Here is a 57671-nt window from a genome sequence, read left to right as displayed (position 1 = left end):
GCGAGACCCCCCGCACTGCGCCCCAGGGTTCCAACATGGACGACGACGTCACCGGGCCGGGCGCCGCTTCGCAGAACCGGTGCGCGGCCCTCGAGGTCACCCAGGACCGTGACGGCCACGACCAGTGAGTCACCGGCGCTGAGGTCGCCGCCCACGACGCCCGCCCCGCAGGGCTCGCATCCCTGGGCCAGTCCGCGGGCGAAGTGCCGCACCCAGCCGACCGATGTGGCCGCAGGCATGACCAGGCCAACGACGAGCGCAACCGGCCTGGCACCCATGGCGGCGGCGTCGGCGAGGTTCTGGGCCGCGGCCCTCGCTCCGACGTCACGGCCGGTGGACCACTCGGTACGGAAGTGGCGGCCCTCGACCAGGACATCGGTGCTCACCACCGTGTGCGAGTCGGGGAAGGACAGCACCGCACAGTCATCCCCCGTGCCGACGGGTGTCTGAGGACCACGGGGCAGGAGGGGGGTGATGACGGCGAGAAGCTCCTCCTCGCTGAGGTCACCGACCCGCACGTCCTCACCCGCGTCCCCGTTGCCGGGTGGGTCCTTCTCAGCGGTTGACATCAGTGGAGCGGGCCACGGCCAGCTCGATGAGCTCGGAGACCAGCTCGGTGTAGCCCAGACCGGAGACCTGCCACATATAGGGGTACATGGAGAAGGGTGTGAAACCGGGCATCGTGTTGATCTCGTTGACGACCGCCTCGCCGCTGTCGGTGAGGAAGAAGTCCACCCGGGCCAGCCCCTCGCAGCCGACCGCCTCGAAGGCCCGTGCGGCGGTGTCCATGATGAGTGCGCGCGCCTCGGGGCCGATGCGCGCCGGGCAGACCATGGCGACGGCGTCGTGGGCCAGGTACTTGGTCTCGTAGTCGTAGAACTCGCCGGCGCCATGGGAGGCATCCATGGCGATCTCACCGGGCTCGGCCACCCTGGGGGCGTCATCGTCGCGGCCCTGAAGGACGGCGACCTCGACCTCGCGTCCCACGATGCCGCTCTCCACGAGGACCTTGGGATCGACCGCGCGGGCCGCCTCGATGGCCCCCGGGAGATCCTCAGGGCGGTCGACCTTGCTGATGCCCAGGGAGGAGCCGGCACGGGCGGGCTTGACGAACAGAGGGTAGGTCAGGGACCGGCATGCCTCCAGAATCGCCTCGGGGTCGCGTTTCCAGGCGTGTGGGCCGACGACGACGTGCGGCGCCGTGGCAATGCCCGCGGCCCCCAGGAGCACCTTGGTGACCTGCTTGTCCATGCCCGCGGCGCTGGCCAGCACCCCGCAGCCGACGTAGGGAAGGCCCATCATCTCCAGCATGCCCTGGATGGTTCCGTCCTCGCCGTAGGGCCCGTGCAGCAGTGGCAGGACGACGTCGACCCGCCCCAGGACCTCGGGCCCCGCGGAGCCGAGCACTGTGAGCTCGCCGCCCCCCAGGGGTGCGGTGAGCGTCCCCCGCCCCAGACCGTCGGCGGTGATCGTCACCGGAGGCCGGCTGTCGCTGAGCTCGAGGGCGGCAGGATCGTCCTCGACGAGCAACCACTGGCCCTCGGGGGTGATACCCACGGGAAGGACCTCGTAACGGTCGCGGTCGATGGCTGACAGGACGCCGGCGGCGGTGGCGCAGGAAATCGTGTGCTCACCGCTGCGTCCGCCGAAGACGACGGCAACACGCACTTTGGAGTTGTCAGAACTGGGGACGGAGGGGCCGGTTTCCTGGAGGGCTGTCATAGGTCCCACGCTACCGCGCGGCGCCCCACATGCTGATAACGCACAAGAAACCCGGATTAAAGCCGGCTTTCACTGGGCGTGGAGCGCGCTAGGCCTGAGACGGTGCCGCGTGGACGCCCTCGGCCTTGCGAGGACGGGCCAACAGTGCGTCAGTCACCTGGGCGACACTGGCGGCCCCCTCGACGACGGTGACGACTCCGGCGGTGATCGGCATGTCCACGCCGTGAGCCCGGGCCAGGTCGAGGACGGCGCGGGCCGACTTGGCTCCCTCGGCCACGCCCCGGGAGGCCGCAGCGGCCTCGGCCACGCTCATCCCTTCGCCGAGGTGGCGGCCGAAGGTCTGGTTACGGCTCAGGGGCGAGGAGCAGGTGGCCACCAGGTCCCCCATGCCGGCCAACCCGGAGAAGGTCTCCGGGCTGGCCCCGAGCTTCAGTCCCAGGCGGGTGATCTCCACCAAGCCCCGGGTGATGATCGTGGCCTTGGAGTTGTCCCCCAGGCCCCGGCCGGCGGCCGCGCCGACGGCCAGGGCGATGACGTTCTTGACCGCCCCGCACAGTTCGACACCCAGGACGTCGGTGTTGGTGTAGGGACGGAAGGTGCCGGTGGCGCACAGGGAGGCGATCCGGGCGGCGACCCGCTCGTCGTCGGCGGCCACCACGGTGGCGGTGGGTTGGCCCGCGGCGATCTCGTCGGCCAGGTTGGGGCCGGAGACGACCACGACGCGGGAGGCGTCGATGCCCAGGGCCTCGGCCAGGACCTCGCTCATCCGCAGCCCGGTGCCCAGCTCGATGCCCTTCATGAGGGAGACGGCCACGGCGTCGTCGGCCAGGGTGCCCCGGAGGGGTTCCAGGACTCCTCGGGCCTCCTGGGAGGGCACGGCCACGACGACGATGCCCGCCCCCTCGACGGCTCCGGCCAGATCGGTGGTCGCCTTCAGGCCCGGCGGCAGACGATGACCGGGGACATAGCGCTCGTTGGTGCCGGCATTGATCTCCTCAGCCACCTCCCGACGCCGGGCCCAGATCGTCGTCGGAGTACCGGCCTGGGCCAGGAGGCCGGCAAAGGTGGTGCCCCAGGCGCCTGAGCCGATGACGGCCGCGGTCTGCTGCACCGGTGCACTCGTTGCGCGTTCGACGCCGTTCACTGGCCGTCCTCCTGAGTGTCCGCCTCGGGCAGCGGGTCGGGGCGGCGCACGCCGATCCTTCCCTTGCCGGGGTCGCCGTCATAGTGCATGTCGAAGGGGCGGGGGGCCTTCTCGCCGCGGAGCTCCTCCACCAGGGAGGTGATGGCCCGCATGATCTCGGCGGTACAGGCACGCACGGCCTCGCGGTCCTGGGTGTCCTGCCCGAAGCGGGACAGGTCCATGAGCTCACCGATGGTGACGCGCACGTCCTTGCGGGGGAAGGGGTGGAAGGAACGCCCGTAGGTGTCCAGGATCTCATGCGCGCCCCACTGCCCCATGGGCAGGACGGGGGCGCCACTGGTCATGGCCAGCCGGGCCGCCCCGGTCTTGGCCACCATCGGCCACTTGAGGGGGTCCCGAGAGAGCGTGCCCTCGGGGAAGATCATGATGGCGCCGCCGTCAGCCAGGACCTCACTGGCGGCCTTGAGGGCCGTGGCCGCATTCTGGGTGCCCCGCTGGACCGGGATCTGGCCGCCGGCCCGCAGGATGGACCCGAGCACCGGCACCTTGAACAGGGTGGACTTGGCCAGTGAGTAGACGGGAACATCGGCGTCAACCAGGGCTCGCATGGCCGTGAGCGAGTCGAGGTCGGTCAGGTGGTTGGCCACGGCGATGAAGCCGCCCTCGCGGGGGATGTTCTCCAGACCGGTCACCTTCTGCCGGGAGACCATCTTGAGGAACGGGATGATCGCCCCGCGCGCGGCGAAGCGGTAGAACGGAGTCATGCGGCGTGTTTCAGACACAGGTGAACTCTATCCGCTTCAGCGCGCTGAACGAGGTTCTCCGAGCCGAGCCCGAGGCCTGCCCGTGCGCTCCGCTCCGCCGACCTCGCTGAGACGCGGCCGGCGGAGCGGTTCCGCATCAGGCCAGGCGGGTGACGGCGGCGTTGAGGGACTCCAGCTTGGACATGAAGTGCTCGTAGCCGCGATCGATGAGGTTGACGCCTTCGACGCGGCTGGTGCCCTCGGCGGCCAGGGCCGCGATGAGGTGGGAGAAGCCACCGCGCAGGTCAGGGACGACGATGTCGGCACCGGTCAGCGGGGTAGGCCCGGAGATGACCGCCGAGTGGTAGAAGTTGCGCTGGCCGAAACGGCACTCGGTACCGCCCAGGCACTCTCGGTAGACCTGGATGGTGGCCCCCATCTTGCGAAGGGCACCGGTGAACCCGAAGCGGTTCTCGTAGACGGTCTCGTGGACGATGGACAGGCCCTGGGCCTGGGTGAGCGCCACGACAAGAGGCTGCTGCCAGTCGGTCATGAAGCCGGGGTGGACGTTGGTCTCCACCACGATCGACTTCAGGTCCCCACCGAGGTGGTAGAAGCGGATGCCTTCATCAGTGACGTCGAAGGCGCCCCCCACCTTGCGGAAGGTGTTGAGGAAGGTGGTCATGTGGCTCTGGTGGGCTCCGCGCACGAACACGTCCCCACGAGTGGCCAGGGCGGCAGAGGCCCAGGAGGCCGCCTCAATACGGTCGGGCAGGGCCGAGTGGGTGTAACCGCACAGCTCGTTGACGCCCTCGACGTGGATGGTGCGATCGGTGTCCACCGAGATGATGGCGCCCATCTTCTGCAGGACGTCGACCAGGTCCATGATCTCGGGCTCGACGGCGGCGTTGCGCAGCTCGGTCAGCCCGTTGGCGCGCACAGCAGTGAGCAGGGTCTGCTCGGTGGCTCCGACTGAGGGGTAGGGAAGCTCGATGACGGTTCCGTTGAGACCGTGAGGCGCGGTCAGCCGGATGCCCTGCGCCTGCTTGTCGACCACGGCGCCGAACTGACGCAGGATCTCCAGGTGGAAGTCGATGGGGCGATCACCGATACGGCACCCGCCCAGGTCAGGGATGAAGGCCTCCCCCAGGCGGTGCAGGAGCGGACCGCAGAAGAGGATAGGAATGCGCGAGGAGCCGGCGTGCGCGTCAATGTCCGCCATATGAGCCGACTCGACCTTGGATGGGTCCAGCTGGAGGACGCCCTCCTGCTGGTCGTAGTCGATGCTCACGCCGTGCAGGCTCAACAGCCCCGAGACCACGTCAACGTCACGAATGAGCGGGACATTGCGCAGCACCGAGGGAGACGACCCCAGCAGCGCCGCCACCATCGCCTTGGGAACCAGGTTCTTGGCTCCGCGGACGGTGATCTCACCAGTCAGCGGGCGACCGCCCTCGACCTGGAGCAGACCGTCGACCATGCACACCTCCATGACGTCATCTGGGCGTGCCGCGCGCGTGAGCCGCTCACCCATCCCCGCGCAGGCGCGCGAGGCCGTCCCAGCATAAGCGCACCGGAGGGACTCCCAGGACCCTTTTCAGGGCTGTATCAGGTGGCCTTCGACTCACAGAGAATCCCGATTAATTCTATCCAACACCGTACCAATGCGATGAAATTCGGAGGAGGAACTCTTTGAGCGGGCAGGATCCGAACCACCCAGGTCCCGCTCAGGGCCGGGGCATGTCCGCGGCCCGGGCCGAGACGACCTCCTGGGTCGGCAAGTGCTTGGCCGGCAGGGTACGCGGCTTGAAGGCCGGGCGGGCCTCCTCGTAGGCGCGGATGGCGTCCTCCTGAGTGAGGGTCAGGGAGATGTCGTCGAGCCCCTCCATGAGAATCCAGCGCACGTAGTCATCGATGGCGAAGGCGCAGCGGAACGATCCGGCCTCAACCGTACGGTTCTCCAGGTCCACCGTCACCTCGGTGCCCGGCTCGGTCTCGAGGATCTTCCACAGCTGCTCGCAGTCCTCCTGGGAGACCACTCCGGCCACCAGCCCCTGCTTGCCGGCGTTGCCGCGGAAGATGTCGGCGAAGCGAGGCGCCAGGACGACCTTGAACCCGTAGTCCTTGAGCGCCCACACTGCGTGCTCCCGCGAGGAGCCCGTGCCGAAATCAGGGCCGGCGACGAGCACGGAAGCTCGTTTGTAAGCGTCCTGATTGAGGATGAAGTCGGGCTCACCGGCCCGCCAGGAGGCGAACAGGGCGTCGTCGAAGCCCGTGCGGGTGATGCGTTTGAGATACACCGCCGGGATGATCTGGTCGGTATCGACGGCGCTGCGCCGCAACGGGGCACCGATGCCCGTGTGTCGGATGAACTTGTCCACAGTCTTTGAGCTCCTTGCCTCTACTCGGCCTCTACTGGGCCTCTACTCGCCTGTATGCCTTCGTCTCCCGATCGGCAACGTCCTCTACAGGACGGTCGCAGGAGGCGCGGCGGAGACCGGCGCAACCGCCGTGACCGTTGGGATGTCGCCCGCATCCGGAGCGGAGCCGGTGGAGGTGCCCGCATCCAGCGAGGCGGCAGGCCGTGGCGGCAGATCCCCTGGCGCCGACAGCGCCCCCCGCACGGCGGTGGCCGCGGCGACGACGGGCGAGACGAGGTGGGTCCGTCCACCTTTTCCTTGACGTCCCTCGAAGTTGCGGTTGGAGGTGGAGGCCGCGCGCTCCCCGGAGGAGAGCTTGTCGGGGTTCATGGCCAAGCACATGGAGCAGCCGGCGTTGCGCCACTCGGCGCCGAAGCTCGTGAAGACCCGGTCCAGTCCCTCGGCCTCGGCCTGCAGACGCACCCGGGCGGAGGCCGGCACCACGAGCATGCGCAGCCCTTCGGCCTTCTTGCGCCCGCGCACCACCTCGGCGGCGGCCCGCAGGTCCTCGATACGGCCGTTGGTGCACGATCCGATGAAGACGGTGTCGACCTTGATGTCACGCAGGGGCGTTCCCGGAACGAGGTCCATGTACTCCAGGGCACGTTCGGCGGCGAGCCGCTCAGTGGCGTCGGCGATGTCCTCGGGGTCGGGGACGCGCGCCGACAGCGGCAGGCCCTGCCCGGGATTGGTGCCCCAGGTGACGAAGGGCTCGATGTCCTCGGCCTGAAGAACCACCTCGGTGTCGAAGACGGCGTCGGGATCGGTGCGCAGACTGGACCAGTACTCCACTGCGGCGTCCCAGTCCTCGCCGACGGGTGCGTGAGGACGGTCCTTGAGGTAGTCGAAGGTGGTCTGGTCCGGGGCGATCATGCCGGCCCGGGCGCCGCCCTCGATACTCATGTTGCAGATCGTCATCCGGGCCTCCATCGAGAGCTGCTCAATGGCCCGGCCACGATACTCAATGACATGCCCCTGCGCCCCGTTGGTGCCGATCTTGGCGATGATGGCCAGGATGATGTCCTTGGCCCCGCTGCCCGAGGGCAGGTCTCCGTCGATGGTGACGCTCATCGTCTTGAAGGGGGCGATGGGCAGGGTCTGAGTGGCCAGGACGTGCTCGACCTGGGAGGTGCCGATGCCGAAGGCGAGCGCCCCGAAGGCGCCGTGGGTGGAGGTGTGGGAGTCGCCGCAGACCACGGTCATGCCGGGTTGGGTCAGCCCCAGCTGCGGGCCGACGGCGTGGACGATCCCCTGGTCGGCGTCCCCCAGGGAGTGCAGACGCACCCCGAACTCGGCGCAGTTGGCGCGCAGGGTCTCGATCTGGGCGCGGCTGGTGACGTCGGCGATCGGTAGATCAATGTCGACGGTGGGGGTGTTGTGGTCCTCCGTGGCGATGGTCAGGTCGGTGCGTCGGACCTTGCGTCCGGCCAGGCGCAGCCCCTCGAAGGCCTGGGGGCTGGTGACCTCATGGACCAGGTGAAGGTCGATGTACAGCAGGTCGGGGGCACCGTCGGTACCCTTGGACACCACATGATCGCGCCAGACCTTCTCGGCGAGAGTCATTCCCATCGACTTCATCCTCTCAGCAACAGGTGTTCCCGATCCGCCCCGCACTCAGGAGCGCCCGGAGACGCTGCTGGCCCGCACAGACCGCACGAGGCGGCCGCGCCGCATCCGAGACCACCGAGCACCGCTTGACCCCAGGATGCTGACACTGCGCCGCTTCCCGGGACGACCCTAACTTGAAATCTCATACCTTGAAATGACAGTATCAGATTATGGACAGCCCCTCAGAGAACTCCCCGGAGAACGACAGCAGCGGCGTCGGCGTGATCGACAAGGCGGCCCTGGTGATGAGCGCGCTGGAGTCGGGACCGGCGACTCTGGCCCAGCTCGTGTCCACCACGCACCTGGCCCGCCCCACGGCGCACCGCATCGCGGTCGCCCTGGAGTTCCACCGCCTGGTCACCCGCGACTCACAGGGACGCTTCATCCTGGGCCCCAGGCTCACCGAGCTGGCCAGCGCGGCGGGCGAGGACCATCTCCTGTCCGCCGCCGGACCGGTGCTGGCGGCCCTGCGCGACAAGACCCACGAGTCGGCGCAGCTCTACCGCCGCCAAGGTGACGTGCGCATCTGTGTGGCCAATGCCGAGCGCCCGATCGGACTGCGTGACTCCATCCCTGTGGGCGCCACCATGTCCATGCAGGGCGGCTCGGCGGCCCAGGTGCTCCTCGCCTGGGAGGAGCCAGACCGCCTGCACCGCGGCCTGGTGGGAGCCCGCTTCACCGCCACCATGCTCTCGGCGGTCCGACGTCGGGGATGGGCTCAGTCGGTTGGCGAGCGCGAGCCCGGAGTCGCCTCCGTCTCGGCGCCGGTACGCGGCCCCGGAGGCAAGGTGGTGGCCGCGATCTCGATCTCCGGCCCCATTGAGCGCATGGGGCGCCAGCCCGGCCGGGTCCATGGACACGTGGTCATGGCCGCAGCGCGTCGGCTCTCCGAGGTGCTCAGCGACACAGGCACCGTCTGACGGGGCCGATCACCCCCTCGCCCCGGCGCCGGCTCGCGCGCCCAGCTGGGCTCACGCACCTGCCAGGTCGATGGCTCGCCGGTACGCCTCGACGTTCATCTGCACCACGGAGCCCCACTCGGGCAAGGGGACGTTCTCGTAGTTGTGGGCCTTGATGCGCTCGAGCAGCTCGTCATCCCCCAGAAGAGTGGCGAGCTCGCGGGCCAGGCCGGACTCGTCGTCGGCCAGGAGACCATCAACACCATCGGTGACGAAGTCGCTGACTCCGCTGGAGCGCAGAGCGACGACCGCCAGTCCTGCACTGCGGGCCTCAAGGGTGGAGATGCCGAAGGAGTCGGCGGGCGAGGTCTGCAGGTAGATGTCCGCACGCGTGAAGGCCTGGGCGAGCTCAGTGCGCTCAACGCGCCCCACGAGCGTGATGCGGTCGGCCAGGCCGGATTCGGCGACCTCACGGGCGAGCCTGTCGCGCAGCGGGCCGTCCCCGTAGATCCTGAGGAGCGCATCGCTCCCGGGGGTGCTCCTGACCGCCTGGGCGAAGGCGCGCACGACCTGTAGAGGGCGCTTGCGCTCGACCCACCGCAGGGAGGCCACGACCGTGACCGGCCGGTGAGGCCGTCGCCCCTGGGGACCGGGGCGTTCCAGGCGCCAGTCCTCGACGGTGATGCCGTTGGGCAGAACGGTGACGGGATCCTGAGCGCCGGCGCGCTTGACCTCGGAGGCGAGCATGGAGGACACGGCTGTCAGGTCGGCACCGCCGCGCTGCCACAGGCGCACGGGACTGGCGGGCCCCAGCACCCCGGCCACTGACGCCCAGGGCCCCAGGACGCAGTGGAAGGTGACGGACAGGGGGAGCCCCGCCCGCCGGGCCGCGGCGATGCCGGACCAGGCGAAGGGCGAGACGATGCCGACATGGGCGTGAACGACGTCAGGACGCAGACGGGACAGGAGGTCATCGAGCTCGCGCCCGGCTCGGGGATGAACGGGCAGCTCACTGGGCAGGTGCGCGGTGGTTCGGTAGACGGGGAAGCCATCGGCTCTCTCAACGCTGCGGCCACGACCACCACCCACCGGCGTTGCGGTGACGACGGCGGGCTCATGGCCGGCCCGCTTCAGGTTGCGGGCGAGATCCCGCACCTGAGTCTCGATGCCGCCCAGTCGCGGCGCGTAGCAGTCGGAGACGATGAGGACGCGCATAATCTCAGTTTGCCACGTCCTCCTTCGACAGAGGCCCCTGACGGACTCCTCACGCCGCGCAGGCCCTCATCGGCCACTGACGCTAGGAGACCGCCTCGGCGTTGCGCAGCCCGGCAATGGCCTTCTCGAAGTCCTCCAGGGAGTCGAAGGAGGAGTAGACCGAGGCGAAGCGCAGGTAGGCGATCTGGTCCAGCTCACGCAAGGGGCCCAGGATCGCCAGCCCGACGTCGTGGGAGTCGACGAGCGCCTGACCTCCTGCGCGAATGGCCTCCTCAACCTGGTGCGCCAGAAGCGCGAGCTGATCGTCGGAGACGGGACGCCCCTGACAGGCGCGCCTGACCCCGACCACGACCTTGTCCCGACTGAAGGGCTCGACGACACCGGAGCGTTTCCGGACCGACAGGCTGGCGGTCTCCAGAGTGGTGAAGCGGCGCCCACACTGCTGACACTCACGACGACGACGGATCGAGGTGCCGTCCTCCGCGGTCCGGGAGTCGACAACGCGCGAGCCGTCATGACGGCAGAAGGGGCAGTGCACGCCTGCGACCTCCGATCTCACTGGACTACGTGTCAGTCCATCGGAGAGTAAACGCCCGGCGGGCCGCCCCGCAAGCCCGCCTCAAGGTGCGATCCGCGCACCAGTTCTCACGCCGTAGGCACCTCAAGCGTCTGCCCGGCACGGACGGCGGTTCCCTGGAGATCGTTGAGCTCGACGATCCGGGCCACCATCCCCGGGACGTCCGAGGTCCCGCTCGACTCGGCGATGTCCCACAGGGACTGTCCGGGACGAACAACTGTGGTGGTCGTGTCCGCCGATACGTGAGCAACGGCCGTAGCGGGGACCGGTGAGACCAGGCCCGCCAGAGCTCCGATGGTCAGTCCGCAGCAGGCGAGCACGAAGGCCGCGACAATGACTGCGGAGCCGCTGCGAAGAAGTCGCAGCCTCTCCCGGGAACGCGCCTCTCCCCCAGCCGCCTCCCTCGAGCTGGACGGGCTGGATTCATTCCCCCCAGCGTCCTGAGCGGCGTTGTTCTGCCGCCCCTGCTCCTGCTGAGCGCCACGTCGCAGCCCGGCGGCTCGCACTGCCGGGTGCTGAGGGGCCAGCCTCTCCAGCTCCGCGCGACGATCACGCAGAGCCGCGGGTGTGGCGGGGCGACGCATCGCCGGCGCCGCCGGGACGCAGACGGATGCGGACATGGGGCGCAGCGGACCGCCGACGCTGCGCCGCACGGGAACCTCGGGGACGAAGTCGTCGGTGACCAGCCTCAGCCGAGGCCGACGGGAGGACTGCCCGGCACCCCGGCCATGGGCCGATCCCGCGACAGGCTCATCAGTCCGAGCCCGAGAAGCCTGGCGGGACGGCAGTGGGATGGCGATGACGCTCACAGCAACCTCCTGAACACATGTTCGACGAACGCTTGTTCGACACATTAGCGCCTGAAGGGCGACACGTCCAGCACCTCTTCGAACATGTGTTTGAATCGTGGTCGTCTCGCCGGTAGGCTGGTCATGTCCAAGACGATCACGGACCACCGACATCTATTCCGCGCCCTTGACGCCCCCGGGCCTGAGGGCCGTCCGGCAGGGAGGGCAAGGACCATGAGCACCACAGCAGACCGGGGCGCCTCACCGGCTCCAGGGCCGCACGCCGGAACCGGCGGTTCTGAGGCGACCAGCGCAGCGACGGTCACGGAGGCCGTCAGCGGCCTCGACACGCGCGCCCGTGCGGTCTATGAAGCTGTCCGCGAGGCCATCGCCGCCCACGGGTACCCGCCCTCACTGCGTGAGATCGGCGAGCAGGTGGGACTGACCAGCCCCTCCTCCGTCAAGCACCAGCTGGACAAGCTCGAGCGCCTGGGCCTGGTGCGCCGAGACCCCAATCGCCCTCGGGCGATGGAGGTCGTCACCGCCGACAGCAGTCCCAGTGGCCGCGCAGCCGCCTCCGGCGGCACCGCTCACATCTCCTCACTCGACTCCCCCAGCATCCCCGGCGTCGAGGACGGGGACGCGGTCGCCGTTCCGCTGGTGGGACGGATCGCCGCCGGAACCCCGATCCTGGCAGAGCAGGACGTCACCGACGTCATGGCCCTGCCCCGCCGCCTGACCGGTGAGGGCGAGCTCTTCATGCTGGAGGTGCACGGGGACTCGATGATCGATGCGGCCATCTGCGACGGTGACTGGGTGGTGGTGCGCTCCCAGCCAGACGCGGCCAACGGCGAGATCGTGGCGGCCATGATCGAGGATGTCGACGGCGCCTCGGCAACGGTCAAGGTGCTCTCGCGTCGCGACGGCCACCAGTGGCTGCTCCCCCGCAACTCCAGCTACCCCCCGATCGACGGAGACCATGCCACGATCTTGGGCAAGGTGGTCACGGTGCTGCGTGCCCTGTAGTCACGCACGGCAGCCTGCATGAGAGAAGGACCGCCCCGGTCAGCGGGGCGGTCCTTCAGTGGTTCAGACCGACGGCTCAGTAGCCCAGACCGCGTGCGACCTCACGCAGGTGGTCGGCGGAGGCGATCAGGCGCTCCCTCTCATCCGAGGTCAGGGGCAGCTCGAGGCGACGCCCGGCGCCCTCACGTCCCACGATCGTGGGTACGGCCATGCACACGTCGGAGATGCCGTGCCAGTCGTCCAGCAGCGGGGAGATGGTCAGCACCCGCTGCTCGTCGTTGAGGACGGCACCGATGATGCGCTGTACGGCCAGGCCGACGGCGTAGTTGGTGGCGCCCTTGCCCTCGATGATGCGGTAGGCGGAGCGGACCACGTCGTGGGCGATGCGCTCGCGCTTGGACTCGTCGAACACGCCGCCGTCGAGGGTGGTGCCCCACTGGGTGATCGGCACGCCACCGATCTCGGTGGAGGACCACAGGGGCACCTCGGAGTCGCCGTGCTCACCGGCGATGTAGCCGTGGATGTTCTGAACGGCCGTTCCGGTCTCCAGGGAGATGAGGTAACGCATCCGGGCCGTGTCCAGCACTGTGCCGGAGCCGAAGACCTGGTTCTCGGGCAGGCCGGTGATCTTCTTGGCGCAGTAGGTCACCACGTCCACCGGGTTGGCCACGAGCACGAAGATGGCGTTGGGGGCGACCTCGACGAGCTTGGGAAGGATCTTCTCCATGATGCCGACGGTGGCGCCGGCGAGCTCGAGGCGGGACTGGCCGGGCTTCTGCTTGGCACCGGCGGTGATGGCGATGACATCCGCATCGCGGCAGATCTCGGGGTCGTCGGATCCCGAGACGGAGCCGGCGGAGGTGAACTGGATTCCCTGGGCGATGTCGAGGGCCTCGGCCTCGACCTTCTCCTTGACGATGTCCTGCAGCACGACCTCGCGGGCAACACCCTTGGTCACACAGGCGTAGGCGAGGGTGGAACCAACGGCCCCAGCACCAATGACAGCGACTTTGGAGGGGCGGCCGGAACGGTTGGTGGGGTAGGAGCCTTCAGCGATAGTGGTGATGTGGTCTGACACGTTCTTCTCCTCAATGGGATCTGCTGGGCAGGACCGCAGGGGCGCGAGCACCCGCTCACGCCAAGCCTACGTGCAGTTCCTCCCGAGGGGCACATACCGAAAGGCCCAGCCGGCAGGTTCACTCCTCCCCCGGGGCATCGGGCCGCACGGCGAGACGCCTCAGGGCGGCACGGACCACATCGGGCTTCGTCGTCGGCCACAGGGCGGGCATGGAGCGGGTGAGAAAGCCCCCGTAACGCGCCGTGCGCAGACGCGAGTCCAGGACGGCGACGACACCGCGGTCCTGGCTGCGACGAATGAGGCGCCCCGCCCCCTGGGCCAGGAGCAGAGCCGCGTGGGTGGCCGACACGCTCATGAAGCCATTGCCTCCGGCGGCCACGACGGCGTTGGTGCGGGCCTGGGCGACCGGGTCGTCGGGGCGGGGGAAGGGGATGCGGTCGATGACGACGAGACGGCAGGTGCGTCCGGGCACGTCCACGCCCTGCCACAGCGAGAGGGTGCCCACCAGGCAGGCCGCCTCGTCGTCGGCGAAGGCCCGCACCAGGGTGGGCAGCTGGTCGTCGCCCTGGGCGTAGACGGGCAGGTCGGTGGCTCCGCGCAGTACCTCGGCGGCCTCCTGGGCCGCGCGCTTGGAGGAGAACAGGCCCAGCATGCCGCCTCCGGAGGCCTCGACCAGGGCGAGCATCTCATCCAGGGCCGCCTCCGAGATGCCGGCACCGGGGCGGGGCAGGTGGGCGGCCACGTAGAGGATGCCCTGGCGGGGGTAGTCGAAGGGGGAGCCGACGTCGACGCCTTTCCACGGCTGCTCCGCCAGGGTCAGCCCCAGGGAACGGGCCATGGGCTCAAAGCTGTCCCCCAGGGCGAGGGTCGCCGACGTCATGATGCCGGTGCGACCGTCAAGCAGGTGGTTCGCCACCGATCCGGCGACCTCGATGGGGGCCAGGAGGAGCCGCGGGGGCTCGGCCCCCATGCGGGGACGCTCTATCCAGGCGACATCGCGGCCCTGGGCCACCGAGTCGGAGGTCATGCGGTCCAGGGCGTCGACCAGATCTCCGACGGCGGTGCGGGCGACCGCCAGGCCTCCGGCGGCCTCACTGGAGCGGTCACGCCCCAGGGCGCGGGCCTGGTCGCGCACGTCGGAGGCGACCTGGCGGGCGGCGCCGGCCAGGAGTACCAGCGCATCGTGCAGGGCTGTGGGCAGGGGCGCCTCCAGCCTGCCGTCGGGCAGCTCGGCCAGCGCGAGCTGGAGGGTCTGGCCGGCGGACTCCAGCTCGCTGACCAGTACGGAGGCGTGCTTGCGGGCGGTGGCGGCTGTGCGCGCCACGGCGGCCGCCGACAGGGCGATGGTGCCCTGGGAGCGGATGCGGTCGGCCAGCTCGTGGGCCTCATCGACGATGAGGACCCGGTGGTCGGGAAGGACACCGGGGTTGCCGGCCACGACCACGCCGAGCATGGCGTGGTTGGTCACCACGAGATCGGCCCGGGAGGCGGCGGCGCGCGCCAGCTCGGGGAAGCACTCGGACTTCAGGGGGCAGGACTGCCCCAGGCACTCGGCCCGGGAGACGGAGACCTGGGCCCAGGCGCGCTGGGACACGCCGGGGACGAGGTCGTCGCGGTCACCGGTGTCCGTTCTGGCCGCCCACTCGCGCAGGCGGACCACCTGCTCCCCCAGGCTCGCGTCGGTCCCGTGCCCGGCGGCCGGTTGTGCGATGGCGTCACCGACGCCGAAGAGCGCGGAGTCGTCCTCGTCCTGCGGGTAGCCGCCGTCCAGGCGGTGCCGGCACAAGTAGTTCTGCCAGCCCTTGAGCAGGGCCACCTCGGGGCGGGTGCCGGTGACCTGCTCGACGGCGTCGGCCGCCAGAGGCGCGTCCTTGGTGAGGACCTGCCGCTGAAGGGCCAGGGTGGCGGTGGAGACCACGACCCGATGACCGGCCTGCACCGCGTGGACCATGGCGGGGACCAGGTAGCCCAGCGACTTTCCCGTCCCGGTGCCGGCCTGCACCAGGAGGTGGGTGCCGTCCGCCAGGGACTGGGTCACCTCCCGGGCCATGGTGGCCTGCCCCTGGCGGGGGCTGCCGCCCATGGAGCGCACCGCGGTGTTCAGGACGTCCAGGACCCTGCGGTCACTGGCGCTGTCGGTGTCAGGCCGGTCCGTCTGGCACGGCTCGCTCGGGGTCACGGCGCCTCTCAGCCGACGGTGACGCCCGCGGCGGCGCCCTCGATCTCCGCAGCCAGGGCGGCGCCGACGCGTGCGACGACGTGAGTCCCCGTCTCGACATAGTCGACCGTGTCGATCTCTCCCTCGGCGTGGACCCGGGAGACGAGGTCTCCGCGGGAGTAGGGCACCACGACGTCGATGCTCACCTGCGGGTGGGGCAGCATCTGCTCGATGCGAGCGCGCAGCTCCTCGATCCCCTCACCGGTACGGGCTGAGACCGCGACCGCTCCGGGCAGACCGGTGCGCAGCGCGGCCAGGGTGACGGCGTCGGCGAGGTCGGTCTTGTTGAGGACGATGAGCTCGGGCACGTCCAGGGCGCCGGGGATCTCGGACAGGACGGTGCGCACGGCCGCCACCTGGCTGAGGGGGTCGGGGTGGGCGGCGTCGACGACGTGCAGCACGAGGTCGGCCCCGGCCACCTCCTCCAGGGTGGAGCGGAAGGCCTCGATGAGCTCGTGGGGCAGGTTGCGCACGAAACCGACGGTGTCGGTGAGGGTGTAGGTGCGCCCTTCGGAGGTCTCGGCCCGCCGCACGGTGGGGTCGAGGGTGGCGAACAGGGCGTCCTCGACCATGATGCCGGCCTCGGTGAGGCGGTTCATGAGGGAGGACTTGCCGGCGTTGGTGTAGCCGGCGATCGCCACCGAGGGGATGGCTCCGCGTCGGCGCGAGCCGCGCTTGGTCTCACGCGAGGGCGCCATGGCCTGGATCTCGCGGCGCAGGCGGGCCATGCGCTGGCGGATGCGGCGCCGGTCGAGCTCGATCTTGGTCTCTCCGGGGCCGCGCGAGCCGATGCCCTGACCAGCGGCCACACGGCCTCCGGCCTGTCGGGACATGGACTCTCCCCATCCGCGCAGGCGCGGCAGGAGGTACTCGAGCTGGGCGAGCTCGACCTGGGCCTTGCCCTCGCGGGACTTGGCATGCTGGGCGAAGATGTCCAGGATGAGGGCGGTGCGGTCGACGACCTTGACGCCGACGACGTCCTCCAGGGCGCGGCGTTGGGAGGGGGCGAGCTCGCCGTCGACGATCACCGTGTCGGCGCCGGCCGCGGCCACCACCTCAGCCAGCTCGCGCGCCTTGCCGCTGCCCAGGTAGGTGGCGGGATCGGGGTGGTCGCGCCTCTGGATGAGGGCGTCGAGGACCTCGCTGCCGGCGGTCTGGGCCAGGGCGGCCAGCTCACGCAGGGAGGTGTCGGCGTCCTGGGTGTCGCGCACCTGAAGGCCGCTGCCGCCCGGTGCGCCGGTGGCCGAGCCGTGGGGCCGGGGCAGCTCCAGGCCGACCAGGACGACCTTCTCCAGGCGGACCTGACGGTACTCGACCTCGCTGACGTCCTCGAGCTCGGTGGACAGGCCGGCCACACGGCGGCGGGCGGCGCGGGCCTCCCGCTCGAGGGCGCCGTCGTCGTCACCGTCCTCGAAGCCGTCAGCATGCTCGTGCTGGGCGGCGGTGGAGGCCAGGGCGGTCCCGGTTCGGGACAGGACCCGGGCGACGACGTCATGAACGTCACGGGTCTCATGAGCGTCACGGGCGTCGCGGAGGTCTGCTGCCTCGTCGGGGGTGGAGGGGGTGTTGGGGTGGTGATGGGTCACAAAAAGTCCTTCGTCGTATGCCTGCGCCCCTCCGATGGGGCGCGATGGTTCTGGCGGGGAGCGGCGCCGGCCGCCGTTTCAGCGCATACGAAGGATCCACATGAGGGCGATGCTACTGCCCGTGGGCGCGTGGGGCCACCCGCCGACTCGGGCGGCGCGTCGGGCCAGCAGCGGGGTGAGGAGGAGCCCCACGGCGAGCAAGATGAGTGTCGGCCACAGCCGGTCCGTCTCGACACCGGATGCCGTGGGGGCGACGAAGGCCGTGGTGACCGTCCCCAGAACCGCACCGGCGATCGTCACGGCGGTGGCGGCCTGGGCGTGGGTGATGCCATCGGGCTCTGCGGGATCGGTGACGATGCGGTTCATGGTGTCCAGGTGGGTCAGGCCCATGCCGATGCCAGCCACGCCGTAGCCCACGGGCAGCCCCCACCAGCCCGGTCGGCCGAGACCCGTGGTGGTCATAAGCGCGGCGCCGAGGACGAAGAAGGCCGCGGCCAGCGTGGTGCGGCGGCGGTAGGCCTTCGGTTCCCACGCCGGATGGGCCCCGCAGACAAGCGCGACGACCGACCAGCCGATACCGCCTGCGGTGAGCGCCCAGCCGATCTGGGTCGGGGTCATGTCCAGGACATCGTGGGCGCTGGGAGCAACCAGGTAGTCCAGGGTCAGGAAAAAGGCGCACACCCACATCAGGGTGGCGATGCCCACGCGCCGGCCGACCGCCAGGTGCAGGGTCCCTGGTGGTCCCGCTGGCGACTCCGGGCCAGAACCAGGGGCTGGAGGCACGCAGCGCCCCGATGATCGCCACACCTGTGGCCATGGCCCCGGCGGGCAGCCATAGCACTGCCTCGTCACCCTCTGCCCCCTCATCCAGGCTGATAGCGCGGATCCGCCCGGCCATGACGGCACGTGCCGCGATGAGCAGCGGCAGGTGGGCCACGAGGGCCCAGCGCCAGCCCCCAGGAGGCGCTGACGCCGGAGGCGTAGACGGGTCCGACCAGGGCCGCCACGACCCATATGCCCGATCCTCCCGCCAGGCACAGCCGCCTCCAGGCGTCGGGCAGGCCGGTGACCATGACCCCCATGGTCGCTGTCGCGAGCGCCCCGGCGGCCAGGCCCCGCAGGATCTCCCCGAGGACGTAGACCTCGATGTTCGGGGCGAGGGCTCCGACGACGGCGCCGGAGGCGCCTCCCGTTGGCTTCTCCGATGTGCTACCGGACCTTCCGACACGGGGTCGGATGGTAGCGGAGACATCGTCATCACATCAGGCTACCCGCCTCGATACAACCGCTGTGCGGCGTTCCAGCCACCGCCGCACCACCATGAAGACAGTTCCGGCAAGCGCAGCGTGCACAAGGCTGATCCCGGCCACCTCTGGCGTGGCGAACTCGATCCCGACCCCGGAGTCGATCCAGCCAAGACCACCCAGAAGCACGCGGTTGATGGTGAGAAACGTGAAATGGAAGGCGATCGCAGAGGTGAGCGCACCCGGTAGTGGGATCCGTCGGGCCGCAACCAGTGTGAGGCCGAAGACGAACAGCAAAACTATGTAGAAAAAGGGGTCGTTACCGCTCGGCGCCAGAGAGAAGCCCGTCGTTCCACCCCCTAGAACGAGCGTTGACGTCATTCGAATCAGATTGCTGAACGCCGTACTGAGGCAGAAGAGAACCGTGATCGTCATGGTGGCCGCGAGCGGGCCCCAACTTTCCCGTAGAGTCGACCACCCGTAGCCGCGCAGCGCGATCTCCTCCGGCAATGCCTCGTACAGTAGCAGGACGACCGCGTTGACTGCGAGGAAGGTTGCGAGCGCCACCGGTTCGAGGTGATCGAACCGGGCCCAGCCGATCAAGAACACGGGTGTCCACACAACAGCCCCGGTCACGACACCGACGGCCACCCCGGTCGCGGCCGCGGCGGGCCAGTGACGTGATAGGCCCATCCCGGCGAGAGTCCTGCGGTCAAGGAGACGACGACAAGCCACGATCGCGGGAACAACGAACAATGTGACCAGAACTGCCTGAGACACGCGAATGAATGCAGGTCCGGTCTCAGTCCTGGATCCGACAGCCTGTGCGATCGCTATCGAAAGAGTCACTCCCAACGTCAAGATTGCCCAGCCGCTGAGCGCCTTTGCGAGAGCCCTGTATCGGCTCATGACAACATCCCTCTCCTACCGCCCGCACCCCTATGGAGAGACGATCGTATTATCATAAAGCCGCGTCTCGCAAAATCGGCACTCCTCGCCTGGCAAGGGGGCAGCGGACTGATGACCGCCTTGGTTTCCTCCCTCTGTCGACGAGCAGAGCTTGGGTAGCCTGGTGGGCGTGAGCGAGCACTACTTCACCGCCTCCCCCGCCGTCGAGGCCGAGGAGCGCACCCACCGCTTCTCGATCCGCGGTGTCGAACGCACGGTGGTCACGGCCTCGGGCGTCTTCAGCGCCGACCGCCTCGACAAGGGCACCCAGGTCCTCCTCGATCACGTTCCCGATCCGTCCGAGACCGGCACGTTCCTCGACCTGGGCTGCGGCTGGGGGCCGATCACGCTGGCCCTGGCCGGGGCCGCCCCGAGGGCGAGGGTCCTGGCCACCGATGTCAACGAGCGCTCGCTGAGACTGACCGCTCGCAACGCCGCTGCCGCAGGCCTGGACAACGTGCGTGTCTCCCCGGCCGACGCGCTGCTGGCCGAGCTGCGCGAGAGCTCGACGCCGGTGGATCTCATCTGGTCCAACCCTCCGGTGCGCATCGGTAAGGATGCCCTGCACGCTCTGCTGCTGGACTGGCTGTCGCTGCTGTCCGATGACGGTGAGGCCTGGCTGGTGGTGCTCAAGAACCTGGGTGCCGACTCCCTGGCGGCCTGGCTGGGGGACCAGGGCTGGGACGTGAGCCGAATGGCCTCCTCGAAGGGCTTCAGAATCCTGCGGGTACGCCACTGACACGGCTGGCACACAGTCGGGTCGGCACCCGGACGGGGCCCGCCCGGCTGTCGTGACGGCGATCCTGGCGACGCTCCCGTCGGTCTACCGGCGTCGTCGTCTCGCCAGGAGCAAGTCGATGACGGCGACCCCTGCGGAGACGGCGATGGTGGCCACGACTGCCAGCAGGCCGGCTTGAGCGGCGACCTCCCAGCCCGAGGAGTGTGAGACCCGGAAGGTCAGGCCCGTGATGACGGCGATGCCGATGGAGGCGCCGATGCGCTCACCGGTCTGGAGGATGCCGCCCGCGGCCCCGGCGTACTCCAGGGGGACGTCGGCCAGGGAGAGGGTCTGGTTCGGGGAGACCACGAGGCCCTGCCCCACTCCGAGCACCAGCAGCGTGAGGGTCAGCCACCAGGGACTCCACCCCGCGCGCGCATGCATGTGCATGATGCCGATGCTCGCAAGCAGTCCGGCCATGCCCAGCACCATGCCGCCGAGCACCATGACCCGCCCCACCCGGATCACCCGGCGGCCGGCGACAGCCGCGGTGATCGATGCCGCCAGGGCGGCCGGGACTCCGATGAGGCCGCTGGCCAGCGCGGTGGATCCCAGGCCGGCCTGGACGTACTGGGCCACGATGATCCACACGCTGGTGTAGCCCAGGAAGTACACGGCGATGGCCAGGCTGCCGTAGGCGAAGGAGGGGATGGCCAGCAGGCTGAGGTCCACCATGGGGGCGCCACCCCTGGCCCGGTAGCGCTTCTCCCAGGCCACCCAGACGCCGATGACGCCGATGCCGGCGGCCTCCAGGCCCCAGATCCAGGTGCCGGCCGAGGCCTCCATGAAGGGGATCATGATGAGCAGCGTGCCGACGGCGAGCAGCCCCATCCCCACCGGGTCGAGATCGATCCCGCCGCGGTGGGTGGCCCCGGCGGTGTCGGCATCGGGGCTGTCCGCCTGTTCCGTCTGACCTGTGTCGCTGCCCCGGCGCCAGGCGGAGGCCGGCAGGTACCGACGTGCGGCCCAGACACCGGCCAGGGTGAGGGGGACGTTGATGAGGAAGGAGGCGCGCCAGCCCCAGTCGTCCCCGAGCCAACCGATGAACCCGCCGCTGAGCACCGGCCCCAGCGCCACCGAGACCCCGATAACGGCGCCGAAGAGCCCGAAGGCGCGTCCTCGGGCCTCACCGGTGTAGTACTGCTGGATCATGCCGGTCACCTGAGGATTGAGCAGCCCTGAGCCGACTCCCATGACGACACGGGCCAGGTTGAGGGTGACGACGTCAGGAGCCAGGCCCGAGGCGAGGGCTCCGACCCCGAACAGGAGCATGCCGATGACGAAGAGCCGACCCCGCCCCATGACGTCGCCGGCGCGGCCGGCCGGGACGAGGGCGACCCCGAAGACGAGGGCGTAGCCGGAGACGACGAGCTGGAGGCCTGTGGTACCGGCACTCAGGCTGTGAGAGACCGCCGGCAGGATGACGTTGACCGAGGAGACGGCCAGCAGCGTGACGAAGGCGGGGATGAGCAGTGTCGGCAGAAGCCGCTCATGGTCCGGACACGGCGTCTCGGGTGGGACACTGGGGCGAGGCTTGGGCACGTCGAGAGGCTACCGCGAGCCGGGCGGCTCACAGCTGTGAGGCGGCGGCGTGCTCGACGTCGTGCTGGACCTGGCTGGGGGGTTCCCCAGGCGCAGGCGTGGACCAGGCCCCTGAGCGGACGTCCAGAACGATCCCAATCCCCAAGGCGAGGAGTGCCGGCAGGATCCATCCGGTGGAGTCGCTCCACAGCCCGGTGCGCGCGAGCAGCTTGCTGGGGCCGTCCCAGCCGGCGGCGGTGATGGCGGAGACGGATCCGAGGATCCCGGCTGTGGTCACGCACCATCGGTAGGCGGCCCTGAGCCGTCCCGGTGCCAGGGCGTCGACCAGTGTCACGGCGACCAGGGCGATGGCGAAGGGGTAGAGCAGGAACAGCAATGGCCCCGCGATCTTGAGGATGGCGCTCAGCCCCAGGTTGGCCAGGGTGAAGGAGACGATCGCGCAGGCGGCGAGCTGTCGGTTGAAGGAGACGGCCGGCCAGGCGGTGTAGGCGTAGCCGGCCCAGGAGGCCAGCAGCCCCACGGCTGTGGTCAGGCAGGCCAGGATGACGATGGCGGCGAAGATGACGACGCCCGAGGTCCCCAGCGTGGAGGAGGCCGCGTTGCGCAGCAGCTCGGTGCCGTCCTTGGTGTCGGCGGTGATCTGCCCACGGGTGCGAGTTCCCAGGACGGCCAGGCCGATGTACACCAGCCCCAGGAGCGCGGCGGCGATACCACCGGACAGGATCGTGCCGCGCACCAGCGCCCGGGGAGAGGTCAGGCCGCGCTCGCGCAGGGAGGTGATGACCACGATGCCGAAGACGGTGGCCGCCAGGACGTCCATGGTGAGGTAGCCCTGAGTCAGCCCATTGGTCAGAGGATCACTCGCGTAGGGCTCGATGGCCTCGCGCTCCACCCTGGGGGACATCAGGATGGTGACCCCGCACAGCAGGGCAAGCAGGGCCAGCAGGGCGGGGGTCAGCCAGCGGCCGACGCGGTCGGCCAGGCGGCTCGGGCTGCGGGCGATGCTGAAGGACACCCCCATGAACACCGTCACGTGCACCAGCAGGGCCAGGCGGGAGTCGTGGAAGCCCCACAGCTCAAGAACGGGGCGGGTCGCCAGCTCGTAGGCAACCGTGGTGACACGGGCAATGGCGTACAGCGGGCCGATCGCCAGGTAGACCGCCAGCGGCATGACTGTGCCGAATCGGGGTCCCACTCTGCGGGCCAGGCCGAGGATCCCCTCCCCGGAGGTGGAGACGGCCACGACGGTGATGAGCGGCATGAGCACCCCGGTGGCGATGAAGCCCGCCATGACCGGGATGAAGGACCTGCCCGAGGCGGCGCCCAGCAGGGGCGGGAAGATGAGGTTACCCGCCCCGAAGAACAGGGCGAAGAGCATCAGGCCGGTCGGCAGGATGGCGCCGACTGCGGTGCGTGTGGATGGCTGGGGCATAGCGGTAGTCGGTTTCTCTATCTCGGATGCGGCGTCGGTGCGACGTCCGGGAGCAGTGCGGATGGCGGCGGGCCTGAAGGGCCTCAGGCGATGGTGACCCGTCCGGTGATCGCGGCCGGTCCGGTCAGCAGCACGCTGCTGTCCTCGCCCAGGGGGTCGGCGCCCACATGGACCCCGATCTCTCCGCCGGGAACGAGCAGCCGGTAGTCCTCGGGAGCACCCGGCCCGGTCCAGGTGTGCAGGGCGACGGCGACGGCGCAGCACCCCGCTCCATAGGAGGGGGTCTCCCCCATGCCGCGCTCCAGGACGCGCATGCGGGCGATACCCACCGGTGACTGGCTGTCGGGGTCGATCTCCTCCCCCAGCGGCACGACGAGCTCGAGGTTGGTGCCGGCCTCGGGGACGGGGTCGTAGGCGACCGGGTCCGCGGAGTCGGTGAGTCCGGCGAAGGCGGCCGCCTCGAGCTCGTTCTCCTCCCCCAGGGCGACGACGGTGTGAGGGCCGGAGAGCTCGACACTCAGGGCGGCTCGTTCCCCGGCCAGGCCGGGGACGACGACGGCTGTGTCCCAGCCCTCGTCGTCGGCCTCCTCGGGGCTGGTGAGGCGGACCGGCCCCATGTCCACGGTCCACAGCTCGTCCAGGCGGGTGATGGTGCGAGCACCTCCACGTGTGCCGATGGTGACGGACTCGCCGTCGGCGATGGGACGCAGCCCCTCTCGGTCCAGGACGTGGGCGAACAGGCGTGCGGCGTTGCCGCTCATCTCGGCCACGGTTCCGTCGGCGCTGTAGTAGTCCATGAACCACTCGGCCTCGGGCACCGCCGCGGCGAAGGCCCCGGCGCCAGGCAGGGCGGTGGTCCGCACGACGCGCACGAAGCCGTCGGCGCCGATGCCGCTGTGGCGGTCGCAGACCGCTGCGATGTCGGCGCCGCTGATGGCGACCTCGCAGCTGGGGTCGACCAGCATGAGGAAGTCGTTGAGGGTCGCGTGGCCCTTGATGAGCTCACGACCGCGGAGACCTGTCGAGTGCGGCATGGCTCCTAGCCTAAGCGACGCCGCGACGTGCGAGGACGAGTTCCCATGCCTGCCGAACCATCCGGGAGCGCTCGGAGTCGGTGCACTGCCCGGTCTCAGTGAGGGCGACATCGATCCAGTGCACCCGTGGGTCGCGCCGGAACCACTTGATCTGGCGGGAGGCGAGCTGGCGGGTGGCCAGGGCGGTGGAGTCGACCGCCTCGGGCACGCTCATGGTCCCGTCGATGACCGCGAGAGCCTGGGCGTAGCCGATGGCGCGTGGGGCGGTCTGCCCCTCCCGGATGCCCTGGTCGATGAGGGTCTCGACCTCCTCGACCAGGCCGCGTTCGAACATGGCGCGGGCCCGGTCGTTGATGCGCAGGTCCAGGAGTCGGCGCTCGCAGCGCAGGGCGATGTGGACGGTGGGGGCGATGTCCTCGTAGCGGGGCAGGGAGGCGGAGAAGGGGCGGCCTGTGATCTCGATGACCTCGAGGGCCCGTACGATCCGGCGGGTGTTGGAGGCCTCGACGCGCTCGGCTGCGGCCGGGTCGAGGCGGGCCAGCTCGGCGTGGAGGGCGGCGGTCCCCTCCCTCTCGGCGCGCTCGCTCAGGCGGGTGCGGACGGTCGGGTCGGTGCCGGGGAAGTCGAGGTCGTCGGTCAGGGCCCGCACGTACAGGCCGGATCCTCCGGCGATGATCGGCAGGTGGCCCCGTGACTCGACGGCGTCGATGTCACCGCGGGCGCTGCGCTGGAAGGCGGCCACCGATGCCCGGTCCCTGACGGTGAGGACGTCGATCTGGTGGTGGGGGGCGCGGGCCCTCTCGGCGGGGCTGGGTTTGGCGGTGCCGATGTCCATGCCCCGGTAGAGCAGGGAGGCGTCGGCATTGATGATCTCGGCGCCGTCGGACATTCCACCGGCCTGCGCCTGGTCGGCGAGAGCGAGGGCGAGGTCGGACTTGCCGGTGGCGGTGGGGCCCACCACGGCGACCCTTACCGGACAGGGGGCGCCCGAAGCTGCTGAGCTCACTGCGCTCAGATCTCCGGTAGGAGGGGACCCACGAGGCTGAGCGCCTGAGTGCAGGCGGACAGCGCCGTATCCAGGTGGAGGCGCAGCTGGGCGTCAGTGACCCCCGCGGACAGGTCAGTGAGGTAGGTGGCGCGTACCAGCGGGCCGATGGGGGTGTCGACGACGCCGACGGTGGGGAAGAACTTGTCCCGGTTCCAGTCGTTGACGCTGGCGGCGATCTCGTCGCGCTGGGAGGCGGGGGCAGCCTCCTCCCAGTCCCCGGAGACCAGGAGCCAGCCCTCGTGCCCCTCAGGAATCTCGATGACGAAGGGGAAGGAGTCCCAGGTGCCCAGGAGGCAGGGGTGCTCGCGGTCGTCGGTCAGCTGAACGTTGTACTCCATGGGACCGGTGAGCATGGACTCGATCCTTGCCAGGGTCAGTGCCTGGGGCGCCTCATCGGTCGGCTCCAGATCCGCGGAGCGGTCGGTGCCCTCTCCTCCCGATGCCGGGTCCTCCTCCAACTGGCCTTGTCTGCTCGACCAGGTGTGTGTGACGTCGGAGGCCTGTGCCGACTCAGCCGTGGGGGCCGACTCCGACGGGGCACCGGAGTCGGCCGGGTCGGACGAGTCGGCTGAGCCTGCAGACCCCATATGATCGACGGAGTACGGTGAGACAGTCGGCGGCTCGTCGGGCCGGCCACGCGAGTCGCCCGGCTGGTTGGTGCGCTGATGGTCCAGCGCCCGCACGTCCCACTCCTTGCCCAGGAGGCGTGCGATGAAGTCGGTGAGGCGTTGCAGTCGCGGCATCACGGCTCCAGGCTTCCGCGCAGCTCGTCGGGGAACTGCTGCTCGGCCTCGTGCATGAGGGCGACGATGAGCCGACAGCCGCCGAAGACGAAGTCCTCGAGCTGCCGGTCCGTCATCCCCGCCTCGAGGGGGTAGGTGTACTCGCCGTGAAGACGCACGACTCCGCCGTCGGCGACGGTGAGGTACGCCTTGGGGCCGATGCGGGTGGTGTTCCAGTCCTCGACCAGGGCGCGCAGCTGGGTCAGGTGCTCGGTATCGGCGATGCGGTGCCAGATCCCGCGCATCTGGACGGCCCTGGTGTCCTGAAAGATGGCGTGGACGGTGACGTAGCGCCAGGGGATGCCGATGTCGCCCTCATCGTCGATGAAGTAGCGCAGCCCCAGTCGTTTGACGCACTCGTGGATACGGTCGACGTCCACGGGCCTGGGGACCGTGGCGGCGGCAGCAGAGCTGGCGTCGAAGCTGGGCATGCTTCCCAGCCTAGCGGGGCCCACGGGCTGCTCCCCAACGCAGCCCGGCCCGCTCCACCGTCAGCGCAAAACAGACGGGATTCTCAGACGGCTCCCCGTCCCTTTTCCCATCGCTCGCCGTCGGACGCGGAGGGTGCGGGCTGTGCGACCGGAATCGGCACCGAGCCCGCACCGCACCGCATCCAAGGCGCGGCACGAGTCAGAGCTGTTCACCGATCCTCTGGGAGAACTCCACGAGGCGGTTGGAGAAGCCCCACTCGTTGTCGTACCACCCGAAGACCTTGACCTGACCGTCGATCACCTCGGTAAGAGGCGCATCGAAGATCGAGGAGTGCGGGTTGCCAACGATGTCGTGGGAGACGATCGGCGCCTGGGAGTACTGCAGGTATCCGGCCAGCGGTCCGTGATCGGCAGCCTCACGGAAGGCCGCGTTGACGTCCTCGACCGTTACCGGGCGGGAGGTGACCACGGTGAAGTCGGTGATCGAGCCGACCGGAACCGGAACCCTCAGGGAAGCACCGGTCAGACGCCCGTCGAGCTCGGGGATGACCAGACCGATGGCCCGGGCGGCCCCTGAGGAGGTGGGAACGATGGAGGCGGCGGCAGCGCGCGCCCGACGCAGGTCCTTGTGAGGCGCGTCGTGAAGCCGCTGGTCCCCGGTGTAGGCGTGGATCGTCGTCATGAGACCGCTCTCGATCCCGAAGGCGTCGTGGAGGACCCTGGCGAGCGGGGCCAGGGAGTTGGTGGTGCACGATCCGTTGGAGAACACGTCGGCGGCGGAGACATCCAGCTGGCCGTCGTTGACCCCCAGGACGAAGGTGGGGACGTCGCCCTTGGCGGGTGCGGAGACGATGACCTTCTTGGCGCCTCCCTTGAGGTGCTGGGCGGCCTTGTCCCGGTCAACGAAGAACCCGGTGGACTCGATGACGACGTCGGCCCCGACCTCACCCCAGGGAATCTTGGCCGGGTCCGGCTCGGAGAAGACCTTAATGGTCCGCCCTGCGACCTCGAGGTCCTCGCCGTCGGTGGCAACGCCGTCGAGGTGCCCGGCCACTGAGTCCCACTCCAAGAGCGTGGCCAGCGTGCCTGCGTCGGTCAGGTCGTTGACGGCAACGACCTCGACGTCCGCTGCGCCGGCCAGCGCGGCACGCAGGTACGTGCGTCCGATACGTCCAAAGCCGTTGATACCGATACGAATGGTCATGATCCTTCTCCTTCGGTGAATGGTGGCGCCGGCGGACACCGACGCCGACTTGTCAGGATCAGGAGGAGGCGGACCCGTCGCCGCCAGGAGCCGTACCGGCGGTCCCGGCCGCTACACGGAGCAACTCGAGGGCGCCTTGACAGGCCGCGTCATACGGGGCTCTGTCCTGCTCGGCCATGGCCAGGACGTAACCGCCCTGAACAACAGCGACCATCGTGCGAGCCAGGTGGTCCGGCTCAAGGTCCGCCGGCAGACGCCCCTGCGACCTGGCCACACCAATGACCGTGGCCAGCATCTCGCGAAGCCGGGCGAAGGTCTCGGCGACCGGCTCACGAAGACCGTCGTCAGCCACCACAGCCTTGTCCTGGGCCATCCGACCGACTCGGCAGCCTTTGAGTGGATCACGCGGGAGGGTGAGGTAGGCACTGAGGATCTCAAGCGGATCCTCAAGGCCCTTGAGCGTGGCCTTCCAGGAATCCAGCTGGACCTGGCAGTTGTGATTCAGGGCTGCCAGCCCGAGATCCCGCTTGGTCGGGAAGTAGTGATACATGCTCCCCTGGCCGACGCCGGAGAGCTCGCGAACCGCTCGCGGGCTCGTGGCGCTGTAACCACGCTCCCACATCAGCTCGGCCATCGCCTCAACTAGCTTCTCTCTCGAGTCCACACCAGAACTGTACATACCTCACCATGACGAACCCCCGGGAGGCACGGCGGCCACCCGAGTCTGCTCCCTCCTGAAACTGATGCCAGAACTGTACATACCTCTAGGTACAGAACACAAGAGCACTCATCCACTGAATAGAGCCCATGTGGGATTCAGTCAGATGGGTGCACCCACGCGCAGGGTGGGAAGGCCCAGGCTCACCGGGGCGGTGTCGGGCTCGGGCGTGGCGCAGGCCTCGGCCTGGCGGCGCTCCCAGGCGTCACCGGCACGGGTGCGTCGCACCTGGAACAGGGCGGGGCCGTCGTCGAGCCAAAGGCGGTCGCCGGGCTTGAGGGCCTCATTGGCGGCCGCGGCGAACGGGTCCAGCTCCCGCCCGCAGCGGGCGGAGTCGGCGATGAGGTTGTGGGGGGCACCGTGCGTGACGCGCACGCTGACCATGTCGCCGGGGCGCGGGGCACCGCCGGCGTAGTCGTCCTCGGCCAGCCCCTCGGGCAGGGCGACGTGAACGAGCCGGTTGTCGGCGGCGCGCCCGGAGATGCGGGCGGTGACCGAGTCCCGGCGCCCCTCGCCCTCGGCGACGAGCACCTCCACGACGCGCCCCTCCTGGCGCTCGTTCTCCTCGTGGGCGATGCGACGCACGAGCGCATCGAGCCGCCGGTAGCGGTCCTTGACGACCTCGGCGGGGACCTGGTCGTCGCGGTCGGCGGCGGGCGTGCCCGGGCGCGGGGAGTACTCGAAGGTGTAGGCCGAGGCGAAGCGGGCCTGCTCGACGACGTCCAGAGTGGCCTGGAAGTCCTCCTCGGTCTCGCCGGGGAAGCCGACGATGATGTCAGTAGTGATGGCGGCCTCGGGCATGACGTCCCTGACCTTGTCCAGGATGCCCAGGAAGCGCTGGGTTCGGTAGGAGCGGCGCATGGCGCGCAGCACCCGGTCCGAGCCGGACTGCAGGGGCATGTGCAGGCTGGGCATGACGGCCTCGGTGGTGGCCATGGCCTCGATGACGTCGTCAGTGAAAGCGGCGGGGTGGGGGCTGGTGAAGCGCACGCGCTCGATGCCCTCAACTGATCCGGTCGCCCGCAGCAGCTTGGCGAAGGCACCGCGGTCGCCGAAACCGACCCCGTAGGAATTGACGTTCTGCCCCAGGAGGGTCACCTCGATGGCCCCCTGCGCGGCGACGGCCTCGACCTCGGCCAGGACGTCGCCGGGGCGGCGGTCACGCTGCTTACCGCGCAGGGAGGGCACGATGCAGAAGGTGCAGGTGTTGTTGCAGCCCACGGCGATGGAGACCCAGGCGGCGTAAGAGGACTCGCGGCGGGTGGGCAGGGTGGAGGGGAAGACCTTGAGGGACTCCTCGAGCTCGACGGCGGCCGCGGAGTTGTGCCGGGCGCGCTCGAGCAGGGCGGGCAGGACGTCGAGGTTGTGGGTGCCGAAGACGACGTCGACCCAGGGTGCCCGATCGACGATCCCCTCCCCCATCTGCTGGGCCAGGCACCCGGCCACGGCGATCTGCATGCCGGGGCGCTCGCGCTTGACGGCGGCGAGCTGGCCCAGGTTGCCGAGGAGCCGGGTGGCGGCGTTCTCACGTACGGAGCAGGTGTTGATGATGACGACGTCGGCCCCGCCGTCACCGGCGTCGGTGGCGCGGGCGGCGGCCTCGGGCACGTCCTCGACGCGCAGGTAGCCTGCCCTCTCCAGCAGTCCCGCCATGTGCTCGGAGTCGTGGACGTTCATCTGGCAGCCGAGCGTGCGCACGTGGTAGGTGCGCGGCCGACCGCCTCGGGCATCGAGAACAGGGGCGGATGTGGTGAGCGTGGTCATCGCCGAGCAGTGTAGGTGGCGGCGGGGCCCCGCCCCAGCCCTGACGGACCGTCGTGACCAGATGCACGGCTGATGGTCCTCGACCTGAGCCTCACGGAGCGCCGCTTCCATTCTGCTGCGCGGATGCGGGCTCCTTCACTAGGATGTGACGCGCCACACGACGAGAGGGAGGGTCATGACGGCGCCCCACACACCCACGCGCTTCCTGAACCGGCACCTGGGCACGACGGGAGCGGACCTGGACACGGTCCTGACCAGCATCGGTGCTCGGAGCCTGGAGGACCTGGCCGTCCGGGTGGTCCCCGCCACCCTTCCCGTCCTCGACCTCCCGCAGCAGCCCGAGCGACCCGATGCCGTCGTCGGCGGGCTGAGCGAGGACGAGGCCGTCGACGCGCTCAGGTCCCTAGCCGCCCTCAACGACCCGCACACCGAGATGATCGGGCGCGGCTACCACCCCACCATCACCCCCGCCGTCATCGTGCGCGACGTCCTGTCCAACCCCGCATGGACCACCGCCTACACCCCCTACCAGGCGGAGATCAGCCAGGGGCGCCTGGAGGCCCAGCTGCTGTTCCAGACCGTCGTGGCCGATCTCACCGGCCTGCCGGTGGCCTGCACCTCCCTGCTGGACGAGGCCACGGCCGTGGCAGAGGCCGTCCTGCTCATGACGCGCGCGCACCGTGGCCCCGGCGCCCCCGTGCTCCTTGACTCCGGCCTGCACCCCCAGCTCATCGAGGTGGCCTCGGCCCGGGCCGAGGCCCTGGGCATCGACGTCGAGGTCGTCTGCATCTCCACGATCACCGACGACGGCGCGCCCCTGACCGGGGCGGTCCTGGCCCACACCACCAGCCGCGGACTCGTCCAGGACCTCGCCGGTGCCGTCGCGGCCGTCCACGCCCGCGGCGGCCTGGTGGCAGTCGACGCCGACCCTCTGGCCCTGACGCTGCTGACCGAGCCGGGCGCCGTCGGCGCGGACATCGCCGTCGGCACCGCGCAGCGCCTGGGAGTGCCCCTGTTCTTCGGAGGCCCCCACCCGGGCTTCATGTCTGTCACCGAGGCCCTGCGACGCCAGCTGCCGGGACGCGTCGTCGGCGTCTCCCGGGACACCGAGGGCCGTGAGGCCTACCGCCTGGCCCTGCAGACCCGCGAGCAGCACATCCGCCGGGAGAAGGCCACCTCGAATATCTGCACCGCACAGGCCCTGCTGGCGGTCGTCGCGGCCTTCTACGCGGTCTACCACGGTCCCGAGGGCCTGGTGTCCATCGCCGAGCACGTGCACCGCCAGGCCGAGCACCTGGCCGTCGGCGCCTGCGCGCTCGGGCTCGCCCTCGAGCACGAGGAGTTCTTCGACACGGTGAGCGTGCGCCTGCCCGGCGCCGCTCGCAACGCCATCGAGCGCGCTGAGGCGCTGGGCTACAACCTGCGCCTGCTCGACACTGACCACGTGGGTGTGAGCGTCAACGAGACCACCACCGATGACGACGTCACCACGGTCCTGCGGGCGTTCGCCGATGCCCTCCCCCACGCCGCGCAGGATCCCGCCCCGGGCAACGACGGCGCCCCCCGGTTCCCTCTGCCCGCGTCACTGGCGCGCTCGAGCACCTTCCTGACCCACCCGAGCTTCCACCGCCACCGCAGCGAGACCGCCCTCGTGCGCTACATCCGGCGGCTGGCGGACCGCGACCTCGCCCTCGACCGGACGATGATCCCGCTGGGCTCGTGCACCCTCAAGCTCAACGCGGCCGCGCAGTCGGCCGTGTGGCTCAGCCCCGGGCTCGCCGGCATCCACCCCTACGCCCCCGCGACCCAGACACGTGGCTGGCGCCTGCTGCTGGACGGTCTCGCCGACCGGCTGGCGCAGCTGACCGGCTACGACCGGTGCAGCCTGCAGCCGGCCTCCGGCGCCCAGGGCGAGCTCGCCGGCCTGCTGGCGGTGCGCGGCTACCTCAGGGCCACCGGGCAGCAGCAGCGCGACCTCGTCCTGGTACCCGCCAGCGCCCACGGCACGAACGCCGCCTCGGCCGCCGGCGCCGGCTTCAGCGTCAAGGTGGTCGCCACCGCCGAGGACGGCTCCATCGACGTCGACCACCTGCGCGGGCTCCTGGCCGAGTACGGTGAACGCGTCGCGGCCATCATGCTCACGTACCCGTCCACCCACGGCGTCTTCGAGCCGCAGGTCACTGAGGTCACCGCCCTCGTCCACGACGCCGGCGGCCAGGTCTACATCGACGGCGCCAACCTCAACGCCCTCACGGGGCTGCTGCGCCCGGGTGACCTCGGTGGCGATGTGTCCCACCTCAACCTGCACAAGACTTTCGCCATCCCTCACGGCGGCGGCGGTCCGGGCGTGGGCCCCGTCGTCGTCAAGGAGCACCTGGCCCCCTACCTTCCGGCCGGTCCCGTCGGATCGGCCGTCCCGACGGACGAGGACCATGACCGGGGCTTCGGCGGGGCAGCGGCCATGGGGGCACGCTTCGGCTCGGCGGGGGTCATGCCGCTGGCCTGGACGTACCTGGCCACGCTCACCGACGCCGATCTGCGCCGGGTCACCCTCACGGCGCTGGCCCACGCGAGCTACCTCTCACAGGCGCTCGCCGACGTCTTCCCCACCCTGTACACCCACCGCGGGCACGTAGCGCACGAGTGCGTCCTCGACCTGCGTGCGCTCACCGCGGCCACGGGCGTGACCGCCGAGGACGTGGCCAAGAGGCTCATCGACTACGGGTTCCACGCACCGACCCTCTCCTTCCCCGTGGCCGGCACGCTCATGGTCGAGCCCACCGAGTCCGAGCCCCTGGCCGAGCTGGACCGATTCATCGCGGCCATGCGCTCGATCCGTGCCGAGATCGACGAGGTCGCCTCGGGGGCCGTGGCACTGGAGGACTCGGTGCTGTGCCGCTCGCCGCACACGCTGGCGGCCGTCACGGCCGAGCCGTGGCAGCGGCCCTACTCGCGCGCCACCGCTGCCTTCCCGCTGGCGGGCATGGAGACGGACAAGTACTTCCCCCCGGTCTCGCGGGTGGACAACGCGTGGGGCGACCGCCACCTGATGTGCACCTGCCCGCCACCCGATGCCTTCGAGGCGCACGAGGCCTGAGCCGGGACCACGTCTGACGAGGAGACAGCGATGAGCAAGAACACCGAGACCAGCGCAGCCGTCCTGCGCACCACGCCCCTGCACCGCGTGCACACGGCCCTGGGCGCGTCCTTCACCGACTTCGGCGGCTGGCAGATGCCGTTGCGCTACACCTCTGACCTGGCCGAGCACCACGCGGTGCGCCGCAGCGCGGGGATCTTCGACCTGTCCCACATGGGTGAGGTCAAGGTCACCGGCCCCGAGGCGGGGGCCGCCCTGGACCACGCGCTCGTGGGGGCCCTGTCCGCCGTGGCGGTGGGGCGCGCCCGCTACACGATGATGGTCTCGCCCTCCGGCGGGGTCATCGACGACCTCATCGTCTACCACGTGGGCGACGAGGAGTACCTCGTGGTGCCCAACGCCGGCAACCGCGAGCGCGTCGCCGCCGAGCTGGTCGCCCGCTGCGCGGGATTCGACTGCACGGTCGAGGACATCTCCCTGGCCACCTGTCTCATCGCCGTCCAGGGGCCGCGGGCGCAGGAGGTGCTGGTCGGCGTCGTCGAGTCCGGTGCCGCCATGCCCGGCGCTCTCAGGCCCCTTGAGGGCTCGGAGGAGGACGACTGCGGACCGGACGTGCTGTGCGGTCCCACGCTCTTGGAGCGCCTGCGCTTCTACGCGGCCGTCAGGGCGACGGCGGCGGGGCACCCGGTGCTGCTGGCCCGTACCGGCTACACGGGTGAGGACGGCTTCGAGCTGTTCTGCGGCGCGGAGGACGCCGTGGACCTGTGGACGGTCATCACCAGTGCCGCGGCGGCCTTGGAGCCCACCGTCATCGACGGCGAGCCGGTGCCGGCGCTGACTCCTTGCGGACTGGCAGCGCGCGACTCCCTGCGGCTGGAGGCCGGGATGCCCCTGTACGGGCACGAGCTCCACGAGGGGATGACGCCTTACGACGCCGGCCTGGGCGCGGTGGTGCGGCTCAACAAGGGCGCTTTCGTCGGACGTGACGCCCTGGCCGCCCGGGCCGAGCAGGAGGGCACCGAGGGCACCTCGGTGCTGGTCGCCCTGAGCGCTGAGGGTCGGCGTGCGGCCCGGGCCGGTGCGCCGGTGCTGGGCGACGACGGCGAGGTGCTCGGTGCGGTGACCTCCGGCCTGCTGTCACCCACGCTGGGTCACCCCGTGGCCCTGGCTCTCCTGCGTCCCTGGCGTGAGGACGCCCCCGCCTGGCCCATGGGCACGGCGCTCGTCGCCGACGTGCGCGGCAGGCCGCTGGAGGTCACGGTCGTCGACTCCCCCTTCTACAAGCGGACCCGATAAGGCGTCCCGCACCATCCACCACCTCCTGACAGGAAGGACCCCATCATGGCTCAGAGCGTGCGCGCTCACCTGCGCTACAGCATCGACCACGAGTGGCTGGAGGACGGTGAGCCCGCACGCGTGGGCATCACCACCGTCGCCGCCGACGCTCTCGGTGAGGTCGTCTTCGTCGACCTGCCCGAGGTCGGCGCCCAGGTCGAGGCGGGCGAGCCCTGCGGCGAGCTCGAGTCGACCAAGTCCGTCTCGGACCTCGTCTCGCCCGTGAGCGGCACCGTCGTCGACGTCAATGAGGCGGTCGTCGACGAGCCGGGCACCATCAACGAGGACCCCTACGGTGCCGGCTGGCTGTTCACGGTGACGGTCAGCGCCGAGGGAGATCTGCTCAGCGCCCAGGACTACGCAGGCAGGTTCGACGCCGTGGTCGACGGCTGAGCGCTCAGGACCCGCTCTCGGCGGCCTTACGGCGGGCGGCGAGGTCGGCGTCGTGACGGGCCGCCGTGGCGAAGGCCGCGCCGGGCTCGGCGATGGAGCCGAAGGAGGCCAGGTCGCGACGGAAGACGACGGCGGCCAGCCAGTCCATCATGATGCGCACCTTCCGGTTGAAGGTCGGCATGGCGTAGACATGGTAGCCACGGTGAGCGGTCCAGGCGGTGAAGCCGCGCAGGTTCTGCCCCATGATGCGGGCCACGCCCTTGCCGATCCCCAGGGAGGCCACGGTACCGAGGTTCTCGTGGGCGTAGGACTTCAGAGGCACACCGTTCTCGTCCCCGGCGGCGAGGACGGCCACGAGGTTGTCGGCCAGCAACTTGGCCTGACGCACCGCGTGCTGGGCGGTGGGGGCGCAGGTGGCCTCGGGGTCCTCGGAGGTCAGGTCCGGGACGGCGGCGCAGTCGCCGGCGGCCCAGGCTCCCTCGACCGGCGCGCCGTCGCGCGCCACCTGGAGGGTGGGTAGCGCGGTGACACGGCCGCGGGCGTCGATGGGCAGGTCGGAGGCGGTCTGCAGCACCGGGGCGGCCTTGACGCCGGCGGTCCACACGATGGTGTCGGCGTCGAACTCGGTGCCGTCGGACAGGACGACGTGGCCGTCGACGCAGGAGTTGAGGAAGGTGTTGAGCCGCACGTCGATGCCGCGCTCGCGCAGCTGCTGCAGCCCGTAGCCGGAGAGCTCCTCGGTGAGCTCGGGCAGGATGCGGCGCGAGCCCTCGACGAGGACGAAGCGGACGTCGCGCTGCTCGATGGAAGGGATGGTGCGCACGGTCGCGCGTGCCATGTCCTCGAGCTCGGCGATGGCCTCGACGCCCGCGAAGCCTCCTCCGACGAAGACGAAGGTGAGCAGGCGCCTGCGGCGCTCGGTGTCCCAGGTGGAGGCGGCGTCCTCGATGCGGGTGAGGACCCGGTTGCGCAGGGCGGTGGCCTCCTCGACCTGCTTGAAGCCCATGGCCTGCTCCGCCAGGCCGGGGATCGGCAGGGTGCGGGCCTCGGCGCCCAGGGCGATGACGAGGTGGTCGTAGGTCAGGGTGTAGGGCTCGACCCGCTCGTGCGTGGACTGGGGGGTCGGGGGACGCACGGTAACGGTGCGGCCCGCGTGGTCGATGGCGGTGACGGCGCCGGTGATGATGGTGACGCCGTCGAGGTTACGGCGGTGGGGGGCGACGACGTGGCGCGGCTGGATGGAGCCGGCCGCGACCTCCGGCAGGAAGGGCTGGTAGGTCATGTAAGCGCGCGAGTCGATGATGGCGATCTCGACCTGGTCGAGGTTGAGCTGGGCGCGCAGGGCCCGGGCGACGCAGAAGCCGACGTAGCCGCCACCGGCGATGACGACGCGGGGCGGACGGCGGCTGCCCGTGCCGGCGGCGACGTCGGGGACGTCGTGGCGGGCCGGACGTACGGCCAGGGCGAGGGCGGCTCCGGCGGCCAGGAGACCGGCGGTGGACAGCGCGATGGTGGTGCGGCGGATCATGCGCACAATCTAAGGGGACCCTTAGTTCAACACCACGCTGGGACCTAGTTCCTAGACATGGTTCCTGTCACAGTGCGCGCTTGCGCGGCGAGGATTCCCTTTCACCGATTGCCCGCCACCACCGTCCACTGCTCCAGGGCCAGAGCGGCCGCCCCCCGCGCCCACTCGTCGAACTCGAAGGGACGCAGCAGGACCGGCACTGGCGCCGCCGCCCAGTGCCGCAGGCCGCCCACCTCCTTCTCAAAGACCTCCCGGTAGGTCTCCACCACGACGACACCCTCCCCGGAGACGACGACGAGCTCGGGGTCGACGTAGGCGACGAGAGTCCCCACCACCCTTCCGACCGCCAGCGCCGCACGCCGCAGGACGTCGTCGACGCCGTTGTTGCGACGCATGTCGGAGCTCAGGAGCAGATCGAGGCTCAGCTCCTGAGCCTCACATCCCAGGCGCTCGGCGGCCGCCCGCAGGATTCCGGAGGTCGAGGCGAGAGCACGAGCGCACCCGGGGTGCCCGATCTCGCAGCTGGGCCCCGAGGGATCCACCGGCAGGTGTCCGACGCTACCGGCCGCCCCCTGCGCACCGGAGACGACCTCACCGGCCACCACGATCCCACAGCCGATCCCGGCACCGAGGGTGACCATGGCGAAGGGATCCTTTCCACGACCGGCCCCGAACCAGGCCTCGGCATGGGCGAAGGCGCGCACGTCATTGGCCGCGACGCAGGGCAGCCCAGTGGCCTCGGTGACCATGGCGGCCAGAGGCACATCACGCCACCCCAGGAAGCTGGCCACCACCACAGTCCGCCTCCCGATGACAGCCGCCCCCAGGGAGATTCCGATCGCGTCGGGCCGTCGACCACTGCGCTCGGCCAGCTGCGCCACGACCGAGGCGATGAGGGCCGTCACGGAGCCGGCATCGGTTTGGGTCAGCGGCACGGAGTCGCCAATGAGAACCTCACCCAGCGGGTCGGTCAGAACGGCGTAGAGGCGGTCATCCGTGAGCTTGATGCCAGCAACCGTGGCACTGTTCGGGGCGACGGCCAGCAGGCGGGTGGGCCGCCCCGGTCCATCCACCTCCACCGGCGGCTGCTCCACGACGAACCCCGCCTCGATGAGGGGACGCACCGTGCGTGTGGTCGTCGCCGCGGAGAGCCCCAGGCGCTCACCGAGGTCACCACGACTCATGGTGCCGGCGGAGATCAGGGCGAGCAGCGCCCTGGCGCCGAGGCTGCGTCCACCACCCATCGTCGGCTCCCGTTTCCATCGTCGTCAGCTGCCACAGGGGCCGTATGCCCTGTGACCTGGGACGACGCCCACCGCCGCCCACGTCGTACCGACACTGTAGAGCAAACCCTTGCGAAATCTAGCATCATCAATTATTTTCATCTTACAAGGAATCGCTCCCGATCCCTTCTCCCCTCCCCTGGAAGGACGATGATGACCCTCCATCTGCGCCGAGCCGACACCTCCGTAGTCCTCGACCTGCCCGACGACCGTTTCCCGGTGGTGCGCCACTGGGGCCCCGACCTGGGTGACGTCAGCGGTGATGACCTGACCGACGCGGCCCTGGCCGCAGCGACGTCCCTGGGAACCAACACCGCCTGGATCACCAACGACCTGCCGATCCTTCCCCTGGCCTACCTGGGCTGGAGCTCACGCCCCGCCGTGGCGCTCTCACGCACCGACGGCTCGGCCTTCTCACCCCATCCCACCGACTTCACCCACGAGGAGAGCTCCGAGGACACCCCGGCCGGCACCGCCCTCGTCGTGCGCTCCAGCGGAACCGACACCGTCCACGAGCTGACCCTGGGTACCGAGCTGCGCCTGGAACCCTGCGGCCTGGTACGCGTGCGCTCCTGGGTCCGCGACGACCGCCCCGAGTCCAAAGGCGAGCAGGGAGCCGATCTCGTCGTCGGCGAGCTCACTGCGGTGCTGCCGTTGCCAGACAGTGCCGACGAGCTGCTTGACACCACCGGCCACCACGTCCAGGAGCGCCGGCTCGTGCGCACCCCCTTCACCCCGGGCACCCGCCTGCGCGAGTCCTGGGAGGGGCGCCCGGGGCACGACGCCGTCACCTGGCTGGCCGCCGGAACCACCGGCTTCGGATGGCGCAGCGGGCGCGTCCACGGCGTTCATGCGGCATGGTCCGGCAACGTCCGCCACCTGGCGATGAACCCGGCCTCGGGCCGAAAGCTCCTGGGAGCCGGAGAGCTGCTCCTGCCGGGCGAGGTCTCGCTGGCCCCGGGGCAGACCTACACCTCTCCGTGGACGGTCTTCTCCTGGGGCGAGGGCCTGGACGCCCTGGCCCAGCGCAGCCACGCCTGGCTGCGCTCGCGCCCGTCCCACCCCACCCGTCCCCGCCCGGTGCTGCTCAACACCTGGGAGGCCGTCTACTTCAACCACGATCTGGACAAGCTCAAGGCCCTGGCCGACGCCGCGGCCCAGGTCGGCATCGAGCGCTACGTCCTGGACGACGGCTGGTTCGGCTCCCGCCGCGACGACACCTCGGGACTGGGCGACTGGCAGGTCTCCCCCGAGGCCTGGCCGAACGGTCTGGAGCCGCTCGTGGAGCACGTCCACGCCCTGGGCATGGAGTTCGGCCTGTGGTTCGAGCCGGAGATGATCAACATCGACTCCGAGCTGTCCCGCGCCCACCCGGAGTGGATCCTGTCCGACGGCGCCGGCGGAGCGCCCGAGCACCGCCACCAGCGGGTCCTGGACCTGACCGCCCCCGGCGCCTGGGACTACCTGTTCGATGCCATCTCCACCCTCGTGGAGCGCCTCGGCATCGCCTACCTCAAGTGGGACCACAACTCCCCCCTGCTGGCCGCAGGGCATGAGGTCGCCGACCCCACCGCAGGACGCCAGGGAGCGGCCGCCGTCCACGACCAGACCCTGGCCGTCTACCGGCTCCTGGACGCGCTCCACGAGCGCTTCCCCGCCCTGGAGATCGAGTCCTGCGCCGGCGGCGGCGGCCGCATCGACCTGGGGATCATGGAGCGCACCCAGCGGGTGTGGGCCTCGGACTGCATCGACGCCCACGACCGCCAGAACATCCAGCGCGGCACCACATTGCTGCTTCCTCCCGAGATGGTGGGAACCCACGTCGGCTCCGGGCGGGCCCACACCACCCTGCGCGACCTCGACCTCGACTTCCGGGCCGGGACCGCCCTGTGGGGCCACATGGGCGTGGAGTGGGACCTCACCGAGGCGGACGAGCCCACCCGCGAGCGCCTGGCCTCCATCATCGCGCTGCACAAGGAGCTGCGTGGCCTGCTGCACTCGGGTGTGACGGTCCACGCGGACCTGCCCGACGACGACGTGCTGCGCATCGAGGGCGTCGTCGCCCCTGACGGCTCCGACGCCCTGTTCGAGATCGCCTCGCTGGGTCAGCTCCTGGCCTGGCCCACGGCGCCGCGCCCGCTGCCCGGCCTGGACCCCTCGCGCCGCTACCACGTGCGCCTGGCGGCGCCGACCTACCCCGAGCTGAGGCTCGCGGCGAGCTGGATGGCCGAGGGCGTCACCCTGCCGGGTTCCTACCTGACCACCACGGGTCTGGCACTACCGGTGCTGCACCCCGACCACCTCGTCCTGCTGCGCGTGAGCGCCGTCGACTGACGGCTCGGCGATCCTCCGAGCCGCTGCCCCGTTCACCCTCGCTTCCACCCGTTCCTGCCCCCATCCATTCGTCTTCGACCCGTTTTCCCACATCACCGTCGATTTGGAGACCCGATGTCAACCTCGACCCTGGTCGCACGACCATCGCGTCGGCAACGCAAGCCACGCTCCGACCTCAAGCTCGGCCTCGCCTTCATCCTCCCGGCGACGATCGGCCTCGTCGCCTTCTACATCTGGCCCCTCATCCGAGGCATCTGGTTGTCCTTCACCGAGTACAACCTCCTGACCCCCGAGGAGTTCACCGGCCTGGACAACTACAAACGCATGGTTCAGGACGACACCTTCTGGAACGCCGTCGTCGTCACCGTGGAGTACGTGGTCATCAATATCGGCCTGCAGACGATCCTGGCGTTCCTCATCGCCGTCCTCATGCAGCGCCTGACCCAGTCCACCTTCGTACGATCCATCGTGCTGACGCCCTACCTGGTCTCCAACGTGGTCGCCGCCATGCTGTGGCTGTGGATCCTGGACAACACGTTGGGTATCACCAATCAGCTCCTGGAGTCCCTGACGGGCTCTGCCGTGGACTTCTTCTCCTCGTCGATGGCCATCCCCACCATCGCGATCATCAACGTGTGGCGGCACGTGGGCTACACGGCCCTGCTCATCTTCGCGGGCCTGCAGTCGATCCCGAGCACGGTCTACGAGGCCGGCAAGGTGGACGGCGCCAGCGAGTGGCGGATGTTCTGGAGGATCACCGTCCCGCTGCTGCGTCCCATCCTGGCACTCGTGCTCATCATGACGATGATCGGCTCCTTCCAGGTCTTCGACACCGTCTCGGTGGCCACCCAGGGCGGCCCCGTCAACGCCACCCGCGTGCTGCAGTACTACATCTACGACATGGCCTTCGGGCGCTTCCAGTTCGGATACGCCTCCGCCATGGCGGTGGGGCTGCTGCTCGTCCTGGCCGCGATCACGATCCTGCAGTACCGCATGACCCGTGCCGGCGAGACGGACCTGGACTGAGGAGGACCACCCATGACAACGACAACCGCATCCGTGTCCTCCGCAAAGTCCCCCAAGGCAGCTGCTGCGGCGTCCTCGGAGGCCCCCGGCCGCCGGCTCACCGTCGGCAAGGCCCTGGCCTGGGCGGCGATGATCCTCATCATGCTGTTCACGCTCCTGCCCTTCTACTGGGTCCTGCGTACGGCGCTGTCCTCCAACGCGGGCATCACGGCCCACCCCACCAGCCTGCTGCCGGTGGACATCAACCTGCGCGGCTTCGCCCGCGTCTTCGGCATGCAGTCCACCGAGGAGGCCCTGGCCGACGGCGGCAGCGGCGCAGCCATCAACTTCTGGCTCTACCTGCGCAACTCGGTCATCATCTCCACACTGGTCACCGTTGGGCAGGTCTTCTTCTCGGCGATGGCCGCCTACTCCTTCTCCCGCCTGCGCTGGAAGGGACGCGACACGGTCTTCGCCGTGTTCCTGGGAGCCCTCATGGTCCCCTCGATCTTCACGCTCCTGCCCAACTTCGTGCTGGTCAAGCAGCTCCACCTCATCGACACCTTCCTCGGGGTGGCGCTGCCGACCATGTTCATGACGCCCTTCGCGGTGTTCTTCCTCAAACAGTTCTTCATGAACATCCCGCGCGAGCTGGAGGAGGCCGCGCTGCTCGACGGAGCCTCCAAGGTACGGGTGTTCTTCACCCTCATCCTGCCCATGGCCAAGGCCCCGATCTCGACGCTGGCGATCCTGACCTACATCACGGCCTGGAACGACTACTTCTGGCCCCTGCTGGTCTCCTACACGGACTCCTCACGGGTCCTCACGGTGGCCCTGGCGGTCTTCCGCTCCCAGGCCCCGCAGACCGGTCCCGACTGGGCCGGGCTCATGGCCGCCACCCTGGTGGCAGCCCTCCCGATGCTCCTGCTGTTCATGGCCTTCGCCCGGCGCATCGTCAACTCCATCGGCTTTACCGGAATCAAGTGAGGCACCAGATGACGACTCAACCGATCAGCCCTCTTCGTTCCTCACTGTCGCGCCGCAGCCTCCTATGCGGCCTGGCCTCGGGCGCGGCCGCCCTGACCCTGGCCGCATGCTCCGGCGGCTCCAGGAAGTCGGGATCCGACGCCGTCGAGTACTGGATGTGGGACGCCAGCCAGCTGCCCGCCTATGAGGCCTGCGCCAAGGCCTTCGAGGCCAAGACCGGCATCAAGGTCAATATCACCCAGATCGCCTGGGTCGACTACTGGACCAAGCTGACGGCCGGTTTCATCGCCGGGACCGGCCCGGACGCCTTCACCGACCACATCTCCAAGTTCGCCCAGTTCGTAGACCTGGAGGTCCTGGTCCCGCTGGAGAAGCAGGCCGCCTGGTCCGGTGTCGACGAGTCCGCCTTCCAGGAGGGACTCATCGACCTGTGGAAGGGGGAGGACGGCCACCAGTACGGCTGCCCCAAGGACTGGGACACCGTGGCGGTCTTCTACAACCGGGACATGCTCACCCAGGCGGGCCTGACCAAGGCCGATCTAGCCGGTTGGTCCTGGAACCCCACTGACGGCGGAACCTTCGAGAAGATCCTCGCCCGCCTGACCGTGGACAAGAACGGCGTGCGAGGTGACGAGCCCGGTTTCGATAAGAATCGCGTGGCCGTCTACGGCCTGGGCATCCAGGACGCCGGCACCGGGGACGGCCAGACCCAGTGGAGTCCCTTCACCGGCTCGGCCGGCGACTGGTTCTATACGAACAAGGAAACGTGGGGGAACCACTACCGCTACGACGAGAAGGTCTTCCAGGACACGATGGACTGGTACTTCGGTCTGGTGGACAAGGGTTATATGCCTCCTCGTGGTGCCTTCTCCTCCACGACCAGCACCGACGTCCAACTCGGCAGCGGCAAGGTCGCCATGTGCTTCAACGGCTCGTGGATGTTCAGCACCTACGCCAAGCTCGACGTCAAGGTCGGGATCGCCGCGAACCCAGTGGGCCCCAGCGGCAAGTCGGTCTCCCTGTTCAACGGACTGGGCGACTCGATCTCCAAGCAGTCGGCCAACATCGACAATGCCTCCAAGTGGGTGGCCTTCCTGGGAACCGCCGAGGCGCAGGACATCGTGGCCTCTCACGGAATCGTCTTCCCGGCGATCGCCTCCTCCACTGACAAGGCAGTGAAGGTCTTCGAGGAAACTGGCCTGCCCACCAAGCCCTTCACCCAGCACCTGGAGGACAAGTCCACCTTCTTCTTCCCACTGACCTACTTCGGCGCAGACGTGGCCGCCATCATGAAGCCCGCGACGGACGACCTGTGGGCGAACCGGGTATCCGCCTCAACGCTGACGAAGTACAACGAGCAGGTCAACCTCCTCTTCGAGACCTCCAAGCACGAGAAGAGCTGACAGCACGGTTGCTCCTGCCCAGTCACGGGCCGGGTCCGGCATATCGCCGGACCCGGCCCGTGACTTCTCAGCGCAGCCCCACGATCTCCCCGGTGACGACGTCGACGTCGATGCGCTCGGCGGCGGGGTGGCTCGGCAGACCCGGCATGGTTGACAGGTTGCCGCAGATCGCGTAGACGTAGCCGGCCCCCGCGGCCAGACGCACCTCGCGCACCGGCAGGCGCCACCCGGTGGGCACGCCCTTGCGGCCGGGCTCGGCGGACAGGGACAGCGGGGTCTTGGCGACGACGACGGGCAGGTTCCCGAAGCCGTCCCGCTCGTAGGCGTCCAGCAGCCTACCGGCGGCGGGGGTGTAGTCCACGCCGTCGGCGCCGTAGAGGTCGGCAACCTTGGCGATCTTGGTGCGCAGGTCGTCCTGTGGCTCGTAGGCAGGGTGGGTGGCGACCGGTTCGTCCGCCTCCTGACAGGCCTCGACGACGGCTCCGGCCAGGTCGAGGCACCCCTCGCCTCCCCTGGTGACGGGGTGACAGATCGCGACCCGGGCTCCGGCGTCGTGGGCGATGCGCCTCACCTCCTCGATCTCGCTGTCGTGGTCGGTGGGGAAGACGTTGACGGCCACGACCGGGGTGATGCCGAAGCCCCGCACGATCTGCAGGTGCTTGAGCAGGTTGGCGGCGCCGGCGCGCACGTCCTCGATGTTCTCCTGGAGCATCTCCTCGGGAAGGTCCTTGCCGCTGACGAGGCGGTAGCGCCCGCAGTGGGCCTTGAGCGCCCTGATGGTGACCACGACGACGGCGGCACTCGGGTGCATACCGGAGACAGCGCACTTGAGGTCAACGAAGCGCTCCAGGCCCATGTCGGATCCGAAGCCGGCCTCGGTGAGGATGTAGCCGCCGTCGCGGGCTCCTGCCGCGGCGACGCGGTCGGCGATGACCGAGGAGCATCCGGTGGCAATATTGCCGAAGGGGCCGGTGTGGACCAGGACGGGCGTGCCCTCACCGGTGCGCAGGAGGTTGGGCTCGAGCGCGTCGCGCAGGACGGCGCACATGGCCCCTGCTGCCTTGAGGTCCTCGGCACTGATCCACTCCCCACTGCGATTGCGGCCGATGACGATGCGCCCCAGGCGATTGCGCAGGTCGGCCAGGTCCACAGCCAGAGACATGATGACCATGAGCTCGCTGGCCGGGGTGATGTCGAAGGAGGCCTGCCGGGTGACACCGTCGACTTTTGTCCCCAGGCCGGTCACGATATGGCGCAGGGCGCGGTCGTTGACGTCCAGGACCCGGGGCCAGGTGATGGTGCGCTCGTCGATGTCGAGCTCATTGCCGTGGTGCAGGTGGTTGTCGATCATCGCCGACAGGAGGTTGTGGGCGGCGGTGATGGCGTGGAAGTCGCCGGTCAGGTGCAGGTTCATCCGTTCAGCCGGCAGGATGCGGGCGCCCCCGGAGCCTCCGGCTCCGCCCTTGATGCCGAAGGTGGGTCCCATGGCCGACTGGCGCAGGGTGAGGACGGCCTGCTCTCCCAGACGGGTGAGCCCCTGGGCCAGTCCGATGGCCGTGGTCGTCTTGCCCTCGCCGAAAGGCGTCGGTGTGATCGCAGTGACGACGACGTAGTGGGCGGTACTCGCACCGCTGCTGCTCACGCGCTTGCTGGATTCCAGTACGCGCAGGTCGATCTTGGCCACATCACGGCCGTGGGGAATGACGTGCTCGGCGGCGATTCCCGCTGAGGCCGCCAACGTTTGGAGGTCAACCGGGGCGTGGGGGCCGCCAGTAGCCGGAATCACCTGGGTCATGGGACAAGCCTAGTCGGCCGGAGAGAGCCTCGGGCTTCTCGAGGCCCGAACAGACCCGATTCTCAGTCCGGTTCCTCGGCATGAGCGGCAGCAATGGCCCGCATGGTCACTTCCCGGCTGTAGCCCTTGCGCCCCAGCACGGCCGCGGTGCGGCGCCGGCGCACCTCCCAGGGCAGGTGGCGAGTGGCGGACAGCTTCTTGCGAGCCAGCGCCAGCGCCGCCGCGTCCTCGTCGTCGGAGTTGATCTGCCCGAGGGCAGCGGTGACGTCCCGCTCACCCAGTCCCTTGCGCCGCAGCTCCTCGGCGATGGCTCGTCTGGCCGCCCCCTTCTCCGCGAAGCGGGTGCGCGCCAGGCGGGCCGCATAGGCGGTGTCATCAATGACCCCGGCCGCCTCCAGACGGTCGAGGACCTCGGCGGCCACACGGGGGTCCACCTCCTTGCGCTCGAGCAGTTCCTCCAGGGCCGCACGAGGAGCCGCACTGCGGTCGAGGCGGCGCAGGACGATCTCCCGCGCCGCCTCGACCGCCTGCGCGTGGGCGTCAGGGATGAGCCAGGGCATCAGAACCCGCCGGCGTCCTCACCGAAGATGGTGTCCGGCTCATCCGACGACGCCTCCTTGGGCGTCTTCACGCTCTTGGACGCCTTAGCGGCGGCGGTGGTCTTCTTCCCTCGCCCCCGGGCGTTCTTGACCGCGCTCGTGGCGGCAGTGTCCCCGCTGTCCACCGGGACGGCGGCTGCAGCCACAGCCGCCTCGGCGGCGGCCATCTCCTCAGCCTCGCGGGCCTTGCGGCCGGGTTCGCCGATCCCCAGGGCCGCGAGGATCTTCTCCTCGATCTCGGCGGCCAGCTGCGGGTTGTCCTTGAGGAAGTTGCGGGCGTTCTCCTTGCCCTGACCGAGCTGGTCCTCCCCGTAGGTGAACCAGGCCCCCGACTTGCGCACCACGCCGTTGTCCACGCCCAGGTCCAGCAGGCTGCCCTCACGGGAGATGCCCTGGCCGTAGAGGATGTCGAACTCGGCCTGCTTGAAGGGCGGCGCCATCTTGTTCTTGACGACCTTGACCCGGGTGCGGTTGCCCACGGGCTGGTCACCGTCCTTGAGCCCGCCGATGCGGCGCACGTCCAGGCGTACGGAGGCGTAGAACTTCAGGGCCTTCCCACCGGTGGTGGTCTCCGGGTTGCCGAAGAACACACCGATCTTCTCACGCAGCTGGTTGATGAAGATGGCGGTGGTGCCGGTGGAGGACAGTGCACCGGTGATCTTACGCAGCGCCTGGCTCATGAGGCGGGCCTGGAGACCGACGTGAGAGTCCCCCATCTCCCCCTCGATCTCGGCCTTGGGGACCAGGGCCGCCACGGAGTCGATGACGATGATGTCCAGACCGCCCGAGCGCACCAGCATGTCGGTGATCTCCAGGGCCTGCTCCCCGGTGTCCGGCTGTGAGACCAGGAGGTTGTCGATGTCGACGCCCAGGGCTTTGGCGTAGACCGGGTCGAGGGCGTGCTCGGCGTCGATGAAGGCCGCGTTCCCGCCGGCCCGCTGCGCACTGGCCACGGCGTGCAGGGCAACGGTGGTCTTTCCGGAGGACTCCGGCCCGTAGACCTCGATGATGCGTCCCCTCGGGAGTCCCCCGACTCCCAGAGCCACGTCGAGGGCAACCGATCCCGTCGGGATGACGGAGACCGGAGGACGGGTGTCGTCCCCCAGGCGCATGACGGATCCCTTACCGAAGCTCTTGTCGATCTGGGCGAGGGCTGTGGCCAGGGCCTTGGAGCGGTCCTGGGTCTGGCTGGCAGCAGGCATTGTTCTACCTCGGTTCTCAGGGCGGCGCGCAGCCGCGGCGGGCATGGCTGGTCAACTTCGGCGAGGTCCCCTCTCCGGGGCTCACCAACGACGGTATGCCTGACCACTGACATCTATCTCCGCCCCTCATCAGCCCTGTGGACTCAAGGGGCGTCGTCGTCGTTCGTGGAGAACAGTACCCGAACACCTGTTCGATCATGACATCATCGTCACGCGCGTGTCGGCGCCCCCGAGCTCCACCTCACCGCCCTCACCGTCACCCGAGCTCATCGACGGGGATCAGAGCGGAAGATCCAACGCTCGGCATCCGAGCGCTCGGTCTCGTCGCACAGAAGGCCCCAGACCCGTTCCGGCGCCACACCGTCGTCGAGCGCCTGCACGCAGGTCACGCCCAGTCCCGGAAGAACCAGGTCCTGTGCCAGCGATCGGCCATAGGCCGGACCGAAGACCGTCTCGACGGCGTTCCAGAACTCCGAGTGCTTCACCACTCCCCCTTCCTCAACAGGCAACCCGGCGGCGAGTCCACTGATCGTGGCCCCACCGCCGGGAAGGTCGGCTCACTGGTAACGACCTCAGGCGCCGTGAGAGCACCGCGCTGAGGGCGTCAGCGGATGGTCACCGCAGGGCAACCCCCTGCTGACGCACGAGCTCATCGGGAACTGTGTCCGGAATCATGACGCCTTCGGTCAGGGCGATGCGGTCGGAGACCTCACGCAGCACCATGGACAGGGGGGCGTCAAGCGCCTGGCAGATGGAGGCGAGCAGCTCGGAGGATGCCTCCTTCTGGCCGCGCTCGACCTCGGAGAGGTACCCCAGGGAGACGCGGGCCTGCGAGGAGACCTCGCGCAGCGTACGCCCCTGGTGCTGTCGGACGCCACGCAGGACTTCTCCGATCTCGCGGCGCAGAACGACATTCTCGTGCTTCGGGGTGTCCACGGACACACCGTACCCTGCCCCGGGTCCCTGGCGCATCGGCATCCGGTTGTTGATCGGGCGAGTGGTGCGGGGGTGAGTCGTGTTGTTCATCGTCTAGCACAACCATTCACGTCGTGGATTCATTCCCGCCACGCGAGGCCAGCTCTCCGGCTCCGGTGACGTTGAGAACCACTCTACCGGCATTCCTGAGAGAAATCTGAAATACGTCTTAGTCTGTGGTCTGTAGTTGGTCAGTCGTCGATGAGAAGCACTCAGAGCCGTCTCCCACGACCTTCTTCCCGCAGAAAACCGATGGCCAGCTCGAACACCTCCATCACGGTGGCGCGCCGGATCTGCGAGCGGTCACCGCTCAGGTGCAGCTCGCGATGCTCCTCACCCCACGGACCGACGACGGCTATATGGACCGTTCCCGCCGAATGACCGTCGGCCGTCCCCGGCCCAGCCACCCCGGTGGTCGCCAGCCCCAGATCGGCCCCGAGGAGCCGGCGCACGCCGTGCGCCATCTGCAGGGCGACATCGCGGTCCACCGGCCCGGTCCGCTCCAGGTGCGCGGCATCGACCCCGAGGACCTGCGCCTTGATCCGGGTGGCGTAGGCGACGACCGCTCCCACGAGCACACGTGAGGCACCGGGAACCTCCACCAGGCTGGAGGAGACCTGCCCGCCCGTCAGCGACTCAGCGATCGCCAGAGTCACCCCGAGCTCCGCGGCGGCGCGCAGGAGGGAGGTCGCGACGCGGGTGCAGTCCTCGACGTCGCGCGCACCCTCGATCACCATGGCTTCCGCCTCGGGACGGTCACTGGCCACTCGATCCATTCTGGCGGCTCAACCGCATCGCCTCGCGGACATAGTCCAGGCCGGTCACCACCGTGACGATGAGCGCTGCAGCCACGACGACATAGGCCGCCTTGGTCAGGAACGCGGCCAGGCCCGCGGGCAGCAGCGTGGACCAAGGCGTGAGCAGCCCGACCAGCCCCACCATCTGAAGGGTCGTCTTGATCTTGCCGCCGCGCGATGCCGCCATCACGGCGCGGCGCAGCATGAAGAAACGCATGACCGTGATGCCGAGCTCGCGCACGACGATGAGGATGGTGACCCACCACCACAGTCGGTGGTTGACGCTCAGCAGGACGAAGGCGGACAGGGTCAGCGCCTTGTCCGCGATGGGATCGGCGATCTTGCCGAAGGAGGTCACCAGCCCCCGCGAGCGCGCCAGCTGACCGTCAAGACGGTCCGTGAAGGCCGCCACGACGAAGACCACGACCGCGGCGAGCCCGGCTCTGTCCCCCGGCAGCAGGGAGAGCCAGATGAAAACGGGAACGAGCAGCAGGCGCAGCACCGTCAGTGCGTTGGCGACGTTGAGCAGCGGCGCCTGCTCTGACTGCGCGGCGCCGTCCGGGGCGGTCGGGGCGTTCATCAAGGTCAGCCTAGTCGTGCACGGCCTCTGGCCGACGGAGAAACCTCGATCCATCTTCTCGGACAACGTCGCATCCGCATGCCGCCACCGTGCGCGCCCTGACGCCGCCGCATGCGATGTGCAACAGGGGCTCGGTAGTCACCCACGGTTCTCCGGCATTTCCGCACTTCTGCCTCATGCCGCTGAGAAGAGCACGGGCCGCGCACATGCTGTTAAGGTTCAGTTCTTACATTCATTACCATCATGCTTCCCTCCATGCTTCTCTCACCATCTTTGGCAGCTTCCGACAACGTGGCTCCCCGGCACCGCGCCTCCGGGGAGCCACGTGACTCGCCGCGTACCGCACGTGTCGCCCACCGGCCACGAGGTCCGCTCCTCCTCACCGCCGCCGTTCTCACCACGTCCGTCGTGCTGAGCGGCTGCTCGACGAGCTCGGATCAGTCTCTGCCGACTCAGTCTCCGGCTCCGTCCGGCTCCACCGGCACCAGCGGCTCGCAGGACGTGCACTTCACCGTGGGTTACGCCGGGGACGTCCTCATGCACATGCCGGTGATGGAATCCACTCCGGGAGCCTCAGGGGACATCACCGACAACGTTGCCGCTGAGACCCCCTGGGTCGAGGGCCTGGATCTGGCCCTGTGCGGCATGGAGGTTCCCGTCGCTCCGGACGGGATTTACTCGGGCTATCCCTCCTTCGGCACCTCTTCCGAGGTCGTCGGCGCCTTGGCCAGATCCGGGTGGGACGGCTGCGCGACCGCCTCCAACCACGCCGCCGACCGGGGTGAGGCCGGAGTCATCGCCACCCTGGACGCCCTGGACGCTCACGGGATGGGGCACGCGGGCACCTACCGGAGCAAGGAGGACGCTTCCGTGCCCTTCGCACTCTACGAGCTCGCACGGGGAGGGCGCACAGTGACCGTGGCCCAGATCTCCACGACCAAGGACCTCAACGGCCTCGACGATCCCACCGGACACTCGGTGTCGCTCAACGACGTCGGCGCCATCACGAAGGCAGCGAAGTCAGCCCGTGCGGCGGGTGCCGACCTTGTCGTCGTCCACTCCCAGATCGGTCAGGAGTACGAGACCACGCCCGATAACGATCAGGTCTCCTACGCCCGGTCTCTCGCCGACAGCGGGCAGGTCGACATCCTCTTCGGTGCTCATCCGCATGTGCCTCAGCCCGCCGAGAAGCTCTCCGGAGGAGTCGAGGGCAAGGGGATGTGGGTGTCGTACTCGGCCGGCAACTACATCTCCAACCAGGACGAAGGGTGCTGCGCTCCGCTGTCCGACGTCGGTCAGCTGGTCTGGGGCGACATCACTTCCCACGCCGACGGCTCGGTGAGCGTGGACAAGCTGAACTGGCACCCGTTCACGATGGATCAGGAGGGCGGCTACAAGGTCAGAGACCTGGCGGCCCTGCACAACGGTGAGCGTCCTGCCGGCCTGGGTCTGGGCAAGGAGGAGATCGATCGGCGCTGGAGCATGCTCACCTCAGACGTCAAGGACGCCTCGACCATGTCCACCACACCACCGAAATCCACCGGACCGGCCCCGAAGATCCTCAGTCGGGAAGAGGTCATCAAACGAGCGGGAGCGCGCCTGGACCCTCCGGGCACGGCAGCGGCCTCCTCATCACCACGATGAGCCGCGGCCAGTGAGTGACCAGGCGTCCTCGGAGTCCTCCTCGGCGGACGTATCGTCCCAGGACTCCGACTCCGGCAGGCTCGAGGCGACCTCCAACGGATCCGTGCTGTAACGGTTCGCCGGCATGACCGCGGTACGAGGGTCACCCGAAGCCGGAGCCGACGGGACGTCGGAGCCGGGCTCGCCCTGAGAACCATCAGAGCTCTCGGGAGTCTCAGCGCTTCCGGGCGCACCGCCCTCACCCTTGATCCAGGCCAGGGTCTCCTCGAGCTGCTCAGGTTGGACGAGGACGTCGCGGGCCTTGGAGCCCTCAGAGGGGCCGACGACCTCGCGGGACTCCAGCAGGTCCATGAGACGTCCGGCCTTGGCGAAGCCGACACGCAGCTTGCGCTGGAGCATGGAGGTGGAGCCGAACTGACTGGAGATGATGAGCTCGGCGGCCTGCAGGAGCAGGTCCATGTCGTCGCCGATCTCCTCGTCGATCTGCTTCTTGACCTCCGGGACGACGACATCCTCGCGGTACTCGGGCGTCAGCTGGGACTTGACGTGCTCGACGACGGAGCGGATCTCGGACTCGGTGACCCAGGAGCCCTGGATGCGCACCGGCGTCGAGGCGCCCGGTCCCAGGTAGAGGGCATCGCCCTGGCCGGTGAGCGTCTCGGCACCGTTCTGGTCGAGGATGACCCGGGAGTCCAGCTGCGAGGCCGTGGCGAAGGCCAGGCGCGAGGGCACGTTGGACTTGATGAGGCCGGTGACCACCTGGGCGACGGGTCTCTGGGTGGCCAGGACCAGGTGGATCCCGGCGGCACGGGCCAGCTGGGTGATGCGCTGGATGGATGCCTCCACGTCCTTGGGGGCGGTCATCATGAGATCGGCGAGCTCGTCGACGACGACCAGGAGGTAGGGGTAGGGGCTCAGCTCCCGCTGGGAGCCCGGCAGGGGCTGGACCTCTCCGGCGCGCACCGCCTTGTTGAAGTCGTCGATGTGCTTGAAGCCGAAGGAGGCCAGGTCGTCGTAGCGGGCATCCATCTCCCGCACCACCCACTCCAGGGCCTCGGCCGCCTTCTTCGGGGAGGTGATGATCGGGGTGATGAGGTGCGGGATGCCCTCGTAGATGGTCAGCTCCACCCGCTTGGGGTCCACCAGCACCATGCGCACCTCCTCGGGCGTGGCACGCATCATGATCGATGTGATCATCGAGTTGACGAAGGAGGACTTACCCGAACCGGTCTGGCCGGCCACCAGCAGGTGCGGGGTCTTGGCCAGGTTGGTGACGACGTAGTCGCCCTCCACGTTCTTGCCCAGCCCGACCACCAGCGGGTGCGCCTGCTTGCGCGCGGCCTGGGAGCGCAGAACGTCACCGAGCTTGACCATCTCCCGGTCGCTGTTGGGGATCTCGATGCCGATGGCGCTCTTGCCCGGAATGGGGGTCAGCAGACGGATCTCGTCGGAGGCCACCGCATAGGCGATGTTCTTCTCCAGCCCCGTGATACGGGAGACGTTGACCCCCCGGCCCCGGTGGACCTCGTAGCGGGTGACCTGAGGACCGCGTGTGTAGCCGGTGACCGTGGCGTCCACGTTGAACTCGGAGAAGACGTTCTGCAGCGCCTCGACGATGGCGTCGTTGGCGGGGGTGCGGGTGGAGTGCCCCGGGCCGGGGCCGAGCAGCGCGTCCTCGGGCAGGGTGTAGGTCGAGCCGTCGGGCAGGGCCATGTTGCTCAGGTCGCTCATGGCGATCTGGTCGGCGAGGTCGGGCTCATCGAGCGGGGCCGCGGGGGTCTCCTCGGTGACGGCGTCGAAGCCGGACGGCGACTGCGGGGCAGAGCGCTTGGGCGATGAGGACTTGCGCTGTCCCCCAGCGGCCGAGCCGGCCACCGCGGGGCCACCTGTCGGGCCGGCCGGCCTGGTCCGGGTAGGAGAGGCGGCCGAGGGTGCCGAGGAGGCAACGGCGTCGCTCTCCTCACCCATGTCCGGGACGACGAAGGCGGCATTCTCCGAGTGGCCGTCGGGATCGCCGCCCGGTTCGAAGAGATCGGTGATCGCCGTCTGCTGGGCCTCTCGGTCAGCCGAGCGCTTACGCCGGCCACTGCCCCGCTTGCGGGAGGCCGACTCCTCCACCTCCAGGGCGGAGCGGAAGGGCTCGTCGCCGTCGTAGGAGTCCAGGAGCGCCGTCTGATCCGGATCGCCTCCCGAGGCACCGGTGCGCCCGGAGCCTCCACGCGCCCGTCCGAGCAGGCGCCGGGCCAGGGAGTCACCGGAACCACCGGCGCCGTGGGATGCCTCGTCACCGTCCGCGGTCCGGTACTGCTCCAGCAGCTCGCGGATCTCGGCAACGGTCTTGCCGGACATGACCAGGGCGGAGAACACAGTCAGGAGGATGAACAGGATGAAGGCCCCCACGGAGGAGAACAGCGCCGCCAGGGGGTAGCCCACCAGCCACCCCAACAGTCCTCCGGCGCTCTCCAGGCCGCCGATATTGCCCCTGAGGACCGGGTTGCCGCTGCCGACCTGGATCATTCCGGTCAGAGCCGTCAGCAGTCCCAGGCAGCCCACGGAGACCCGCGCGTGCACCGCACCCAGGCTGTGGACCCGGAGCATGGCGACCCCCAGCGCCGCCAGGAGCGGGGGCACGAAGATGCCCAGGACACCAACGGGACCCGCAGCGATGTGGTGCAGGAGATCACCTGCGGCCCCGGAGATCCCGAACCACTCGCGCAGCGCCAGAACCGCAGCGAGGGCCAGGATGAGGAAGGCCCAGCCGGTACGGCGGTAACGCCCACCGGAGGGGCCCGTACCGGGCGCAGCGAAGGGAGCGGCCCCTGGGGCGGAGCCACCTCGATTACGCCCTCTGCCGGTTCCCGACGAAGGCGCAGATGTTCTCGTGGTGCGACGATTGGCCATGATGCTCTAGAAACTATCGGATTCTTGCTCTCAACGGCCTTGCCACGCCGCCTGCGCCGGCCGGAGACACGTCACCTTCTTGGTGCCGTAGCTCGATGAGGGGCTCATCCCGTGGCGAGAGGGACTGCCGCGGCCCAGGACCTCTCAGGGCCTCTCGTCACCGGCCCGGAGGAACTCATCGATCGTCTCACGCAGCGGCGCCTGGGCCGGGCCGGCGCACGCAACGGCGTGGGCTGCGGCCGCATTGGCACGCCTGGCCGCCTCAACAACGTCGAGCCCGTCAAGAAGGCCGGCGACCAGGACACCGGTATGCGTGTCTCCCGCACCCGTCGTGTCCACGACCTCACGCACGAAACCGGGGACCTCGATCGCCTCGCCGCCCACCGGGTGGAGAACGCAGCCGTGGACGCCGGTACGATGGACGATCAGCGCTTGCGGACAGGCCTCTCGAATGGCGTTCGTACCGCCCAGGCGCTCCTCGAGCCGGCTCATCTCCAGGTCGTTCCCGGTCAGCATCGTCGCTCGAGCCAGCAGTGGCAGAAGCACCTGGTCAGGGATATCGGGCTGGACCGGGCCAAGGTCGATCACCAGCCCGACGCCGTCGGGGATCGACAGGAGCCAGTCGACCAGGATGCCGCGGCTCGTGTGGTGGGCGAGGTCATAACCGGTGGCGTAGACCCAGTCCCCGGCTCTCAGGTCGATGCTCTCGAGGTCCTCGCGCTGGGGCTCTCCCTCGACGCCCGCGGTGGTGATGAAGGTACGTCGGCCGGAGGGCTCGATAAGAGCGGTGCAGGTGCCGATGTCCCCGACAAGCTCCTCGACGAGCAGCTCGACCCGGTCCAGGTGCATCGACTCACGTACCCGCGCGGAGTTGGGACCGGTTCCCAGGGTCGCGGCCAAGGCAGTGGGGACGCCCTGCCGGGCCGCGGCCGAGACCACGGTGTACCCACCACCGACGACCGGACCTGACGACGCCCCGGTGATCGCCCCTCCCGGCGTCGGCACACGGCTGACGTGGAGGGGGATGTCGATGAGGATGGATCCTGTGGATATGAAGCACGCGGGCCGGAACAGAGTCATGCAGTAAGCACCCTCCTGCTATGCCTCGACGACGACCGGGACGATCATGGGACGGCGCCTGAGACGGCGCCCGATCCAGCGTCCCAGGGTGCGGCGCATGACCTGCTGGAGGGAGTAGGCGTCCGCCTTCCCGGTCTCCAGCGCGGCGGACAGGGCCTCGGTCACATCGGGAAGGATCTCCTCGAAGACCGAGTCGTCCTCGGCCACGCCCCGCGCCTGGATGTGAGGACCGGCCAGGATCGTCCCGGTTGTGGTCTCCACCACGGCATAGACGGAGACGAAGCCCTCCTCCGCCAGGATGCGGCGGTCCTTGAGCTCGGCCTCATCGATCTCCCCCACTGAGGAGCCGTCGACGTAGATGTAGCCGCAGGGCACCTGGCCGGCGATGCGGGCCACTCCCCCGTCCAGGTCGACGGCCACGCCGTCCTCGCACAGCATGACCCGCTCAGGGGCGATTCCTGTCTTGACGGCGAGCCCACCGTTGGCCACCAGATGACGGATCTCACCGTGAATGGGCATGACGTTGCGGGGCTGGACGATGTTGTAGACGTGAAGCAGCTCCTCGGACGAGGCGTGTCCGGAGACGTGGACCTTGGCATTGCCCTGATGGACCACGCGCGCGCCCAGACGCATGAGCTGGTTGATGACCCGGAAGACGGAGTTCTCGTTGCCGGGGATGAGGGAGGAGGCGAAGATGACGGTGTCGCCGGGCTCAATGGTGACGCTGCGGTGCTCGGAGTGGGCCATCCGGGACAAGGCCGCCATCGGCTCACCCTGCGAGCCGGTGACCATGAGGACTCTCTCGTGCGGGGGCAGTGAGGTGATGTCGCGGGCATCGATGAGGACGCCGGCGGGGACCTTGAGGTAGCCACGCTCGGAGGCGATACCCATGTTGCGAACCATGGAGCGCCCCACGAGGGCGACCCGCCTGCCGTGCAGGGCGGCCGCGTCGAGGACCTGCTGGACCCGGTGGACGTGGCTGGCGAAGGATGCCACGACGATCTGCCCGTCGGAGTCGGCGAAGACATTGTCCAGGACCTGGCCGATCTCGCCCTCATGGCCGACCATGCCGGGGACCTCGGCGTTCGTGGAGTCCACGCAGAACAGGTCGACGCCCTCCTCACCGAAGCGGGCGAAGGAGCGCAGGTCCGTGATGCGCCCGTCGATGGGCAGGGAGTCCATCTTGAAGTCACCGGTGGCCAGGACGTTGCCGGCATCGGTCCGGATCATGACGGCCATGGCGTCGGGGATGGAGTGGTTGACGGCCACGAACTCCAGGTCGAAGGGGGCGTAGGAGACCTCCTCATGCTCAATGACCTGGCGCAGCACCGGGCGAATACGGTGCTCCTTGAGCTTGGCCTCCACGAAGGCCAGAGTGAGCTCACTTCCCACCAGGGGGATGTCCTCACGCAGCCGCAGCAGGTACGGCACGCCCCCGATGTGGTCCTCGTGCCCGTGGGTCAGGACCAGGGCGACGACGTCGTCGATACGGTGCTCGATGGAGGAGAAGTCGGGAAGGATGAGGTCGACGCCCGGCTGATCCTCCTCGGGGAAGAGCACACCGCAGTCGACGATGAGCAGCTTGCCGTCCAGCTCGAAGACGGTCATGTTACGGCCGACCTCACCCAGGCCCCCCAGGGGAGTGATGCGCATGGCGCCATCAGCGAGGGGGCCGGGGGTCTTCAGCGCGGGAAAGTTCGTCACGCGGGCATCCTACCGAGGATGCTCTGATTATCGATTGATACGGTGCGATCCAGTTCGATTCCGTCGCGGTTCCGCAACGTTCTGACCAGTGGCGCGGAGGCCTGTCGGGATCGCTCTACGATGTACCGGTGACAACCAAGAGCCTGCCGGATGATCGCGTCAGGAACCCCACAACCCCTCCGTCATTCGAGCCACGGTTGACTCTCACCGCCAAGAAGAGCCGGCGGGGCCTCCTGGGGAGGGCCGCCCTGGCAACGACGGCGGCCATCCTTGGCGCGGGCGCCGGCGCAGAAGCCACTCACTGGCATGACACCCGACTCTCTCCCACGGCAAGAACGGCCCCTCGCCCCGCGGCCCCCGGCAGCGCGCTCGGGACACGGGTGGTGTTTCAGACCGGAGGGGAGTCCGGAAAGCTGGCGCTGACCTTCGACGACGGGCCAGACCCTCGTTGGACTCCACGTGTGCTCGACATGCTGGCGAGGTTGCACGTACGGGCAACCTTCTTCGTTCTGGGATCAGCGGTGAAGGCCCATCCCGAGCTGATCGCGCGGGAGGTCGCCGAGGGGCATGAGGTCGCGGTCCACAACTGGGTGCACACCGACGTCTACGGTGTGAGCTTCTCGGAGCTGAACGACTCGGTGAGCCGGACGTGCGAGGCGATCATGGCGGCCGGAGCACCCTCTCCACGCCTGTGGCGGCCCCCTTACGGCCGAGTTGACGCACCGGCCATGATGATTGCCGCGCAGAGGAGGATGGACCTGTTGCTGTGGAGCGTTCACACGCCATCGGCGTTGGCGGCCGGCGCCGTCAAGGACGTTGCCGGCGCTGGATCGGTGGTGCTGTGCCACGACGGGCGCACGCAGCCCTCCGAGGCCCTGTTCTCCGCCCTGGAGGGGGCCGTGCGCTCACTGCTGGAGCGAGGACTCACCGTCACAACGGGCAGCGACCTACTGGCCTCCGCGCCACAGGCAGCTGAGCTCCAGTCACCCGCATAAGCGGGTCTCATCGCTAAAACACGAGGCGCCTGCTCCACCATGCGGTGGAGCAGGCGCCTCGCCCTCGTACCCCCAGCCGGATTCG

The 57671-nt window shown here is 69.4% G+C and carries 48 protein-coding genes (1 of these 48 running past the window's edge); 12 read left to right on the top strand and 36 right to left on the bottom strand.

The window, feature by feature from the left end; all coding sequences use genetic code 11:
- The 7 genes from BKH28_RS12030 to leuC all read right to left on the bottom strand — a co-directional run.
- Positions 1–569, bottom strand: the 5' portion of a protein-coding gene (locus BKH28_RS12030) for a thiamine-phosphate kinase (protein ID WP_075419024.1). The gene continues 541 nt to the left of window position 1, outside the view; only the first 569 of its 1110 coding nucleotides appear in the window; the start codon lies at positions 567–569; its stop codon lies off the left edge, out of view.
- The gene (locus BKH28_RS12025) at positions 556–1722 is read right to left on the bottom strand and encodes a D-alanine--D-alanine ligase family protein (RefSeq protein WP_075419023.1); all 1167 of its coding nucleotides are present in this window, start codon (positions 1720–1722) and stop codon (positions 556–558) included. The genes BKH28_RS12030 and BKH28_RS12025 overlap by 14 nt, the downstream gene beginning before the upstream one ends.
- 88 nt (positions 1723–1810) lie before the next feature.
- Positions 1811–2866 (bottom strand): NAD(P)H-dependent glycerol-3-phosphate dehydrogenase, encoded by a 1056-nt coding sequence (locus BKH28_RS12020; protein ID WP_075419022.1) that lies wholly within the window; start codon positions 2864–2866, stop codon positions 1811–1813.
- A complete protein-coding gene (locus BKH28_RS12015) occupies positions 2863–3630 on the bottom strand; it encodes a lysophospholipid acyltransferase family protein (RefSeq protein ID WP_075419021.1) in 768 nt (255 codons plus the stop codon). The genes BKH28_RS12020 and BKH28_RS12015 overlap by 4 nt, the downstream gene beginning before the upstream one ends.
- A 136-nt stretch (positions 3631–3766) precedes the next feature.
- The gene (gene murA / locus BKH28_RS12010; RefSeq protein WP_075419068.1) at positions 3767–5089 is read right to left on the bottom strand and encodes a UDP-N-acetylglucosamine 1-carboxyvinyltransferase; all 1323 of its coding nucleotides are present in this window, start codon (positions 5087–5089) and stop codon (positions 3767–3769) included.
- A gap of 247 nt (positions 5090–5336) precedes the next feature.
- The gene (gene leuD, locus BKH28_RS12005) at positions 5337–5990 is read right to left on the bottom strand and encodes a 3-isopropylmalate dehydratase small subunit (protein WP_075419020.1); all 654 of its coding nucleotides are present in this window, start codon (positions 5988–5990) and stop codon (positions 5337–5339) included.
- A gap of 84 nt (positions 5991–6074) precedes the next feature.
- Positions 6075–7598 carry a 3-isopropylmalate dehydratase large subunit gene (gene leuC / locus BKH28_RS12000; RefSeq protein WP_075419019.1) on the bottom strand — a complete coding sequence of 508 codons (1524 nt, stop codon included), beginning with the start codon at positions 7596–7598 and terminating at the stop codon, positions 6075–6077.
- Between the two features lie 209 nt (positions 7599–7807).
- On the opposite strand from leuC, the gene BKH28_RS11995 reads away from it, so the two are divergent.
- Positions 7808–8557 carry an IclR family transcriptional regulator gene (locus tag BKH28_RS11995; protein ID WP_075419018.1) on the top strand — a complete coding sequence of 250 codons (750 nt, stop codon included), beginning with the start codon at positions 7808–7810 and terminating at the stop codon, positions 8555–8557.
- A 51-nt stretch (positions 8558–8608) separates the two neighbouring features.
- On the opposite strand, the gene BKH28_RS11990 is transcribed toward BKH28_RS11995, so the two are convergent.
- The 3 genes from BKH28_RS11990 to BKH28_RS13895 all read right to left on the bottom strand — a co-directional run bounded on the left by BKH28_RS11990 (position 8609) and on the right by BKH28_RS13895 (position 11137).
- Complete coding sequence (locus tag BKH28_RS11990; RefSeq protein WP_075419017.1) at positions 8609–9751, bottom strand: glycosyltransferase family 4 protein; 1143 nt, start codon at positions 9749–9751, stop codon at positions 8609–8611.
- An 82-nt stretch (positions 9752–9833) separates the two neighbouring features.
- Positions 9834–10289, bottom strand: coding sequence for a transcriptional regulator NrdR (nrdR, locus tag BKH28_RS11985; RefSeq protein WP_075419016.1), 456 nt, complete (start codon positions 10287–10289; stop codon positions 9834–9836).
- 107 nt (positions 10290–10396) lie between these two features.
- Complete coding sequence (locus tag BKH28_RS13895) at positions 10397–11137, bottom strand: LysM peptidoglycan-binding domain-containing protein (protein WP_075419015.1); 741 nt, start codon at positions 11135–11137, stop codon at positions 10397–10399.
- A gap of 213 nt (positions 11138–11350) precedes the next feature.
- Here BKH28_RS13895 and lexA point away from each other — a divergent pair, with 213 nt between their 5' ends.
- Positions 11351–12142 carry a transcriptional repressor LexA gene (gene lexA / locus BKH28_RS11975; protein ID WP_075419014.1) on the top strand — a complete coding sequence of 264 codons (792 nt, stop codon included), beginning with the start codon at positions 11351–11353 and terminating at the stop codon, positions 12140–12142.
- Between the two features lie 76 nt (positions 12143–12218).
- Here the strand turns inward: lexA and BKH28_RS11970 are convergent, their stop codons facing one another.
- The 5 genes from BKH28_RS11970 to BKH28_RS11950 all read right to left on the bottom strand — a co-directional run bounded on the left by BKH28_RS11970 (position 12219) and on the right by BKH28_RS11950 (position 19177).
- The gene (locus BKH28_RS11970; protein ID WP_075419013.1) at positions 12219–13220 is read right to left on the bottom strand and encodes an L-lactate dehydrogenase; all 1002 of its coding nucleotides are present in this window, start codon (positions 13218–13220) and stop codon (positions 12219–12221) included.
- A gap of 118 nt (positions 13221–13338) precedes the next feature.
- On the bottom strand, positions 13339–15399 hold the full coding sequence (locus tag BKH28_RS11965; RefSeq protein ID WP_075419012.1) for an ATP-dependent DNA helicase: 2061 nt from the start codon (positions 15397–15399) through the stop codon (positions 13339–13341).
- An 8-nt stretch (positions 15400–15407) separates the two neighbouring features.
- On the bottom strand, positions 15408–17024 hold the full coding sequence (gene hflX, locus BKH28_RS11960; RefSeq protein ID WP_075419011.1) for a GTPase HflX: 1617 nt from the start codon (positions 17022–17024) through the stop codon (positions 15408–15410).
- 78 nt (positions 17025–17102) lie between these two features.
- Positions 17103–17705: a hypothetical protein gene (locus BKH28_RS11955; RefSeq protein WP_256695950.1), complete on the bottom strand. Its 603-nt coding sequence runs from the start codon at positions 17703–17705 to the stop codon at positions 17103–17105.
- Positions 17706–18286: 581 nt separating this feature from the next.
- Positions 18287–19177, bottom strand: coding sequence for a hypothetical protein (locus BKH28_RS11950; protein ID WP_075419010.1), 891 nt, complete (start codon positions 19175–19177; stop codon positions 18287–18289).
- Between the two features lie 169 nt (positions 19178–19346).
- Between BKH28_RS11950 and BKH28_RS11945 the strand changes: the two genes are divergently transcribed.
- Entirely contained in the window at positions 19347–19955 is a 609-nt protein-coding gene (locus tag BKH28_RS11945; RefSeq protein WP_075419067.1) for a class I SAM-dependent methyltransferase, read from the top strand.
- Between the two features lie 84 nt (positions 19956–20039).
- Here the strand turns inward: BKH28_RS11945 and BKH28_RS11940 are convergent, their stop codons facing one another.
- The 9 genes from BKH28_RS11940 to miaB form a co-directional block, all read right to left on the bottom strand.
- The gene (locus BKH28_RS11940) at positions 20040–21536 is read right to left on the bottom strand and encodes an MFS transporter (RefSeq protein WP_075419009.1); all 1497 of its coding nucleotides are present in this window, start codon (positions 21534–21536) and stop codon (positions 20040–20042) included.
- 28 nt (positions 21537–21564) lie between these two features.
- On the bottom strand, positions 21565–22968 hold the full coding sequence (brnQ, locus tag BKH28_RS11935) for a branched-chain amino acid transport system II carrier protein (protein WP_075419008.1): 1404 nt from the start codon (positions 22966–22968) through the stop codon (positions 21565–21567).
- Between the two features lie 83 nt (positions 22969–23051).
- Positions 23052–24002, bottom strand: a complete 951-nt coding sequence (locus BKH28_RS11930; RefSeq protein ID WP_075419007.1) for a diaminopimelate epimerase — start codon at positions 24000–24002, stop codon at positions 23052–23054.
- Positions 24003–24012: 10 nt separating this feature from the next.
- Positions 24013–24963 carry a tRNA (adenosine(37)-N6)-dimethylallyltransferase MiaA gene (gene miaA, locus BKH28_RS11925; RefSeq protein ID WP_430515703.1) on the bottom strand — a complete coding sequence of 317 codons (951 nt, stop codon included), beginning with the start codon at positions 24961–24963 and terminating at the stop codon, positions 24013–24015.
- A 50-nt stretch (positions 24964–25013) separates the two neighbouring features.
- Positions 25014–25793 (bottom strand): YbjN domain-containing protein, encoded by a 780-nt coding sequence (locus tag BKH28_RS11920; protein WP_075419005.1) that lies wholly within the window; start codon positions 25791–25793, stop codon positions 25014–25016.
- Positions 25793–26263, bottom strand: coding sequence for a YbjN domain-containing protein (locus BKH28_RS11915; RefSeq protein WP_075419004.1), 471 nt, complete (start codon positions 26261–26263; stop codon positions 25793–25795). Before BKH28_RS11915 ends, BKH28_RS11920 begins: the two co-directional genes overlap by 1 nt.
- A gap of 199 nt (positions 26264–26462) precedes the next feature.
- Positions 26463–27467, bottom strand: a complete 1005-nt coding sequence (gap, locus tag BKH28_RS11910) for a type I glyceraldehyde-3-phosphate dehydrogenase (RefSeq protein ID WP_075419003.1) — start codon at positions 27465–27467, stop codon at positions 26463–26465.
- 58 nt (positions 27468–27525) lie between these two features.
- On the bottom strand, positions 27526–28146 hold the full coding sequence (locus BKH28_RS11905; RefSeq protein WP_075419002.1) for a TetR/AcrR family transcriptional regulator: 621 nt from the start codon (positions 28144–28146) through the stop codon (positions 27526–27528).
- A gap of 141 nt (positions 28147–28287) precedes the next feature.
- Positions 28288–29949 carry a tRNA (N6-isopentenyl adenosine(37)-C2)-methylthiotransferase MiaB gene (gene miaB / locus BKH28_RS11900; protein ID WP_075419001.1) on the bottom strand — a complete coding sequence of 554 codons (1662 nt, stop codon included), beginning with the start codon at positions 29947–29949 and terminating at the stop codon, positions 28288–28290.
- A gap of 175 nt (positions 29950–30124) precedes the next feature.
- On the opposite strand from miaB, the gene gcvP reads away from it, so the two are divergent.
- Genes gcvP through gcvH form a run of 3 tightly spaced genes read left to right on the top strand, consistent with a single transcriptional unit; the run spans position 30125 to position 34774 of the window.
- On the top strand, positions 30125–33046 hold the full coding sequence (gcvP, locus tag BKH28_RS11895; RefSeq protein ID WP_075419000.1) for an aminomethyl-transferring glycine dehydrogenase: 2922 nt from the start codon (positions 30125–30127) through the stop codon (positions 33044–33046).
- Between the two features lie 30 nt (positions 33047–33076).
- Positions 33077–34342, top strand: a complete 1266-nt coding sequence (locus BKH28_RS11890) for a glycine cleavage system aminomethyltransferase GcvT (RefSeq protein WP_075418999.1) — start codon at positions 33077–33079, stop codon at positions 34340–34342.
- A gap of 45 nt (positions 34343–34387) precedes the next feature.
- Complete coding sequence (gene gcvH, locus BKH28_RS11885) at positions 34388–34774, top strand: glycine cleavage system protein GcvH (protein ID WP_075418998.1); 387 nt, start codon at positions 34388–34390, stop codon at positions 34772–34774.
- Between the two features lie 4 nt (positions 34775–34778).
- Here the strand turns inward: gcvH and BKH28_RS11880 are convergent, their stop codons facing one another.
- Positions 34779–36302, bottom strand: a complete 1524-nt coding sequence (locus BKH28_RS11880) for an NAD(P)/FAD-dependent oxidoreductase (protein ID WP_075418997.1) — start codon at positions 36300–36302, stop codon at positions 34779–34781.
- A 101-nt stretch (positions 36303–36403) separates the two neighbouring features.
- On the bottom strand, positions 36404–37546 hold the full coding sequence (locus BKH28_RS11875; protein ID WP_075418996.1) for an ROK family transcriptional regulator: 1143 nt from the start codon (positions 37544–37546) through the stop codon (positions 36404–36406).
- A 192-nt stretch (positions 37547–37738) separates the two neighbouring features.
- Here BKH28_RS11875 and BKH28_RS11870 point away from each other — a divergent pair, with 192 nt between their 5' ends.
- The 4 genes from BKH28_RS11870 (at position 37739) to BKH28_RS11855 (ending at position 43314) form a co-directional block, all read left to right on the top strand.
- Positions 37739–39919 (top strand): alpha-galactosidase, encoded by a 2181-nt coding sequence (locus tag BKH28_RS11870; protein WP_075418995.1) that lies wholly within the window; start codon positions 37739–37741, stop codon positions 39917–39919.
- A 114-nt stretch (positions 39920–40033) separates the two neighbouring features.
- Positions 40034–40945 (top strand): carbohydrate ABC transporter permease, encoded by a 912-nt coding sequence (locus tag BKH28_RS11865; RefSeq protein WP_075418994.1) that lies wholly within the window; start codon positions 40034–40036, stop codon positions 40943–40945.
- Between the two features lie 12 nt (positions 40946–40957).
- Positions 40958–41911 carry a carbohydrate ABC transporter permease gene (locus BKH28_RS11860; protein ID WP_075418993.1) on the top strand — a complete coding sequence of 318 codons (954 nt, stop codon included), beginning with the start codon at positions 40958–40960 and terminating at the stop codon, positions 41909–41911.
- 8 nt (positions 41912–41919) lie between these two features.
- On the top strand, positions 41920–43314 hold the full coding sequence (locus BKH28_RS11855; protein WP_075418992.1) for an ABC transporter substrate-binding protein: 1395 nt from the start codon (positions 41920–41922) through the stop codon (positions 43312–43314).
- A gap of 67 nt (positions 43315–43381) precedes the next feature.
- Here the strand turns inward: BKH28_RS11855 and BKH28_RS11850 are convergent, their stop codons facing one another.
- From BKH28_RS11850 to pgsA, 7 genes are all read right to left on the bottom strand, one after another.
- Positions 43382–45109, bottom strand: a complete 1728-nt coding sequence (locus BKH28_RS11850) for a formate--tetrahydrofolate ligase (protein WP_075418991.1) — start codon at positions 45107–45109, stop codon at positions 43382–43384.
- 62 nt (positions 45110–45171) lie between these two features.
- On the bottom strand, positions 45172–45669 hold the full coding sequence (locus BKH28_RS11845) for a regulatory protein RecX (protein WP_075418990.1): 498 nt from the start codon (positions 45667–45669) through the stop codon (positions 45172–45174).
- Positions 45669–46910, bottom strand: a complete 1242-nt coding sequence (gene recA, locus BKH28_RS11840) for a recombinase RecA (RefSeq protein ID WP_075418989.1) — start codon at positions 46908–46910, stop codon at positions 45669–45671. The genes BKH28_RS11845 and recA overlap by 1 nt, the downstream gene beginning before the upstream one ends.
- A gap of 266 nt (positions 46911–47176) precedes the next feature.
- Positions 47177–47395, bottom strand: a complete 219-nt coding sequence (locus tag BKH28_RS11835) for a DUF3046 domain-containing protein (protein ID WP_075419066.1) — start codon at positions 47393–47395, stop codon at positions 47177–47179.
- 130 nt (positions 47396–47525) lie between these two features.
- Positions 47526–47936, bottom strand: a complete 411-nt coding sequence (locus tag BKH28_RS11830) for a helix-turn-helix domain-containing protein (RefSeq protein ID WP_004565236.1) — start codon at positions 47934–47936, stop codon at positions 47526–47528.
- A gap of 161 nt (positions 47937–48097) precedes the next feature.
- On the bottom strand, positions 48098–48622 hold the full coding sequence (locus BKH28_RS11825) for a CinA family protein (protein ID WP_075419065.1): 525 nt from the start codon (positions 48620–48622) through the stop codon (positions 48098–48100).
- A 19-nt stretch (positions 48623–48641) separates the two neighbouring features.
- Entirely contained in the window at positions 48642–49262 is a 621-nt protein-coding gene (gene pgsA / locus BKH28_RS11820) for a CDP-diacylglycerol--glycerol-3-phosphate 3-phosphatidyltransferase (RefSeq protein ID WP_143224144.1), read from the bottom strand.
- A 243-nt stretch (positions 49263–49505) separates the two neighbouring features.
- Here pgsA and BKH28_RS11815 point away from each other — a divergent pair, with 243 nt between their 5' ends.
- Positions 49506–50906 (top strand): CapA family protein, encoded by a 1401-nt coding sequence (locus tag BKH28_RS11815; RefSeq protein ID WP_075418988.1) that lies wholly within the window; start codon positions 49506–49508, stop codon positions 50904–50906.
- Here BKH28_RS11815 and BKH28_RS11810 read toward each other — a convergent pair.
- The 3 genes from BKH28_RS11810 to BKH28_RS11800 all read right to left on the bottom strand — a co-directional run bounded on the left by BKH28_RS11810 (position 50895) and on the right by BKH28_RS11800 (position 56540).
- Positions 50895–53807 carry an FtsK/SpoIIIE family DNA translocase gene (locus tag BKH28_RS11810; RefSeq protein WP_075418987.1) on the bottom strand — a complete coding sequence of 971 codons (2913 nt, stop codon included), beginning with the start codon at positions 53805–53807 and terminating at the stop codon, positions 50895–50897. The two genes, BKH28_RS11815 and BKH28_RS11810, sit on opposite strands and share 12 nt — an antisense overlap.
- A 144-nt stretch (positions 53808–53951) precedes the next feature.
- Positions 53952–54887 carry a PfkB family carbohydrate kinase gene (locus BKH28_RS11805; protein WP_075418986.1) on the bottom strand — a complete coding sequence of 312 codons (936 nt, stop codon included), beginning with the start codon at positions 54885–54887 and terminating at the stop codon, positions 53952–53954.
- Between the two features lie 18 nt (positions 54888–54905).
- Entirely contained in the window at positions 54906–56540 is a 1635-nt protein-coding gene (locus tag BKH28_RS11800) for a ribonuclease J (protein WP_075419063.1), read from the bottom strand.
- Positions 56541–56971: 431 nt separating this feature from the next.
- Here BKH28_RS11800 and BKH28_RS11795 point away from each other — a divergent pair, with 431 nt between their 5' ends.
- A complete protein-coding gene (locus tag BKH28_RS11795; protein WP_256695925.1) occupies positions 56972–57586 on the top strand; it encodes a polysaccharide deacetylase family protein in 615 nt (204 codons plus the stop codon).
- Positions 57587–57671 lie beyond the last annotated feature (85 nt).

It is taken from the genome of Actinomyces oris, assembly GCF_001937665.1.
Lineage (GTDB): Bacteria > Actinomycetota > Actinomycetes > Actinomycetales > Actinomycetaceae > Actinomyces > Actinomyces stomatis.
This window is presented reverse-complemented; position numbering and strand designations above follow the sequence as displayed.

Bases quoted from the DNA above. Each gene is read 5' to 3' on its own strand.
- miaB (WP_075419001.1), bottom strand. From the start codon at position 29,949: ATGACCACGCTCACCACATCCGCCCCTGTTCTCGATGCCCGAGGCGGT.
- BKH28_RS11990 (WP_075419017.1), bottom strand. From the start codon at position 9,751: ATGCGCGTCCTCATCGTCTCCGACTGCTACGCGCCGCGACTGGGCGGC.
- BKH28_RS11920 (WP_075419005.1), bottom strand. From the start codon at position 25,793: ATGCCGCGACTGCAACGCCTCACCGACTTCATCGCACGCCTCCTGGGC.
- BKH28_RS11930 (WP_075419007.1), bottom strand. From the start codon at position 24,002: ATGCCGCACTCGACAGGTCTCCGCGGTCGTGAGCTCATCAAGGGCCAC.
- brnQ (WP_075419008.1), bottom strand. From the start codon at position 22,968: ATGCCCCAGCCATCCACACGCACCGCAGTCGGCGCCATCCTGCCGACC.
- BKH28_RS11815 (WP_075418988.1), top strand. From the start codon at position 49,506: ATGCTTCCCTCCATGCTTCTCTCACCATCTTTGGCAGCTTCCGACAAC.
- BKH28_RS12015 (WP_075419021.1), bottom strand. From the start codon at position 3,630: ATGACTCCGTTCTACCGCTTCGCCGCGCGCGGGGCGATCATCCCGTTC.
- BKH28_RS11845 (WP_075418990.1), bottom strand. From the start codon at position 45,669: ATGCCCTGGCTCATCCCTGACGCCCACGCGCAGGCGGTCGAGGCGGCG.
- BKH28_RS11830 (WP_004565236.1), bottom strand. From the start codon at position 47,936: ATGAACAACACGACTCACCCCCGCACCACTCGCCCGATCAACAACCGG.
- BKH28_RS11860 (WP_075418993.1), top strand. From the start codon at position 40,958: ATGACAACGACAACCGCATCCGTGTCCTCCGCAAAGTCCCCCAAGGCA.
- BKH28_RS11800 (WP_075419063.1), bottom strand. From the start codon at position 56,540: ATGCGCATCACTCCCCTGGGGGGCCTGGGTGAGGTCGGCCGTAACATG.
- recA (WP_075418989.1), bottom strand. From the start codon at position 46,910: ATGCCTGCTGCCAGCCAGACCCAGGACCGCTCCAAGGCCCTGGCCACA.
- BKH28_RS11870 (WP_075418995.1), top strand. From the start codon at position 37,739: ATGACCCTCCATCTGCGCCGAGCCGACACCTCCGTAGTCCTCGACCTG.
- lexA (WP_075419014.1), top strand. From the start codon at position 11,351: ATGAGCACCACAGCAGACCGGGGCGCCTCACCGGCTCCAGGGCCGCAC.
- BKH28_RS11805 (WP_075418986.1), bottom strand. From the start codon at position 54,887: ATGACTCTGTTCCGGCCCGCGTGCTTCATATCCACAGGATCCATCCTC.
- BKH28_RS11995 (WP_075419018.1), top strand. From the start codon at position 7,808: ATGGACAGCCCCTCAGAGAACTCCCCGGAGAACGACAGCAGCGGCGTC.
- BKH28_RS11875 (WP_075418996.1), bottom strand. From the start codon at position 37,546: ATGGGTGGTGGACGCAGCCTCGGCGCCAGGGCGCTGCTCGCCCTGATC.
- leuC (WP_075419019.1), bottom strand. From the start codon at position 7,598: ATGGGAATGACTCTCGCCGAGAAGGTCTGGCGCGATCATGTGGTGTCC.
- BKH28_RS11915 (WP_075419004.1), bottom strand. From the start codon at position 26,263: ATGCCCAGCTTCGACGCCAGCTCTGCTGCCGCCGCCACGGTCCCCAGG.
- BKH28_RS11850 (WP_075418991.1), bottom strand. From the start codon at position 45,109: ATGACCCAGGTGATTCCGGCTACTGGCGGCCCCCACGCCCCGGTTGAC.
- murA (WP_075419068.1), bottom strand. From the start codon at position 5,089: ATGGTCGACGGTCTGCTCCAGGTCGAGGGCGGTCGCCCGCTGACTGGT.
- BKH28_RS11865 (WP_075418994.1), top strand. From the start codon at position 40,034: ATGTCAACCTCGACCCTGGTCGCACGACCATCGCGTCGGCAACGCAAG.
- BKH28_RS11825 (WP_075419065.1), bottom strand. From the start codon at position 48,622: ATGGTGATCGAGGGTGCGCGCGACGTCGAGGACTGCACCCGCGTCGCG.
- BKH28_RS11810 (WP_075418987.1), bottom strand. From the start codon at position 53,807: ATGGCCAATCGTCGCACCACGAGAACATCTGCGCCTTCGTCGGGAACC.
- BKH28_RS11905 (WP_075419002.1), bottom strand. From the start codon at position 28,146: ATGTACAGTTCTGGTGTGGACTCGAGAGAGAAGCTAGTTGAGGCGATG.
- BKH28_RS11950 (WP_075419010.1), bottom strand. From the start codon at position 19,177: ATGAGCCGATACAGGGCTCTCGCAAAGGCGCTCAGCGGCTGGGCAATC.
- BKH28_RS11880 (WP_075418997.1), bottom strand. From the start codon at position 36,302: ATGATCCGCCGCACCACCATCGCGCTGTCCACCGCCGGTCTCCTGGCC.
- BKH28_RS11890 (WP_075418999.1), top strand. From the start codon at position 33,077: ATGAGCAAGAACACCGAGACCAGCGCAGCCGTCCTGCGCACCACGCCC.
- gap (WP_075419003.1), bottom strand. From the start codon at position 27,467: ATGACCATTCGTATCGGTATCAACGGCTTTGGACGTATCGGACGCACG.
- BKH28_RS12025 (WP_075419023.1), bottom strand. From the start codon at position 1,722: ATGACAGCCCTCCAGGAAACCGGCCCCTCCGTCCCCAGTTCTGACAAC.
- pgsA (WP_143224144.1), bottom strand. From the start codon at position 49,262: ATGAACGCCCCGACCGCCCCGGACGGCGCCGCGCAGTCAGAGCAGGCG.
- gcvP (WP_075419000.1), top strand. From the start codon at position 30,125: ATGACGGCGCCCCACACACCCACGCGCTTCCTGAACCGGCACCTGGGC.
- BKH28_RS11855 (WP_075418992.1), top strand. From the start codon at position 41,920: ATGACGACTCAACCGATCAGCCCTCTTCGTTCCTCACTGTCGCGCCGC.
- gcvH (WP_075418998.1), top strand. From the start codon at position 34,388: ATGGCTCAGAGCGTGCGCGCTCACCTGCGCTACAGCATCGACCACGAG.